This is a genomic window from Vibrio sp. J2-3(2022) (assembly GCF_021725735.1).
GTDB classification, from domain to species: Bacteria; Pseudomonadota; Gammaproteobacteria; order Enterobacterales; family Vibrionaceae; genus Vibrio; species Vibrio diabolicus.
Genome location: NZ_JAKKCK010000007.1, coordinates 49,503 through 107,173, shown reverse-complemented (window position 1 = coordinate 107,173; position 57,671 = coordinate 49,503). Strand labels below are relative to the sequence as shown.

The following is a 57,671-nucleotide window of genomic DNA, read 5'->3' as shown; positions in this document are numbered from 1 at the left end:
CTTGAGAATTTGTTCTCCTCGACCTTCTGAGCCGAGCACGATTAAGCAACAATGATCGTGCAAGGCAGGTGGAACCACTAACTCAAACGCTTTTTCGATAATTTGCTCGTTCACGGCGGAAATCAGCTCCATGATAAAGCGAGTGCGGATGCCGTTTCTCAATAAACTCTCGACCAATTGACGCTGGCGGTTTGAGGCCAATGCGAGCTCTTCCACACTGCTTGCTCTGGCAATACTGAGCGTTAATACGTGAGAGTGGGTAGAGAACGCGCTGAGAATTTGGGTCATATCCAGCATGCCGACGGCTTGGTTGCCATCACATACCATGAGACGCTTCATTCGATTTCGAGTCATGGTGATCATGGCATTGAACAAAAAGTCACCATCATCAACGTGATAGACAGGAAAGGTGGCGATATCACCGACAGGGGTATTGAGTGCGCAGCCATCTAACATCACGGAGTGCAGCATGTTGGTGCGCGTCACGATGGCGTATGGATGAGCCGAAGGCCATTTTTCTAATCGCGGATCGTCATCATTGAGTTTGACAAGTGCTGCATCGATCCCATTTGCTTTTAGGGTGTGCGTCACCTCGTTAATCGGCGTATTTGGCTCAAGGATCATCGGTGGGTGATAAATGCTGCGGTCCACTTTGGTGAGGATAAACTCTGCCAAGTTTTGTTGTTGGTGAGCGGCTTCGATGAGCTCTTGTCGCTTTGATAAATTGTTATCGAAATAGGCCGCAAACTGACCATTCTCGTTGTAAAGCGCCAGAAAGACGTCTTTCGGCAGCAGATAGGAGAGTGTGTCCTCAAGAGCGATGTATTGATGACGTACGTTGTCTTCAAGTAATGAGCGCACATCAAACATATCGTCGTTGGCATAATGCGCGAACACTTCCTGCTGATCTTGGGAGCGTTCTTCTACCGCGCCTTTGATCAGAATGTGCAAGTGAGGGTTTTTCTGTCCGCAAGATAAAATAACATCTCGAGCTCGATAGTAGGCAACGTCCAGAGACGAGCGCAGTCGTGTCTGTTGTGCTTCGGTTAAGCGGTCGAACGGTGGAGATTGCATGTTAAATTTGTCAGGCATGAGAACACCCAATGATGGAAGGAACACTCTCTAAGTCTGACAAATTTCCTACTGGAAGCCAGACGACTTTGGTCTAAATCACGATGATTTCGCTTTAAGATGGCCAATGTCGCAAAGTTAGTATTCCATCGAGGAAACGATAAGTTGCCTATTCTTCCCTTTTTATAATACGCATAGCGATCCATAATTCCCGGTTCGAACGTTGATGTTCCCGTTTTAGGATATTAGTAATGTTGAAACCTTCTCCGTATGGCTGGATTTCCCAGTACTTTCTCGGATTCTTCTTTGCGTATGGCGTATATCTGCCATTTTGGTCACTTTGGTTTAAGGAGCAAGGTGTCTCTTCGACCGACATCGGTTTGCTAGTTGGGTTAGGTCTTGCGACACGTTGTGTCGCCAATATCGTGATCACCCCACGAGTGCACAAAGTTGAACACCTTATGCCTGCTTTACGTTGGTTGAGTTTCGCTGCCCTCCTTTTTGTTGGATTTCACTTTTTTACAGGTGGCAGTTTTTGGTTAATGGCGTTAGCGACGGTGCTATTTAACCTCTGTTGTGGACCGATTGTTCCATTATCGGATGCGATGGCAAACTACTACGCTCGTCTGAAAATGCTCGACTACGGCCGTACGCGCTTATGGGGCTCGATCGCCTTTATCGCGGGTTCGACGGCCGTGGGTTATCTGGTGGCTGAATTTGGCTCTGATATGATCTTGTACACGGCGATGGCCGGGGTATTAGTTTCGTTGCTATTTTCAATGCGTATGACTAACCCGATGCCCGTTACGCTTGGTGGGCAAAGCGCGGAGCGTCCAAAACTGAGTGCTCTTTTGACAGACAAGCCGATACTTAAATTCTTAGTGTTGGTGTCATTAATTCAGGGCAGTCATGCGGCTTACTACGGTTTTAGCGCTATTCACTGGAAAGCCGCAGGTCATTCGGAAGATGTGATTGGCTATCTGTGGAGCTTGGGTGTTGCAGCCGAAGTGGCAGTGTTTGCGCTGAGCAAGCGTTTATTTGTCGGTTGGTCAATGCGTGCGTTATTTGTTGTTGCTGCCGTTGGTGTGATGATGCGTTGGGGCATTACGGCATCGACAACGTCGATTGTTGCTTTGGTGATTGTTCAATTATTGCATGGCGTGACCTTCGCAACGGCACACATTGCTGCGATTCAATATATCCAAAACTCGGAAGAGAATAAGATAGTGGCGCTGCAAGCATTGTATAACGCGATTCCGCTAGGCGCATTCATCGCACTGATGACCGTGTTGAGCGGTTGGGGTTATGAGCACTGGGGACCACTTGTGTTCTGGGGCATGGCCGCGATGGGTTTATTGGCATTGTTCATCAAGCTCGAACCACAAGAGCCACATCATGTGGTCGATGTATCAGACAAGTCACTGGAAACACAGAATTAGACTTCTGTGACAAAGGTTAAAAACTAAGCTTTGTCTCCGTTGTGAAAGCAGTGTTAAATGAAACCTCTCCCTAATGGAGAGGTTTTTTTATTCTCTTGCTTTAAAACGGCAAGAAAGGCAAGAAAGGATATCGGATGCAAGGATGGCTGGTGGTTCCCGTTTCTTTGGCGTATTTGGGAGCCTTATTTATCATCGCGTGGTACGGCGACATTCAGAAAAGGTGGTTAGCACGCTGGCGGCCGTGGATTTATAGCCTTTCCATTGCGGTGTACTGTACATCGTGGACCTTCTACGGCACGGTCGGGCAGGCCAGCACTAACCCTTGGTCTTTCTTGCCCATCTATATTGCCCCCATTTTAGTGTTTACCATCGGATGGCGCGTTTTAGCTCGGCTTATTTTGATTGCTAAACGGGAACACATCACGTCGATTGCTGATTTTATCGGAGCTCGTTACGGCAAATCTCAAGGTTTGGCCGTAGTCGTTACACTCATTGCGGTTGCGGGAATTTTGCCGTACATCGCTTTGCAGTTGCGTGGTATCACCATGGGGCTAGAAATCATTGCCCCAGAACTGGCTACCGATTTTGGTTATCAAAACGATAGCGTGTCGTGGTTTGTCGTGGTCGCACTGGCAATTTTTACCATGCTATTTGGTACCCGGCACATTGATAACACGGAACACCATCGTGGGATGATGATGGCGATTGCCTTCGAATCGATTATCAAACTGTTGGCGTTTTTAGTAGTCGGTGTATTCATTGTTTGGTTGGCGATGAACACCGAGAATTTGAGCTTAGTTGACGTTGCCACACAGACGTATCAGTCACCAAACATCCCTACCATATTGATTCATACCGTACTCACGATGCTGGCGATTGTTTGTCTTCCACGACAATTCCATACGATGGTAGTGGAAAATGAACGCGCGCAAGATTTGCATGTTGCTCGTTGGTTGTTTCCCATTTATCTGATCTTGATGGGGATTTTTGTTTTACCTATTGCGTGGGTAGGGCAAGGGTTGTTGAGTGGTGCTTCGCCTGATACTTATGTGATCAGTGTGCCGATGTCGGTAGGGGCGAGTGAAATCGCTTTGCTTGCATTTTTAGGCGGCACTTCGGCGGCCAGTGGCATGGTTATCGTGTCGACGATTGCCTTAGCGATCATGGTATCGAACGACTTGGTTATGCCACTACTGTTGCGTCGCATGCGATTGACGCAGCGTAACCATCATCACTTCTCTGAATTATTACTGCGGATCCGCCGTGGTCTGATTTTAGTCCTACTAATTGGCGCTTGGGGTTTTTATCAAGCGTTAGATACCATTCACTCACTCTCAGCGATCGGCTTTCTCTCATTTGCGGCGATCACGCAATTCGCGCCTGCGCTGGTGGGCGGTATGTACTGGCGTCAAGGGAATAAGAAAGGTGTGTATGTTGGCTTGGCGGTAGGCTTTACCATTTGGCTGATTACGTTAATGAGCCAAACGGACATGCTTGCCGGGAATGCCAGTAACAACTTTTTGATTTGGTTGATCACCCCACCAGAGGTATTGGCTGGCTTTGACATTGCGATTTCAGATTGGGGGATGATCCTCAGCGTGGTCGCCAATGCAGTGTGTTTTGTCGTGGTTTCTATGACTACACGACCAAGCCTAAGTGAGCGCTTACAATCGGCGTCATTCGTTGGTACGCCACTGCCTGAAAGCGAAAACATGAGCCTATACCAGAGTCGTGTTACGGTTGCTGAACTAGAAATGTTAGCGTCTAGGTTTGTTGGGCGAACGCGAGTAAAAGCGGCTTTTCAAGCGTATTGGAGCCAGCAACGAGAAGAGCTAATGCCGAATCAGCAAGCGCCATCTTCTCTGATTCGACATACCGAACGTGTATTAGCCGGGGTATTCGGTGCTTCTTCTGCTAAGTTAGTACTTACCTCTGCCCTGCAAGGAAGAAACATGCAGCTTGAAGAGGTGGCGACTATCGTCGATGAAGCCTCTGAACTGTACGATTTTAGCCGAGGCCTACTTCAGGGGGCGATTGAACATATCGGCCAAGGTATTGCGGTGGTCGACAAGCAATTACGCTTGGTGGCTTGGAACCAACGCTACTTAGAACTCTTTGAATTTCCGCCAGGCTTGATCCAAGTTGGGCGACCGATTGCGGATGTGATTCGGCACAATGCAGAGCAAGGTTTATGTGGACCAGGCGATCCTGATGACCACGTCCGTCGTCGCGTTTATCACCTTGAGCAAGGGACTCGGCACACCTCTTCTCGGGTTCGTCCTGATGGTCGCGTGATTGAGGTACAAGGTAACCCAATGCCAGGTGGTGGCTTTGTGATGAGCTTTACCGACATCACCGTATTCCGTGATGCAGAGCAAGCGCTGAAAGACGCCAACGAGACATTGGAAGAAAGGGTGCGTCTGCGGACTCGGGAATTAGAACAACTTAACAAGCAGCTGGTGGCAGCGACGCAACGCTCCGATTTGGAATCGAAGTCCAAATCACGGTTCTTGGCGGCAGTAAGCCATGACTTGATGCAGCCACTCAACGCTGCGCGCCTGTTCGCTTCTTCATTGTCGGAAGTAGCCAAAGACAGCGAAGCCAAAAAGCTGTCGGCTCACATTGAGAGTGCTTTAGAGGCGGCCGAAGACCTGATAGGAGATTTGCTGGATATCTCGCGCTTGGAGTCGGGCAAGCTGGAAGTCAATGTGCACGGTTTTGCGTTAAACGATGTGTTGTCGAATTTGAATGCGGAGTTCAGCGCATTAGCCAAGCAACAAGGTATAGCATTCACCATGATTCCATCCTCACTCATGGTTAAATCGGATCCCAAACTGCTGCGCCGTGTGGTACAAAACTTCCTGACCAATGCGTTTCGTTATAACCCGAATGGCAAAGTCGCACTCGGTGTTCGCCGTGTCAAAGGGCGAGTGCGTATTGATGTGTGGGACAACGGTGTAGGTATTGAAGAAGAGAAGCAGCAAGAGATTTTTGAAGAGTTTAATCGCGGAACTCAAGTTCGTTCCGACCAAGGTCTCGGGCTTGGTTTGGCGATTTCCAAGGGAATTGCTCAAGTGCTCGGGCATGAAATTTCGATGCGTTCTTGGGTCGGGAAAGGCAGTGTCTTTTCTATCACGATTGATAAAGCCGATCATGTGCAGCCGCACCCAGTTCAAGTCACGACAAGTAAGCAGTCTGAACTTGGTCATCTAAGAATTCTATGTGTGGATAATGAGCCCGATATTTTAGTCGGTATGGAAAACTTACTGTCTCGATGGGGCTGCGATACGCGAGTGGCGACCGATTTGGTCGAAAGTCTACAAGCTCTCGAGGATGGTTGGATTCCGGACGTGATTTTTTCCGATTACCGACTTGATGATGGTCGTACTGGCTTGGAAGTGCTACAGCAATGTCGCTTGAGACTAGGCAGCTGCTTTGAAGGTGTCATCATCAGCGCGGATCGCACCGATGATATGCTTGATGGCATCAAGGGAAATGGGTTCAGCTTTATTGCGAAGCCAGTTAAGCCGCTTAAATTGCGTTCGGTGCTCAACCGCGTCGCATAGATTTAGAGTGTTTTAGCGTTGCTATAAAAGAGACCTCCGAATGGAGGTCTCTGTGTTTGTAATCTTATTTTGGTTTGTAGGCTGAGTTTGCCGCTTATTCCGCAACACCACCTTGGGTGAGTTTTGCGGGATTAAGCAATCGTTCTAGCGTGGCTCTATCTAAATCGGTTTCTTCTTCTGCGACATCAATAATCGCACGCCCCTGCTTATAGGCTTTTTTCGCGACTTCTGCCGCTTTTAGGTAGCCAATGACCGGGTTGAGGGCCGTGACCAAAATTGGGTTTTTGGCGAGCGCTACATCCAAGTTATCTTGACGAACTTCGAATGTTGCAATGGCTTTATCAGCTAAAGCCGTTGCGCTGTTAGCGAGCAACTCGATGCTCTCCAATATATTATGAGCAATGACAGGTAGCATGACGTTTAGTTGGAAGTTGCCTGCTTGGCCCGCGACGGTAATAGTGGTGTCATTACCAATGACTTGCGCTGATGCCATAGCTGCGGCTTCTGGGATCACAGGGTTTACTTTGCCAGGCATGATGGAAGAACCCGGTTGCAAGCCTTGTAATTCAATCTCACCTAAACCAGCCAATGGGCCTGAATTCATCCAACGAAGATCGTTTGCGATCTTCATGATCGCAACTGCTGCTGTTTTGAGCTGTCCCGATAGGGCGACGATCGCATCTTGGCTGCTTAAATTGAAAAAGAAATTATCACTGGCTGTGAACTGAATACGAGTCGATTGTGTCAGGTTGCTAGCGAATAAGTCCGCAAAGCGTGGATCGGCATTGATCCCCGTTCCAACCGCCGTACCACCTTGGGCTAAGGCTTTTACCGCTGGCAGTGCTTGCTCAATCGCTTGTTTTGCGTGCTCGATTTGGAACTGCCAACCGCCAAGCTCTTGAGCAAAGGTAATAGGCATCGCGTCCATTAAGTGAGTGCGCCCGGTTTTTACAACATCTTTCAGTGCTTGCTGCTTAGACTCTAGTGCTTGGCTGAGGTGTGACAAGGCCGGAAAGAGCTGTTTTTCAATGGCTAATGCTGCGCTAACTTGAATTGCGGTTGGCACCACATCGTTACTGCTTTGTCCCATGTTGACGTGATCATTAGGGCTGACAGTGCCGCCTAGATGCTGGGAGGCCAGTGTTGCAATCACTTCATTCGCATTCATATTTGAGCTGGTGCCTGAACCGGTTTGAAATACGTCAATTGGAAATTGCTCAATATGATTGCCCTCGATAATCGCCTGAGCTGCGTCAGCAATCGCATTAGCGATATCACCTTCAAGCAGCCCCAATTGTGCGTTGGTGAGTGCCGCAGTCTGCTTGATGTGTGCCAACGCTTGGATGAAGCCAGATGGCATCTTATGTTGACTGAATGAGAAGTTATCGACGGCGCGCTGAGTTTGGGCTTGGTAGAGTGCATCTGCTGGGACTTTCACTTCGCCCATACTGTCAGTTTCTATGCGGAATTTGGTGTTCATGGTAGGGATCCTTTTGGTTAATCGAGTGAGATTTGAATCAGGCGTAATTGTTGTTGTAATGCGAGAAATTTCACGTCGCCTTGTTCAAACTGATAGTAATAGCGTTTGAGACAGAATAATGGCGTATGGATAGAATCGAGACAGACACGACGGAAGATACGACTGCGGGTGGAGTCTTGAATTGCGTCTAGTAGATGGAAATAAACCTGACGCAAAAACAGCTCACACAACAATAGATTCTCTTCATCGGCATCGTGTTCATAGCAGGAAGACAACACCATTCCCCAATGAATATAGTCATGAATTACGTCTGGCTCAAAGCCGTGTGGTACGGCGAGAAGGAATCTATCTTGTGCTTTAAAAAATGCGTTGAAGATGTCCCGTTTGTTGTCCATAACCACCTCTCATTTAATGTAATGATAATTATTATCAATTAAGTGGTGGTTGGCAACCATTTTCAGAGTAAGAGGTTTGCAAAGAAAGCATTACGAAACAAAAAGCCGACGTAAAAGCGTCGGCAGAGAGGGAATTATTTAGTCCTGAGGTGACAATGAGGTATCGACGTTTTGGATATCGGTGTCTTTATCTGTGGCCATTACTCTGTAAATAAGGTTTCGTACTTCACAAACGCGGTTTGTGTTTCGCCGTAATAAAGTGTGCCTCCAGATTGAATGACGACTCTTAACCAACTTTCTGCGGATGCTGGTCTTGGTAAGGTAATGTACCAACTTTTTCCAGCCTGATCGGCGGGCTTCATATCAATCGGCTGAGCATTTTTCTCTTCGTCATTAACGATCGAAACTTTGACCCCTTCGAGTGGATAGGCGGCATTGAGTGACAATTCTAAGCCATTTTTCGTGAGCTGTTCTGAGCGAAACTTCACTTTAAAGTCGCCATTTTCCATGTCACACAGTCCACTGGTGTAACGACAGTTAGACTTACTCGCGAGTTTGTAAGTTTCCCCTTCTTGTGCCGCGCGGGGTTTCTCGCTGAGTGCCATATCGGTGCCGAAGTAGGCGATCAAAGAAAGAATCGGCGCAATCAGCAGAGCGATAATGAAGTGCTTGTTTTTGAACATAAAATACTAATTCCATCAATTGTCTGTTCATTTTAACTGGCTAAAATCACTAATAACTTCGTTAATGATTTTGAAGGTAGAGCAACTAGCTTGCTGCAATCTTTGCCTTGTTCTAAACGATTGTTTCTGCGTTCCCCGAACATATAACCAATGCCATTCCTGTGCTTCCTTGCTACGGCTCAGGGAATCTAATTATTAGAATAAGTTAGGTGAATAAAAAAGCCCCAAGTGGGGCTTTTGTGGCTTGCGTTATATTTTAGTGGTCCACGGCATCGCCTGCACCAACAGGGACACGAACGTGTTCAACAAGATCTTTAACTTCTTGAGGTGTTTCCGCCGTAACTTTCGATACCGCGAATGCCACGATGAAGTTAAATAGTGCGCCGATAGCACCAAACGCGTTTGGCTCAATACCTAGGAACCAGTTGGTTCCCCAGCTTTCTAGATATTTCCAGTCAGCAACGAATAGGATGCCTTTGTGCTGGAATACGTAGAACAGTGTGATACTGATACCGGCAATCATACCGGCGATTGCGCCTTCTTTATTGATACCTTTGCTGAAGATACCCATCATCAACGCAGGGAATATGGATGACGCAGCAAGACCAAAGGCGAGCGCCACCGTACCAGCGGCAAAGCCAGGAGGATTCAATCCGAGATAGCCTGCGGCTGCGATTGCCACCGCCATCGAGATTCGGCTGGCAAGCAGCTCCTTCTTCTCGGATATGTTCGGATTTATAACCCCTTTGATTAAGTCATGGGAAATCGCCGACGAAATAGCAAGCAACAGACCCGCAGCTGTGGATAGTGCTGCAGCGAGACCACCAGCGGCTACGAGTGCAATGACCCAGTTTGGTAGCTTAGCGATTTCTGGGTTTGCTAGTACCATGATGTCACGGTCAACTCGCAATTCATTGGTGTCAGGGTTTGAGGTGTACTCGATCAGGCCATCGCCATTCTTATCATCAAAGCCTAATAGACCTGTTGTTTCCCAGTTTTTGAACCAATCAGGGCGCTCATCATACGCAAGGTGTTGGCCCGGAGCTGGGTTAACGGTATCCATTAGGTTTAGACGAGCCATTGCTGAAACTGCTGGCGCTGTTGTGTATAGAATAGCGATGAACACAAGTGCCCAGCCTGCAGAAGTACGCGCATCACGTACCTTAGGTACCGTAAAGAAACGGATGATAACGTGTGGTAGACCCGCAGTACCGATCATCAATGACATGGTGTAAACGAACATGTTTAGTGTGCTACCGCGAACCTGTGTGGTGTACTCACTAAAGCCGAGTTCGGTCACCACTTGGTCGAGCCTATCGAGCAGATAAACATCGGTGCCTTGAATGGTACTCCCGAGGCCAATCTGAGGTAGCGGGTTACCTGTAAGTTGCAGAGAGATAAAGATTGCAGGGATAGTGTAAGCAAGAATGAGTACGCAATATTGAGCAATCTGCGTGTAAGTGATGCCTTTCATGCCGCCAAGTACGGCGTACATGAATACGATACACATACCAATCAGTAGGCCTGTTGAGTAATCAACTTCTAGGAAGCGACCGAAGGCAACGCCAACGCCTTTCATCTGGCCGATAACATAAGTGACCGATGCGATGATAAGACAGATAACCGCCACGATACGTGCCGTGTTCGAGTAGAAGCGTTCACCAACAAACTCTGGCACCGTAAACTTACCAAACTTACGTAGATAAGGGGCGAGCAACAGTGCAAGCAGTACGTAACCACCCGTCCAACCCATTAGGAATACGGAGCCGCCGTAACCCATAAAGGCAATCAGACCCGCCATTGAGATGAACGATGCCGCCGACATCCAGTCAGCAGCGGTTGCCATACCGTTAGCGATTGGGTTGACCCCGCCACCTGCGACATAGAACTCTTTGGTTGACCCCGCACGCGCCCAGATCGCAATACCGATGTAGAGGACGAAGGTTGCACCAACAACCAGGTAGGTAATAGTTTTCAAATCCATCTGAGTTACTCCTTACTCATCTACGCCGAATTCACGGTCTATTTGGCGCATCTTCCATGCGTAATAGAAAATAATACCTAGGAAGGTGTAGATGGAGCCTTGCTGAGCAAACCAGAAACCAAGTTTGTATCCACCTAATTGAAATTGATTAAGTACGTCGACAAATAAAATGCCGCAGCCGAAAGACACTACGAACCAGATGACCATAAGGCCAATCATGAGCTTCACGTTTTTGTCCCAATAGGCTTTGGCTCTTTCTTCGCTTTCAAATGCCATTGCCGTCTCCTTACGATTGGTATTGTTGTTAAAAAAATGTTTCAACATGTACATTAGCAAGGTGTTGACAAGAACTCTTTTCAACTTTAGTCGGGGTATGAAAAATAAAAAACTCCCGTGATATGGTCGCTTAGAGAAGAGTTAGGGTTATTTGTCAATGTTAAAAAGCTGTTAAATTAGCCAAAGGTCTAAGGAGAAAAATGATAAAAAGCACGAATAAGAGACGTGATTAATTTTTTCTTCATTGATTTTAGCGATCCTTAACAGAAACATTCTGCGTTCTTCTTTTTATCAATCAGCGAAAAAATTGGCGTGAAAAATTCACAAGTAATTTATTTACATAAAGTTTTCGTACCAAATCACCGTTTTAGCGCACAATAAAGTAATATAACTGAGTCATTCTCGTACAACCTCGCGCTTTGGGACGGTTTAAGGAGGAGGCAGATTAAGGCATTAACTTATTAACGAAGTCGCCTTAGCTCATCACAAGCATATCGTTTTTCATTAAGGGAGGGTGAGAATGGACGCAGACACCATTAACAGTTTTTTTCTTATAGGTGCGTTGTTAATCGCACTTAGCGTTCTTTTAAGCCCAGTTTCCTCTAAGTTGGGAATCCCAATTCTTTTGGTATTTTTAGCCGTTGGAATGCTGGCGGGGGAAGACGGTTTAGGCGGTATTTTATTTGATAATTTTTCGATCGCTTACTTGGTCAGTAACCTCGCATTAGCCATCATTTTGCTCGATGGTGGTATGAGAACACGGGTTGCCAGCTTTAGGGTGGCGTTATGGCCTTCGGTGTCCTTGGCAACGTTTGGCGTTGCGATCACCACTATTTTGACCGGGCTGATGGCAACGTGGTTATTCGACTTAGACTTGCTGCAAGGTATATTAGTTGGTGCGATTGTCGGCTCCACTGATGCCGCCGCGGTTTTTTCTCTACTCAAAGGTCGTAGTCTTAACGAACGTGTTGGCTCAACGCTGGAAATTGAATCCGGCACCAATGATCCTATGGCGGTGTTTCTGACTGTTACTCTGATTGCTATTTTAGCGAACCCAGATGCAGATTTGAGTGTGGGCTTTTTGGCGCTCAGTTTTCTTAAGCAGTTTGGTATTGGCGCTTTACTCGGTTTTGCTGGTGGCTGGATTTTGTGGAAGGTCATCAATCGTAATCAACTGCCGGATGGCTTATATTCGATTTTAACCGTCAGTGGTGGCTTGCTGATTTTCGCTTTATCTAATGCATTAGGTGGCAGCGGTATTCTGTCAATTTATCTGGTTGGTTTACTGCTAGGTAATCGTCCAACACGCAGCCGCCATTCCATTCTTCATGTGCTAGATGGCATGACGTGGCTAGCTCAAATCGGTATGTTCCTCGTGCTTGGTTTATTGGTTACGCCTTCCAACTTGCTCTCTATTGCGTTGCCTGGTTTGGCGCTGGCCTTTGGGATGATTTTATTTGCCCGTCCAATCTCGGTTTGGATCGGTTTACTGCCATTCAAGAGTTTCACACCACGTGAAAAGTGGTTTGTTTCTTGGGTGGGCTTGCGCGGTGCTGTCCCAATTATTCTGGCGGTATTTCCAATGATGGCAGGATTGCCAGATGCGCAGTTGTACTTCAATTTGGCGTTTTTCGTGGTAATGGTCTCTTTGATTGTACAAGGTGGCACATTGACTAAAGCGATGTCTCTGGCGAAGGTAGAGCTACCTTCTAAACCTGAGCCAATTTCACGCACAGGTGTGGAGATTTACCCAACTAGTGAGTGGGAACTGTTTATCTATAAGCTTAAAGCGGATAAATGGTGTATTGGTGAACCATTGCGTAGTCTTTCGATGCCGGATGGAACGCGCATCGCCGCAGTATTTCGCAATAAAGCGTTATTGCATCCGTCAGGTAGTACGCGCCTCGAAGAAGACGATACCTTGTGTGTGTTGGCGCAAGAAAAGGATTTGGATGCCCTGAGCTTGCTATTTAGTGAAGCGCCTGAGAAAGCGTCATTGGCACGATTCTTTGGTGATTTCTTCCTAGATATTGAAGTGAACCTTGCCGATATTGCGATGATGTATGGCCTGAACTTGGGCGATGAATCACTCGATAAAAGCTTAAGAAACCTTGTAGAAGAACAATTGGGGAGTACACCAGTGTTAGGGGACCAATTCGAGTGGCAAGGCTTGCAATGGATCATTGCCGATGTCGTTGACCAACAAGTCACCAAAGTAGGTATCCGTTTGCCAAGCGAGCAAAGCCTGCTCGCTGACGAGGAGTGAGTCTAGTCGTTCATCTCCGTTAGCATGATGACGGCTTGTGTGCGGTTTTTTACGCCGAGCTTGCGGAAAATCGCCGTCATATGCGCTTTGATGGTGGCTTCTGAAACATTCAATTCGTAGGCGATTTGTTTGTTCAGTAAGCCATCTGACAACATCCCCAACACCTTATATTGCTGTGGCGTTAGCGCGGCAATCTTCTCCGCTAAGTCATTACATGCCGCGTTATTGGTGATCAGCCCTTCAGGAAAATACGGGTCGCCATTGAGCACTTGATTGAGCGCATTCACCAATTCGCGCATATCGCTCGATTTAGGAATAAAACCAAACGCACCATGGCTTTTCACTTGTGTCACGATCGCTGGCTCTTCACTAGCCGATACGACGACGATTGGTAAGTCTGGGTGTTCTGCTCGCAAGTGAATCAAGCCAGACATACCATTTGCTCCTGGCATTTTGAGATCCAATAGCACCAAATCTGGCTCTTCTTCTCGCTCTAACAAAGCCAGCAGTGCGTCGAGTGAGTCCGCTTCCAGCAAATTTGCCCCACTGATTGCCATGTGGATAGATTGAAACAAGGCATTACGGAAGAGTGGGTGATCATCTGCAATGATGATGGTGTAGGTCGAATCCATGACGTTAAACACTTTTGACTATTTCGTTAAATTTATTATTGTCCAGCTTTGAGAGAGTGGACAATATTTATTCGCTAAAAGTCTGAACCAAATCGACTTTTATTAGGAAAATTGCATATAAGCGCAATTTTCTCATTCAAATCTGAGTAATAAAAAACGCCAGTGGTCATCACTGGCGTTTGAATATCTGATGATCAGAATTGTTGGATGTGCTCTAAGAAAGGCTCGGCTTGCATAAAACCGGTTAAACGCGCGTTTGAAACGTGTTCGCCATTCGCATCCCAGAACTCGATGGTTGGCAAGCCAAGTACGTTCATGTGTTTGAGTAACTCAATATCTTGCACTTGGTTCTTGGTTACATCAGCTTGCAGAAGAACAAAGTCTTTTAGCTTGGCTTCGACGCTTGGATCATGGAAGGTGTACTTCTCAAACTCTTTACACGCCACACACCAATCGGCGTAGAAGTCGAGCATCACAGGTTTGCCCGCTGCTTTGGCTAGCGCTAGTTGTTCTTCCAACTCTGCAACATTGGCAATGCGTGTAAAGCTTACGGAAGTTTGTTGAGCTTGCGTTGCGTTATTACCAAACCAGTAATTTAATACTGGCTGTGCTGACGCGAGCAAACCCAATACGGCGATGATGCCAACGGCGCTTTGTTTCCAGCCACCAAACTCCAAGCTGTTTTTCACATGATACAGCCAACCAAAGGCAGCGATGCCCAGTGTTGACCACAGAATTGTTGACCACATTTCTGGCATGATGCGTTCCAACAAGAAGATAGGCGCAGCAAGCAGAATAAAGCCGAACAGCGTTTTCACACGGTCCATCCAACCACCTGCTTTTGGTAGCAACTTGTTGCCAAATACCGCTACAAGGATCAACGGAATACCCATGCCCATCGCCAGCGCGTAAAGGGCGACCCCACCGGTGAGTAAGTCGCCACTTTGTGCGACGTAAAGCAGCGCACCAGAGAGTGGGGCGGTAGTACACGGAGAACAAACCAAGCCAGATATTGCCCCCATTGCAAACACGCCAGCACTGCTACCACCTTGCTGCTTGTTACTTAAGTTATTCAGCCACGTTTGCACGCTGCTTGGTAACTGCAATGAGTACAGACCAAACATCGACATAGCTAATGCAATGAACAGTACACTCAAACCAATCAGCACATAAGGGTGTTGCATCGCCGCTTGGAACTGCATACCCGCAGACGCCACTACAAGGCCGAGCAGCGTGTAAGTCAGCGCCATGCCTTGTACGTAAACAAATGACAAACCAAGCGCACGACGTTGGCTCAGCTTGCCACTGCCAAGCACGATGCTGGTCAAAATTGGGTACATCGGCAGCACACAAGGTGTAAATGCTAGACCCACACCAAGTGCCAAAAACAACAACGGCGTCCACCACTTGTCGGCTAGATTCGCGGCTAAGCTATCTTGCTCACTGACTGGTACTGAAGTGGTGGTTGGTTTTGTTGCTGGCTGTGCTTGTTCTGTCGCTGGTGCCTTGGCAGTCGGTGCTACGGTATCGGAATTGGATGAAGAAAACGCGCTGATTGGAATCTCACGTGTTTCTGGTGGGTAGCAGAAGCCCGCTTTCGCACAGCCTTGATATTGCACAATGACACGTGCGCCCTCTTGCCAATTACTCAGTGGGATATTGACAAATAGTGGTGTGGTATAGATATGCACATCACCAAAGAATTCATCTTTATGTGGCGTGCCGTTTTCCATTTGCAGTTCGCCCAGTGAGATGTTCTCACCAGACACAGATAAACGCTCTTGATACAGGTAATAACCATCGCGTACCTGCCAATCGAGCATCAATTTGTCGTCTTGCTGGTAAAAACTAAACGGAAATGCCTGATCGACCGGAACAAAGCTGTCGCTGCTGCTACCAAAACTGTTGTTCTGGCTATTGGTAAACTGGTCTTTGCCGAACAAGGCTAAAGATGGAGTGGAAAAGGTAATAAGCCCTAAGAGTAAAACGGAAAGTAATGCGCGCATAAAAGAGTCAATTCATCTTAGATAATTGCCGTTAGTGTAACTCAATCAGACCCGGAGGCGAGTCAATAAGTTTCATGAAAATGAAGATTTATTGAGCATAATTCAAAACGACAGGCAATAAAAAAGGGAGCCGAAGCTCCCCGAGTAAGACTCTGTTTCCACTAGATCAGTAGACCACCGAATGCGAAGCCAAGTGCTACCGCAGAAGCGATGGTTACCACACCAGGTACAAAGAATGGGTGATTGAATACGTACTTACCGATACGAGTTGAACCCGTGTCGTCCATCTCAACCGCCGCAAGTAGCGTTGGGTAAGTTGGCAGTACGAATAGCGCACTTACTGCTGCGAAAGACGCAACGGCGGTTAGTGGTGCTACACCGATAGCAAGTGCTGCTGGCATTAGCGCAACCGTGGTTGCACCTTGAGAGTAAAGCAGCATTGAAGCGAAGAATAGAACCAGTGCTAGCATCCATGGGTAGTCTGCTAGTAGCGCACCAGCCACTTCTTTGATGCCGTCAACGTGCGCGTTAACGAAGGTAGAACCTAACCATGCCACACCAAGAACACACACACACGCTGTCATACCAGAGCGGAATGTTGCTGCTGCTGGGATTTTGCCAGCGTCGATTTTACAGCTCATTACGATAGCTGCCGCGGCTGCTAGCATTACCGTCATGATAGCTTCGTTACGACCTAGAGCAGGGTTCTCGATAAGGCCAACAGAGCCAGAAATTGCTGCTGCGTAACACACTACGAATGCGATTGCGCCTAGGAAGATGAAGGTAGCTTTCTTCGCTGTTGGTAGGATTTCGCGTTTTGCTTCTGTATTTAGCTTGATTAAGCCTTTTTCTAGACGCTCTTGGTATTCAGCATCGTCTTTTAGCTCACAGCCCATGAAGTTCGCCACGAACGCACCGATCATGCACGCGATGAACGTCGTTGGGATACAGATTGCTAGTAGTGTTAGGTAGTCAACGCCAAATGGGTGCAGCATTGCCGCAAACGCGACAACAGCCGCTGAGATTGGTGATGCAGTGATCGCGATTTGCGATGCGACAACCGCAATAGACAGAGGACGAGAAGGGCGCACACCTTGACCTTTCGCGACTTCTGCAATTACTGGCAAAGTAGAGAATGCCGTGTGGCCAGTACCGGCCATCAGCGTCATTAGGTAAGTTACGATAGGCGCATAAAAGGTGATGCGCTCAGGATGCTTGCGCAAAAAGTTTTCAGCAACTTGCACCATCCAGTCTAAACCACCTGCCACTTGCATTGCTGCGATAGCCGTGATGACAGACATGATGATCAAAATTACGTCAACTGGGATGTAAGCTTGGCTTGTTGGCACACCTAAGATCAAAGACAACGCAATGACCCCAGCACCACCAGCAAAACCAATGCCGATACCGCCGATTCTAGCCCCCAAATAGATGAAGAGCAGAACCACGAAGAGTTCGACCATGACCATATTGATACCTCTTTAGTTTTTTATTGATTCTGATTTTTTGAACACTCAGGAACAGGAGTAAATGCTCAGAGAATTAGAACCCAGTGGCCTAATGGCAATAAAAGCATATAAAAAATGTGGTTAACCGTATGAGAGCCTAAAAAAGGGGCCTGAGTGGCCCCCTTCGAATTAGTTATTACTCGTAGCGTTTCGCTTTGTAAGTTGGATGCATGAAGTTTTCGACTGACAAGATTTCATCAAGCTCTTCTGCGGTTAGCAGGCCGCGCTCTAGCACAACTTCGCGAACACTCTTACCGGTTTCCGCACAAATCTTACCTACGATGTCACCTTCGTGGTGGCCGATGTATGGGTTTAGATAAGTGACGATACCGATAGAGTTGTAAACGTAGTTTTCACAAGTCTCTTTATTGACTGTGATGCCGTCGATACATTTATCACGTAGGTTCACACACGCATTGTGTAGTAGAGAGATAGACTCAAACATGCTTTGTGCGATAACTGGTTCCATTACGTTTAGCTGTAGCTGACCGCCTTCTGCTGCGAAAGAAACCGTGTTGTCGTTACCTAGAACTTTGAAGCAAACTTGGTTTACTACTTCTGGGATAACTGGGTTTACTTTTGCTGGCATGATTGAAGAACCTGCTTGCATTTCAGGTAGGTTCAATTCATTTAGACCAGCGCGTGGGCCAGAAGAAAGTAGACGAAGGTCGTTACAGATCTTCGATAGTTTCACCGCTAGACGTTTTAGTGCACTGTGCGTCATTACGTATGCGCCACAGTCAGAAGTCGCTTCGATAAGGTCTTCTGCCGCAACAACGTCAAGACCTGTTACTTCCGCTAGATGTTTTACTGCAAGCGCTTGGTAGCCAGTCGGTGTATTTAGACCTGTACCGATTGCGGTTGCGCCTAGGTTGATTTCTAGGAGTAGTTTAGAGGTGTAATCTAGAGCACGAATCTCTTCGTTTAGTGTTACTGCCCAAGCGTGGAACTCTTGACCTACAGTCATCGGTACCGCGTCTTGTAGCTGAGTACGACCCATTTTCAGTACATCTTTAAACTCAATTGCTTTAAGTTCGAATGCGCCTTTTAGGTACTCAATTGCTTCCATTAGTTTGTGTACGCTGTTGTAAACCGCGATACGGAAACCCGTTGGGTACGCACAGTTGGTTGATTGGCTCTTGTTTACGTGGTCATTTGGGTTAACAAATTCGTATTGACCTTTCTCTTTACCCATTAGCTCAAGCGCAACGTTTGCGATCACTTCGTTCGTGTTCATGTTCACGGAAGTGCCCGCACCACCTTGGAATACGTCTGATGGGAACTGATCCATGCACTTGCCAGTTTCTAGGATCAAATCACACGCTTCGATGATGTAGTTTGCAACGTCTTTTGGAATCGCACCAAGTTCTTTGTTTGCCAACGCCGCTGCTTTTTTGGTCATTACCATACCGCGTACAAATTCTGGTACGTCAGAGATGGTCATATTAGAGATGTTGAAGTTCTCGATCGCACGTAGCGTATGAATACCGTAGTACGCATCTGCAGGGACATGACGTTGACCTAATAGATCTTCTTCAATACGAGTGGCTGGGTTTGCTGTTTTTGGAGCATCAGATAGGGTAGCCATAGCAGGATCCTTAGATGATAATTCTGATAATAAAGTTATTTATTAGCCATTTCTGCAATCTAGAATCCATTCATCAGAATTTTTGGCTGGAAAATCCGTCCTGACTTATGTGGCACATGATACTGCACCTAGCGCATAAAAATAGTAACTAGATCACCTTTTTCGTTTTTCATGAGTCAATAATTTGCAAAGTATGAACGGGTTATTAATAACCCTTTATGGGTACTCGATTTTCCTCGACAAACATGGGTTTTTAGAGTTCGAAATTAGCACTTTAAAAGCACGAAAAAATCGGTATGCAATTGAATGAAACACTCCACTACCACTTTTTCTGCGTAGGAAGAGACCAGTATGAACACGCTTTTTTACAACGATTCGTTTGAGCTTAGTCCGCTTTTACCATTACACTGAATTAAACAAAGGAGGGCGTGTGTTTCCTATCTTATTATTGGCGTTTATTTTTGTCCCGATCATTGAAATCGGCTTATTTATTCAGGTGGGCGGCTTTTTAGGTTTATGGCTGACTATCGCATTAGTATTAATCACGGCATTTGTCGGTGCATCGTTGGTGCGCAGCCAAGGCATCCAAACTCTGATGTCGGTGCAGGGGCGTCTGGAACAAGGTGAAATTCCAGCCCAGCAAATTTTTGAAGGCGTAATGCTAGCGGTGGCTGGCGTGCTGCTGTTAACACCGGGCTTTATGACCGATGCTCTTGGTATGCTGGTGTTGCTTCCTGCACCACGCGCCGCGATTGCCAAATACTTGATGAGTAAAATGGTGGTGAAAACCATGCATGGTGGTGGCTTCCAAGGTGGTTTCTCTAACCAAGGGCCATTTGAGCAAGACCCGTTCCGCCGTGACCCATTTAATTCCCAGTCAGACGATGGCAATACCTTTGAAGGGGAATACGAGCGTAAAGACGATGATGATCGCAACAAGCTCAACTGATTGAGTCAGAGAGTAAAGAAAACAAAAGGGCGCACTAAGCGCCCTTTTTTGTGTTTGGAATTCGTGGTGCTTACAACGCGCCTTCAAACCCCATTTGACGCCATGCTTCAAAAGCAATGATCGCAACGGCGTTCGAAAGGTTTAGGCTGCGCGCATCTGGCATCATTGGAATGCGGATACGCTGCTCCATTGGCAAGCTATCGATGATTTCAGCAGGCAAGCCACGAGTTTCTGGACCAAACATCAATACGTCACCTGCTTGGTATTGTGCATCAACGTGGTGACCTGTGGTTTTGGTGGTGCAGGCAAACAATCGGTAGTTACCTTGTTTCTCTTTCTCTAAATATTCTAAGAATGCTTGATAGTTCTTATGACGCGTTACGCGAGCTAAATCATGGTAATCCAAACCAGCGCGGCGGACTTTCTTCTCTTCAAGATCGAAACCTAGAGGTTCAATTAAGTGAAGGTTTGCACCGCAGTTGGCACAAAGTCGAATGATGTTGCCGGTGTTCGGCGCGATTTCTGGTTCGTATAAAGCGATATCAAACATGGTATTGAAATAGAGTTGGTCAAATAGAGGGGCAGTATATACCCAAGTCAGCAAGATATGCGAGATTCAGCAAGATTGACCTGGGTATGAAAGCAGGCATTAGCGCGGACGTTAATACCGTAAGTATCGATGCTCTTTATAATAGAGCGTGAGCGTAATTTTCTTCAACCGCTCGCCAGTTGACGACGTTCCACCATGCGTCAATGTATTCTGGGCGACGGTTTTGGTAGCTGATGTAATACGCGTGCTCCCACACGTCTAATGCGAGGATTGGCTCGCCGCGTACATCCACTACGTCCATCAGAGGGTTGTCTTGATTGCTGGTGGACGTAATGTGAATCTCACCATCTTTTACGATCAACCATGCAAAGCCAGAACCAAAGGTATTAATCGCGGCTTGGGTAAACGCTTCTTTAAATTGCGCAAAGCTACCAAATTTATCGTTAATTGCCTGAGCAAGTGCGCCTTGAGGCTCACCGCCACCGTTTGGAGACATGCAATTCCAATAAATGATGTGGTTGTAGTAGCCGCCGCCATTATTACGCACTGCAGGGCTGAGCTTAGAGATATTGTCAAAGATCTCGTCTAATGACTGAGTTTCGAGCTCGCTCCCTTCAACGGCACTTACGAACTTATCGAAATAAGTCTTGTGATGTTTGCTGTAATGCACTTCCATGGTTTTCGCGTCGATGTACGGCTCTAGTGAATCGTACGGGTAAGGCAGAGCGGGAAATGTATGTGACATAGTAAATCCTCCTTAATTGGAAAATTCACTTTAATGCTAACGATAATTATTATCAACTTTGATCTTTGTAAGGGTATTCGAAGGCGTTCCCACCCAATTTCTAAAGTGAAGATGAAGCCGTGAATCTCTCACTCTAGAAATAGGGTGTGGCTTACTGTTAGCTCATCGGCTTGAAGTTAACGATTGATAGGTAAGGTGATACTCATGCGCAATCCGCCTAACGGACTTCGACTGGCGACGATCGTTCCACTGTGCTGGCGGATGGCACTTTCGGTAATGGTTAGGCCGAGACCCGTGCCGCCGGAGTGGCGATCGCGGGCCGTTGAAACGCGATAGAACGGACGAAAAATCGCGGCTAATTCTTCTTCAGGAACGCCCTCGCCATTGTCATCAACCGTGATATGCAGCGTATCATCATCGGCCTTGATGTCGATTTGCACCTCATCTTTCCCGTAATAAATGGCGTTACGAACGATGTTTTCCACCGCACTCATCAGCAGTTTAGGATTGCCGGAGATACTTCGTTTTGGCAGTTCAGAATAGTGTAGGTGCTTACCCATTTGCTCAGCTTCAAACTGCGCATCTTTAATGATCTCTTCCCACAAACTTTCCAGTGGCTGCGTTTCGCGAGTCATATGGCTGTTCGCCTGCATGCGAGACAGTTCAAGCAATTCGCTGATCATCTGTTCCAAGCGCTGCGCTTCGGTATCGATACGAGTCAGTTCTGGGCTTTCGCCTTGTTTACGCGTTGCTAATGCGCTTGCCATGCGTAGACGAGTTAAAGGTGAGCGAAGCTCGTGAGAGATATCGGATAGCAGGCGTTGTTGTCCTGAAATCATTTGATTAACCGCCTCGACCATCTGGTTGAAGCTGCTGCCAGCCTGACGAAACTCTGCCGTGCCTTTTTCTAAATTTGGGTCTGTGACAAATTCGCCTTTCGCCACACGTTGAGCGGCGGCTTCAAGACGACGCGCTGGCTGACTTAGTGCCCAGGCAAGCCATAACAGCAATGGTGTACTAACCAGCATGACCGCGAGCAACAGCTGGAATGGGTGATCAAACAGACGCAAGAGTAGTGGTGGTGGCTCATTCCACTTGAAGCCCACATACATCAAGATATCGGAGCCAGCCAAAGTTATCGGGATTGGACCTGCAATCATGTATCGACCATACAGTTTCTGCTTTGGCTGGTTGTAATCTTCGATACTGGTGACAAAGTTTTGCATGGCACGTAATTGGAAATTACTGCGTTTTTCTGTCGTAAGAACATTACCGCTGTAGTCAGAAAAAAATACGCGCGGACGAGGGTCATGCTTACCGTGACGGTTACCCTCGATACGAAATAGTATTCGACCTAAATCAGTTTGCTGACGGTATTTTTGTTGGATTGCGTCACGCGTTTCTACCATACGTTTATAGTGCTCTTCTGGAATGTCGCGAGCTTTGCGAGGGTCCAAATGTGGCAGTGATAGCACGGCTATCAACACCAATAACATAGTGAACCAAAAAATGGCAAAGATGCGTCCATACAAGCTATTGATGTTTGGCAGTTTGATGCGTGATAGGCGCATTAATCCTCCTCAAGCAGCATATAGCCACGACCACGCAGGGTTTTGATTCGCGGCTTGCCATTGCTCTGATCTGGTAATTTTTTACGTAAGTTCGAAACATGCATATCGATCGCGCGATCAAAAGCGGCGAGTCGTTTACCAAGCACATCTAGGCTCAATGTCTCTTTAGTTAGCACTTGTCCTGGGTTTTGCACAAAGTGGGTCAACAGAGCAAACTCGGTTGCTGTGAGATCGAGCAACTGTTGATCGCAGTATGCTTCTTGTTTACCTGGGTAAAGACGGAGCTCTTGATACTCAATGCAATCGCTGTTTTTGGTGTTTTTCTGTGTGCTGCTGGTACGGCGTAAGATCGCACGAATACGTGCTAACAGTTCACGGTCGCTAAAAGGTTTCGGTAAATAATCATCCGCGCCTAGCTCTAAACCGATCACGCGGTCAATTTCTTCCCCTTTAGCGGTCAGCATCAAGACAGGAGTTTCCCAGTTTTCACGCAAGCGTTTAAGGGTTTCCATGCCATTTAGCTTCGGCATCATGACATCCAACAAAATCAAATCAATCTTATCATTGACCGCAGCTAAGCCTGCTTCGCCATCATTTGCTTCGCTGACGTCAAATCCTTCGAAACTGAGTACTTCTTTTAATAAGCTGGTTAGCTCGATATCGTCATCAATTAAAAGAATGTTTGCCATGGGGGCACCTATAGTAAGTTACCGATAGCTTAATATTACATTGGAATGATGTGCTGCGAAGAGGGTAAAAATCACTCTTTACGATTCTTTACGCTCCCTATACGTCGCTTTACCTAGTGGGTCGTATTCTATACTCAAGCGCTGTGAGAACAGCTCAGAAGAATCACTCACCTGTGTAAGGAATCAAATTATGAAATCTGCAAAAAAACTTGTGTTAGCTGCTGTTGTTCTACCTCTTACTCTCGGCGCAGCAAGCGCATTCGCTTACGGTGGTAAAAACCATCATCAAGGCCCGCGTGATGAATGTGGCATGGGAATGGACCGCGGCATTATGCGTGATTTGAATTTGACGGATGCTCAAAAAGATCAGCTTAAGTCTTTCCGTGAAGCAAACCGCGCACAGATGAAAGGCAAATATTCTGAAAATCGCGAAGCTCGTATGGCTGAGCGACAAGCACACCACGCAAAAATGCAGTCACTCTTACTAGCGGATAGTTTTGATGAAGCGCAAGCGACCGCATTAGCAAAAGAAATGGTTGAGCGCCAAACTGAGCACCGTGTGCAAATGCTAGCAAGAAAGCACCAAATGCTGAGCGTATTAACGCCAGAACAAAAAGCAGAGTTTGTGAAGTTGCAAAATGAACGCATGCAAGAGTGTGGCGACAGAATGCATAAGCGCATGGAAAAATACCGCAATAATTAAGTCATGAATTGATGTTATATAAAGAGGCAGCCATTGGTTGCCTCTTTTTTGATCTGGTTATTTCATGGGCATTCAATATACTCAACGTATGGTTTGAGTTAACTCTTTGATTATGAAACAGCAATATGCACGTTTAGTGACGACCGCAGCTTGGACTGCAACTATTGTGGCGACTCTTCTCTTGATTGTAAAAGTCATCACGTGGTGGGTAACCGGCTCAGTTAGCCTATTGGCATCACTTATCGACTCAATGTTGGATATCGCCGCGTCGGTGGTAAATCTCGTTGTTGTCCGTTATGCCTTACAACCAGCAGACCGCGAACATACGTTTGGGCATGGTAAAGCTGAGTCTTTAGCGGCCTTAGCTCAGGCTATGTTTATTTCGGGGTCGGCGGTATTTTTGATCCTGAACGGGATTGACCGATTTTTCCGTCCACACGCACTGCATGCGCCGGAGCTCGGTGTTTATGTATCGCTGTTTGCGATTGTGGTCACACTTGGCTTGGTGATGTTCCAAAAACATGTGGTACGCGTGACAGGGAGCCAAGCAATCGCGGCGGATTCTCTGCATTATCAGACTGATTTGTATATGAACGCTGCGATCATGGTGGCTCTGGGACTCAGCTACTTTGGCGTGACGCAAGCGGATGCGGTGTTTGCGATTGGCATTGGTGTCTTCATTCTTTACAGCGCCTTCAAAATGGTCAGCGAAGCGATTCAGACGTTATTAGACCGAAAGCTGCCGGATTCCGAATTGGAGCAAATCCGCAATGAATGTTTGAATGTGAAAGGGGTTCTTGGGGTTCATCAACTGCGTACCCGTATGTCAGGGCCGACACGCTTTATTCAGTTGCACTTGGAGCTAGACGATAACTTACGTTTAATCGAAGCGCACTATATTGCCGATAAAGTTGAAGAAAACCTTTTAGCTTTGTTTCCTGATGCGGATGTTTTGATCCATCAAGATCCATTGTCTGTCGTTTTTGGGCCAGAGAAAGAGCAAAAAGCGCAAGATTGGTAGGGCTCGAAAAATCCATAAGTGCCTGACGACAAACAGGCACTTATTGACTATCTTTCCATCAATACTTATTAAGATTCGTGATCCTGATGTGAATCAACAAAGTTTCATAGAGAAACTGTAATACTCTTACATAAGTAGAAAAATTACATAAAAAAGTGCGTTTTCATTGGTAATCCTGTAGAGGAAATGTAACATAACGCACAGTTCTGGATTATGCAGGTTGCTTGGTAACAAGGGGCCTAAAAGAAAATTAAATAATTGATTGCCAAAGATCGAGGGTGAGCATGATTAAGAAGATCGGTGTTTTAACAAGTGGCGGTGACGCACCTGGTATGAACGCGGCGATACGCGGCGTAGTACGTACAGCACTATCCGAGGGATTGGAAGTATTCGGTGTGTACGACGGCTACCTAGGCCTATACGAAGGCCGCATCGAGAAGCTAGATCGTTCTAGCGTTTCAGATGTGATCAACAAAGGTGGTACGTTCCTAGGTTCTGCACGTTTCCCTGAATTCAAAGAAGTGGAAGTGCGTGAAAAAGCGATTGAGAACCTGAAAAAACATGGTATCGATGCGCTAGTCGTGATCGGTGGTGACGGTTCGTACATGGGTGCGAAGAAACTGACTGAAATGGGTTACCCATGTATCGGTCTACCAGGCACAATCGACAACGATATCGCTGGTACTGACTACACAGTGGGCTACCTAAGTGCACTAAACACAGTTATCGATGCAATCGACCGTCTACGTGATACTTCTTCATCTCACCAACGTATTTCAATTGTAGAAATCATGGGTCGTCACTGTGGTGACCTAACTCTGATGTCTGCAATCGCGGGTGGTTGTGAGTACATCATCACTCCAGAAACTGGCCTAGACAAAGACAAGCTGATCAGCAACATCCAAGACGGCATCGCAAAAGGTAAGAAACACGCAATCATCGCGTTGACTGAGCTAATGATGGATGCCAATGAACTGGCTCGTGACATCGAAGCGGCTACAGGTCGTGAAACTCGTGCAACAGTACTTGGTCACATCCAACGTGGTGGTCGTCCAACTGCATTTGACCGCGTTCTAGCATCTCGCATGGGTAACTACGCTGTTCACCTATTGATCGAAGGTCATGGTGGTCGCTGTGTAGGTATCGTGAAAGAGCAACTTGTTCACCACGACATCATCGACGCGATCGAAAACATGAAGCGTCCAGTACGCAACGATCTATACAAAGTTGCTGAAGAACTGTTCTAAGCAAGTTTGAAATAGATAAAGAAAAACCGCGGCGTTCCGCGGTTTTTTTGTATTTGAGTATCAGCAAAAGGAAACTGACGCATCGGACAGAATCGACAGAATCTTACGAAGCGCTGCTCTGTTCAATGAGCGTCAATTTACGTTCGCGCAGTGCAAACATATAGCCAAGTAGGCCACCTAACGTATTCCCTACTGCGATACCTATAAACAAGCCTTCAATACTGTAAATTTGGCTTCCGATCCATGCTGATGGCAGGGTAAACACAAACAAACGCATAAAGCTCCATTGGAATGCTCGTAATGGTTTGTGCATCGCATTCAACCCACTGATTAACATCATCACAATGCCTTGAAAACCATAACTGAACGGCACCACAAGCAGGTAATGCCACAGCAGATTTTTAACCGCTTCTTCCTGCGAGAACAATGCCGCTAGAGGAATACTCAATGGCACCATCATCAAGAAGATAAACCCTTGGAACACCACCGCAAAACGCATGCTGATAAATAAGCCGGAAAAGGCGCGTTGAGGGTTTTTCGCCCCTAAGTTTTGTGCCATGAATGGCGTGAGTGCTGAGGTCAGAGACATCAAGACTAGGATCAAAATAGACTCAATACGCTGCGCCGCACCGTAAGCCGCAACCGCTGCCGTACCGTGGTTGGATAACAGCATCATCAGAATGGCACCGGACAATGGATTCATCGCGTTCGACAGTGCGGCAGGAGTGCCGATTTTTAACGTTTGCTGCCAATCTTGTTTCAGCAAGGACCATTGGGGTTGAGCGAGCAACTTTTCGCGTTTAACTAGCACATAGAATGAGCCACATAGTGCACCTAACCAGCTAAAAGCACTGGCTATTGCCGCACCTTGGATGCCAAGCTCGGGGGATGGGCCAAGTCCGAAGATCAGTAGTGGATCGAGCATGCCGTTAATCAAGCCCGCCAACATCATGATTTTGGCGGGTGTTTTTGTATCCCCAGATGCTCGTATCGCGCTATTGCCCGCCATTGGGATCACCAACAATGGAATGGTGAGATACCACACCTGCATGTACTCTTCGATGAGTGGAATTAGGTCGTCGGCTGCGCCAAGAAAGCGGAACAGTGGTGCAATGGTGGCAAAGCCAATCGAAGAGGCGATAGCCACGAGTAACACCGCTAATAACAAACCGTGAGTGGTAAACCGAGCGGCTTGTGGGGCGTGACCTTGTCCAAGTAAGCGACCAATATTGGTCGATAGACCCATCCCTATTCCCATCGTGATGCAGTTAACCGCAAAGGTTACAGGGAAGGTATAGCTGATCGCCGCTAGCGCTTGAGTACCAAGCAACGAGATAAAAAACGTGTCCACCAAGTTAAACATCAAAATCGCGATCATGCCCATGGTCATGGGGACGGTCATTTTCCGCAGCGTTTCAGGAATAGGTGCGGTCAACAAACCATGCTTATCGGTCGCTTGGGGTTCCAGCTTGTTATTTTCCTGCATGTATGACAACTATGTGGTGAGCAAACTGCAAGGATACAAGAAAGCGAGATGCTGGGCGAGTGAGCATTTCGAACGCAAACCGTTGCTTAGTTGTTCGTTATTTTAACTAAGTCACAAAATTTTTGTGCCACCCCCTTGGGATCGCTGCTTCGACCCCTTATATAGGGATCACGTGTCTGGGGCTACAGTCCCTAAGGACAATTATCAAATAAACATGGAAATTTTCAGGAGAGACGACCGATGAACATTCGTCCATTACATGACCGAGTTATCGTTGAACGTAAAGAAGTTGAATCTAAGTCTGCTGGTGGCATCGTTCTGACTGGTTCTGCTGCAGAAAAATCAACTCGCGGTGTTGTTCTAGCTGTGGGTAAAGGCCGCATCCTAGAAAACGGCACAGTACTGCCGCTGGACGTTAAAGTTGGTGATACTGTTATCTTCGCTGAAGGTTACGGTACAAAAACTGAAAAAATTGACGGTAAAGAAGTGCTTGTCATGTCTGAAAACGACATCATGGCGATCGTTGAATAATAGCAATCATTGAGTAATTTTTTGCTCAGATTCAATTACGAAATTACACACAAAGAATTTTAGAAAGGAAATCAAAGATGGCTGCTAAAGACGTTAAATTTGGTAATGACGCACGAGTTAAAATGCTAGAAGGTGTAAACGTTCTGGCTGACGCAGTAAAAGTAACACTGGGTCCTAAAGGACGTAATGTCGTTCTAGACAAATCTTTTGGTGCACCGACTATCACGAAAGATGGTGTATCAGTAGCGCGTGAAATTGAACTGGAAGATAAATTCCAGAACATGGGCGCACAAATGGTTAAAGAAGTTGCGTCTAAAGCAAACGACGCGGCAGGTGACGGTACAACAACAGCAACAGTACTAGCACAATCTATCGTAAACGAAGGTCTAAAAGCAGTCGCAGCGGGTATGAACCCAATGGACCTTAAGCGTGGTATCGACAAAGCAGTAGCTGCAGCAGTAGAGCAACTAAAAGAGCTTTCTGTTGAATGTAACGACACGAAAGCGATCGCACAGGTTGGTACTATCTCTGCAAACTCAGACGCAAGCGTAGGTAACATCATTGCTGAAGCAATGGAGCGTGTGGGCCGTGATGGCGTTATCACTGTTGAAGAAGGTCAGGCGCTACAAGATGAGCTAGACGTAGTAGAAGGTATGCAGTTCGACCGCGGTTACCTATCTCCTTACTTCATCAACAACCAAGAGTCAGGCAGTGTTGATCTAGAAAACCCATTCATCCTGCTAGTTGATAAGAAGATCTCAAACATTCGTGAACTTCTTCCAACGCTAGAAGCTGTAGCGAAAGCGTCTCGTCCACTGCTTATCATCGCAGAAGATGTAGAAGGCGAAGCGCTAGCAACATTGGTTGTCAACAACATGCGTGGCATCGTGAAAGTTGCAGCAGTGAAAGCACCTGGCTTCGGTGACCGTCGTAAAGCAATGCTACAAGACATCGCTATCCTAACTGGCGGTACTGTGATTTCTGAAGAAATCGGTCTAGAGCTTGAAAAAGTAGCACTAGAAGATCTAGGTCAAGCGAAGCGTGTTTCTATCACGAAAGAAAACACGACTATCATCGATGGTATCGGTGAAGAAGAGATGATCTCTGGCCGCGTAGCTCAAATTCGTCAACAAATCGAAGACGCAACTTCAGACTACGACAAAGAGAAACTACAAGAGCGCGTAGCGAAACTGGCTGGCGGTGTTGCAGTAATCAAAGTTGGTGCAGCAACTGAAGTTGAAATGAAAGAGAAGAAAGACCGTGTAGAAGATGCGCTAGCCGCAACTCGTGCAGCGGTTGAAGAAGGTGTTGTTGCTGGTGGTGGTGTTGCACTTATCCGCGCGGCATCTAAGATTGCTCACCTAACGGGTGACAACGAAGAGCAAAACGTTGGTATCCGCGTTGCACTACGTGCAATGGAAGCGCCAATCCGTCAAATCACGAAGAACGCAGGTGAGGAAGACTCAGTGGTTGCGAACAACGTGAAAGCGGGTGAAGGCTCTTACGGTTACAACGCGGCAACAGGCGAATACGGCGACATGCTAGAGATGGGTATTCTAGACCCAACGAAAGTAACTCGTTCTGCGCTACAGTTCGCAGCATCGGTTGCGGGTCTGATGATCACGACTGAAGCAATGGTTACTGACCTACCGCAAAAAGACGCACCAGCGATGCCTGACATGGGTGGCATGGGCGGTATGGGCGGTATGGGCGGCATGATGTAGTGCGACGAGAGTCGCGTAGGTAGCTAGCCGAGCGGGCTACGTCCATAGTAACCACATAATTTTATGTCGTGGTTACTATCCCACCCGCCGAAATAGCAAATAAATAAAACCCGATATTCGGGCTGAACCCAAGCCCGAATATCGGTCCTCGTAAGAGGTCCGATTTTAGGCATGGGCGAAAGTCTGTGTCCCTCGCTTTAGGCGAATGATATACGTTGAAGCAGCGCTACTAGTGTCTGTGAAGTAACGGGAATATTCGTGTCTTATTTAAGCTTGAGCCACCTGCACGGTGCGAAGCTGTTTTCATTATTGTCTTAGCCAATCTCTTACTCGGACGGGTAGGTGATTGGATAGTAAGACCTGTTGTTCAGCCAATAGTAGCCTAGGGATAGTGCATCTGCGGTAACGCTGTGTTCGGAGCTTCCTGACAATGTACCCCCACGCAAGTGGTTAATTTTCGCTGTGAAGTGAAGGTTAAGACAACCGCCAATAGCAGGCGGTTTAGGGGCTAGGCTGAGTTATATGGTTAACGTAAGTGAACTACTGATAAACACCGTCAGCCGCGACGAGCGTAACGCTATTGTCGTGTCGATTAATTGTCCCCTTGGGAGGATTAGCCGTCACCAACGCTCTGACCAAAAGGTATATGGCCGGTTATCTCTTTTACATCTGGGGATACGCTGACTCATGCGCCATCGGTGAATAGGTAGAACCTAAGTAACTCGTGTAATGAAAACGGAACTCGGAAACCCCGTATCTTTGCCCCAATAGGGCAGGCAACTCGTAAGAGGCGCTGTTGAGGATGCGGGCACAGGAGAGCAGAAAAAGCGAAAGTCAGCTTGTAATGAGCTGGATAGAAAGCCAACGTGCTTTCACCGGAAACGGGGCCCACGTCTGCTTGGTCTTTAATTGCGTGAAAATCAGTAAAGCCGTCAAGTTTTACGGTAGTCGAAACTGTCAGAGTCCAATTGTGGGCATTACCTTTCCTATTTGAGGATCTAGGGTACTGTCAGCAACAAGTTCAAGCCTCATAGGGTAAATCTCTGCCCTATGGGGCACAGATGCGCCTTGTGTTGCTTGTTTAACTTATCGTTAATGGAGGAAAGCAAGGTGCATACTTCAATGCAAATTGACGTATCTGCATCCTCCCACCAGACACAGCAGTGGCACAGCATCGACTGGTCACTAATGTATCGTACGGTGAGAGGGCTACAGGTACGGATCGCAAAGGCAACGAAAAAGTCTGACTGGCGACAGGTCAAAAGACTGCAACGCATGTTAACTCGTTCGTTTGCTGCCAAGGTGATAGCCATTCGGCGCGTCACTGAAAACAGAGGGAAAAACACACCGGGTGTTGATGGAGAAATCTGGAACACTCCTGCCTTGAAATGGGGAGCTATAGACCAACTAATGCGTAAAGGCTATAAGCCAAGTCCGTTGAGGCGAGTCTATATTCCTAAAGCTAATGGCAAGCGTAGGCCGCTGGGAATACCAACCATGCGTGATAGAGCAATGCAGGCACTATACCTGTTAGCTCTTGAACCCATATCGGAAACCACGGCGGATCGAAACAGCTATGGCTTTCGCCCGAATCGCTCTTGTGCTGATGCTATCGAACAATGTTTCGTGAACCTCAGTCGCAAGGCCAGTGCCCGTTGGGTACTGGAGGGTGATATCAAAGGGTGTTTTGACTTTATCAGCCATGACTGGCTTATCGCCAATATTCCTATGGATAAGGCGATACTTAAGAAGTGGCTGAAAGCCGGATTCATGGAATCTGGGAAGTTTAACTCGACGGAGGCGGGTACACCGCAAGGTGGGATTATCTCACCTGTACTCGCCAATATGGCCTTAGACGGACTGGAAACGGTGCTCGAATCCCACTTCGGGAAGAAGAACACAAAAGCCAGTTACAAAACTAAGGTCAACTATGTGCGTTATGCAGATGACTTCATCGTCACTGGGATCTCGAAAGAGCTACTAGAAGATAAGGTCTTACCAATAGTTGAAGCCTTTATGGCAGAACGTGGGTTGCAATTGTCAGCAGAAAAAACGCTGATCACGCATATAGACGACGGGTTCGATTTTCTCGGGCAGAATTTGCGTAAATACGACGGCAAGATGTTGATTAAGCCGTCAAAGAAAAACGTGAAGAATTTTCTGCGCGGTATACGAGATTATCTCAACAGCCATAAAACGGTGCCAGCTTCAGCGGTGATAGCGAAGTTGAACCCGATGCTCAGAGGATGGTGCAACTACCACCGCTGGGTATGTGCGAGTGAGACATTCAAGTATATCGATTACCGTATCTGGAAAATGTTATGGCAGTGGTGTCGCCGCATCCATTTGAATCGCCGTAAACGCTGGATTAAAGAAAAATACTTTAAAACAGTGGGTGATAGAAACTGGGTATTCAGTGCACCGAAACCGAAAGGGGAAGATGGTCACTATCGCTTGTTGAGTGCAGCGAAAGTGAAAGTCGATAAACATGTGAAAATTCGGGCAACAGTGAACTGTTACCTACCGGAGGACGAACAATACTTTGAGCGTCTGAAGATGCAAAGATTGAAGAAATCTTTGTCGGGTAACTGGAAGCTATGGAAGATTGTCGAGAGACAAGACTACAAATGTGCGGTGTGTCACCAACAGTTTCACTCAGAAGATGAATGGGATTTTCACCATATCGTCAGAAGAGTGGATGGCGGCACGGACATAAGCTCGAATTTGATGATGTTGCATATCAACTGTCATCGGCAATTACACTCGAAATTACTTGAGTGCAATTAGTTTTATAAGGTAAAGTTATGTTCGTCACCCAGAGAGATTCAGGAGGTTTCCCTTGGAAGCATTTTTGAATGTCTCCAATTCATATATGTGCTAGCACATGTAGTCTTGGCCGAGAGGGGACAAGCAAGAAGGTAGCAGGAAGGAGTGGGCTGCGCCCGGCGTGGATAACCTTGTGGGTTTGAAGCTGCCCCGACTCTGACTGCCAGTGCTAGATGGCAGTTTTGACTGGGATGGTTGTGAGGTAGGCCAGGTGAAAATTGAATCCGATCAACCCCTTCACTTACTTTATAATTCATAGACATTAGTTGCTGGTTTGCTTTCTTAAGCAAGCTTATAAAGGCTTGAGCCGTATGCGGGGAAACTCGCACGTACGGTTCTTAGGGGGCGGTGGCGCAGTAATGCGCCTCTGCTACCCGACAGCCAGCTTATCTCTTTGCTCTAAGGGAATCCTTATAGCGGAAAGATAACCGACCAAACCTTTAAAAGTCGAGGCATTTGCCTCGACTTTTTTATGCGCGTTATCCGAGAAATATAGCATTCTGATGTGGCTTCGATTGTGAGAGGCGAGTTCAAGAAATGTCAGTGGAAAAACATGAAAATAGAAGCGATAAAATTTTTTCTTTTGAGTCAGATGGTTAAATCTGACCTACCGCTAACACTTTTTGAACGTGGATAGCGCAAAATCTGAACATTACACTATGTTGTAAATTGTTGCTTCCCATCATGGAGATGAAAATGAAAAAGCTTATGACGTCATTGGCGGTTGCAGCCGCTATCGCATCACCTGTTGCTCTTGCTGACAGTACACCTGTGATGTTCTCTACTATCGACAACACAAACGCACCTTCTAACTCGTCAGTTGGTGGTGTTCGTTTAGCTGTGTTGCATGGACAGGTGAATGAGGTTAAAGGTGTCGACTTTTCACTGCTTGGTATGTCAGAAACGGATCGTACGACAGGTGTGAACTTCGGTTTGTTTTTTGGTGCAGCAAAGGTAAACCAAGAAATGAAAGGTGCGTCTTTAGGCTTAGTTAACTGGAACCAAGGTCAGACGACGGGTGTTAACTTGGGTGCTGTCAACATTACGAACAATGTAAAAGGCTTGAACTGGAGCGCGGTGAACTATTCTGAAGGCTACACCATGGCGGATGTGGGCTTAGCGAGTATCTCTAAAAAGTCTAACTTCCAGTTTGGCTTCTTCAACATGACCGATCAAATTGATGGCGTACAAATTGGTCTTTTGAACTGTGCGGATAACGGTTTCTTCAAGTGTTTCCCACTCATCAACTTCGCTAAATAATCCCTGAGCAAGTCAGAATCTTTAGATACCGAAAGCCCTCGATATTCGTCGAGGGCTTTTTAATTACTGATGGGGTGAAGCGAGTTATCGGCGCGTTAACTATTTAATTAAGCGGGATGAGGTTTTGCGTTGTTGAATTCTTTGGTGAACCCCTCGGCGCAATGCTTTGATGTGGTTTTCTGCTTTATCCACGCCCAGCAACACCGTTAAAGCCAGTAGGGTAATGACCACCGACTGCGTTAAATAACCCAAACCGATCATCAACCCTAATCCTGCCAGTACCCAAATAACCGCTGCGGATGTTACGCCGTGGATTTTTCCATCGAGTGTCATCATCACCCCTGCACCCAAGAAGCCGACGCCAGTAATAATCTGACCAAGCACGCGTGCTTGATCGAGTGTATTTGGCGATAACGATACTGCCATCGACATAAACAGGTAAGTGCCTGAAATAATAAGAATTGCCGTGCGAATGCCAACAGGTTTACCACGAGTTTGGCGTTCGATACCGATCATTAGCCCATTAATGGCACAGCATAGTAGGGCAGGCCAGCTGAATGGGCCAAGATCGAAAATTTGTTCGAGTGCTGTATGCATCTTGACCTCCAAAAGAGCGGAGTATGCATAGACTTACCGTGCAAAGCGAACAAAAAGGAACGGTCGTGACGACAAATTTAATTGAGCGTCAGGACCTATTCTAAATGCAAATCTAGTGGAGTTTTACTTGGCCTGCCACCAATTTCTCGTGTCAGTTTTGGTACCAGATAACCCGATACACGTGTGATGAGTCCGCGCATAATGGCTTTTGCTTCTTCGTCCGAAATAAAGTAGTGCGCCGCGCCTTGCACCTTATCAAGAACGTGGAGGTAATAAGGCAAGATACCCGCGTCAAATAAGGCTTCACTTAACGCCACTTGAGCTTCTACCGAATCATTCACGCCTTTCAGCAGAACGCCTTGGTTTAGAAGCGTAACGCCTGCTCTTTTGAGCTTGAACATCTGTTCAGCAAATTCGTCATTGATTTCGTTGGCATGGTTGATGTGAGTCACGAGGATGATTTGTAACCTTGATGCTTGCAGCAGTTGGCATAGTTCATCAGTGACTCGAGCGGGAATCACCACAGGTAAACGGCTATGAATACGCAGACGTTTGATATGAGGTATTTGAGCAATATGCTCTAAAAGCCAATGAATTTCATCGTCTTTTGCCATTAATGGATCACCACCTGAGAAGATGACTTCGTTCAACTCTGGTTGCTGCGCCATGTACTCTAAGCACTTTGTCCATGCCTGCTTGCCGCTTTTATTTTCTTGATATGGGAAATGACGACGAAAACAGTAACGGCAATTTACCGCGCAGCCACCTTTGACAATCATTAGGGCGCGGTTGCGATACTTGTGTAGCAGACCAGGGACTTCATTATCCTGCTCTTCTAACGGATCGTTGGAATAGCCCGGATGTACTTCAAATTCGTCACTTAATGGTAAAACCTGACGTAAAAGAGGGTCTTTAGGGTTGCCTTTCTCCATCCTATCGACAAAACTTTGCGGTACACGCTGTGCAAACAGCTTGCGCGCGGCAAACCCGTCTTGCCACGGTGAAGGATCTATTTCCAGTATTTCGAGCAATTTTGCAGGATCAGAGATCCCATTCGCCAACTGTTTGAGCCAGTTTTGCTCAACAGATTCGACTTTTCGGGTTATTATGTGCGGCATTGAATTTAGCTCTAAGAATGTAAGAGGAAAAAATGGCTACAGTTAGCACCAATGAATTTAAAGGCGGTCTTAAGTTAATGCTTGATAACGAGCCTTGTGTAATTCTGGAAAACGAATACGTTAAACCAGGTAAAGGCCAAGCGTTCAACCGCGTTAAAATTCGTAAACTTCTTTCTGGTAAAGTGCTAGAGAAAACATTCAAGTCTGGTGACACTTGTGAAGTGGCAGACGTAATGGATATCGACCTAGATTATCTATATTCAGACGGCGAATTCTACCACTTTATGAACAGTGAAACGTTTGAACAGATCGCAGCAGACGCAAAAGCGGTAGGTGACAACGCTAAGTGGTTGGTAGAAAACAACACTTGTATGATCACACTTTGGAACGGTAACCCAATTACTGTTACTCCACCAAACTTCGTTGAGCTAGAAGTGGTAGACACAGATCCAGGCCTGAAAGGTGATACTCAAGGTACTGGCGGTAAACCAGCTACGCTATCAACTGGCGCTGTTGTTCGTGTTCCTCTGTTCATCTCAATTGGTGAAGTGATTCGCGTTGATACTCGTACGGCTGAATACGTAGGCCGTGTGAAGTAAGCACTTTAGATTGATTGTTTGAAAGGTCGCTTCGGCGGCCTTTTTTATTGCCTGTAATTCTCTCTTGAATGTCCCTGCATAGAAAATCGATATCCTCCGCAAATTTTCGATGATTTTGTATTATTCGTAAAAATCTTATTTATTTCATGAATCTGTCGATTATTCCTTAATGTAACATTTTGATACATTAGTTCTTGTTGTTGAGTTGCATAGCAATCTGATTTTTATCGATTTAACTCAGTAACAATCCAAAAAGGAGAACAAAATGGAAAGCAGAGGTTTAGGAAGGGGTTTAAAGGTGGAAGAAAGACGTCAGTTACTACACAAAGGATTGAAAGCTGCGGTGTTTGGCGTACCGCTGTTGGCAATAGGTTTAACGATTAATAGCTCTGTGCTGATGACCGATGCAGGTTACAGCTACGTGCATCAGAACAATATCACTGGTGAGTTGGATGTATTTACTGAACCTGGCATTCATTTTCGTATGCCATTTCTGTCCAAAATCACCAAGTATGACCAAGTGATCACCGTGTCATTCGGTAATAGCAAGGGCGAAGATTTTTATCAACGTCTTGATGCGATTCAGGTTCGGTTTGCCGACACCTACATTGGCCAGATCCCCGTAACATTCCGCTTTAAGCTCAGTAATGACCCTGAAGCGGTGAAGAAGATGCACAAAGAGTTCCGTAACAACAGTAACTTGATTGATGCGCTGCTTGTAAAGAACGCACGTAACGTGACGGTGATTACTGCTACCCAATACACGGGTGAAGAGTTTTTCCAAGGTGGTTTGAACCAGTTCAAATCGAAACTTGGCGATCAGTTGCGAGAGGGGATTTATCTAACAGAGCGACGTCAGGTTGAAGTGGAAGAGTTGGATCTTGCGCCTGTTGGGGCGAATCAGGCCAATGCGAACCAACTACAGCGTACCAATCAACTGGTTTGGAAAACGGTGCCAGTTGTAGATAAAACCGGGCAACCAATTCGTCAAGACAACCCGTTACAACAGTACGGCATTCAAGTGACACAGGTGACCATTGGTGACCCACAGCCAGAAAAGCAGTTAGATCAGCTATTGGCGGATAAAAAGCGTTTAGTGGCGGATCGTATTCGCGCGATTCAGGAACAAGAAACGTCGAAAGCACAGGCGGAGACCGAGCAGTTACGCAAAGAGATTCAACGAACACGTGAAGTGCAAGACGCTCAGCGTGGTAAAGAACTCGCTATTATTGCTCAGCAAAAAGAAGTGGAAGTTGCACGTCAGATTGCAGAGCGTGAAATCGTTGAAGTGGAAAAAACCAAACGACTTGCTGAAGTCGAGAAGGAGAAAGAGCTAGCTATCGCAGAGGCTAACTTAGCCATTCAAAAGGCGAACGCACTTTCTGCTGAGTTTGAAGCGAAAGCGATATTGGCGAAAGGTCGCGCAGAATCTGAAGTCCTAAAAGCGAAGTACTCGGCGTTAGGGGCAAACCGTGAAGTTTACTTAGCAGAGTTGAATCGAGACGTAGCGAACTCGTTGTACAACAACTTGCAAAACTTCCAAGTTCAGATGCCACAAAACTACATTGGTGGTAGCGAAGAAACGGGCTTGAAAACAAACCTAGATGTGATTACTGGTTTTGGTGCTCTGGGTCTTATGGACCAAACGAAGAAGGTCATACAGCAATAAGATCATGGGTGGTCAAAAGCTTAAAAAGCAAAAAGATCATGGGTAACCCAAAGCAATAAAAAAAGCTGGCATAGAGCCAGCTTTTTCTTTTTAGTCAGTATCTTAAATCATGAAGATAAAGATAACGGCTAGTGCAGTAATGAGGCCTGCAAATGCATAGCATGCAATTTTACCTATCACACCAGTGTGGAATTTAAGGTCGTGCATGCCGTGGTGTACACGGTGCATCGCATGCCACATTGGTAGAGCTAGGGTGCCAATGATGAATAGCGCACCGATGATACTGGTTGCGAATTCGGAGACACGCTCGTAGCTCATCGCTTCTGCATCAATCACGCCTAGTGGGACCAAGATGCCCAGCACCAATACCGTGATTGGCGTGATCATCGCGAACCAAGTACCGCCAGCACCAAATAGACCCCACCAGATTGGCTCATCAGAACGTTTTGGTGATGTGTTTACACTATAATTCGGTTTCATGCTCAGCTCCTTACACCACGATGAGAACGATCAGTGAGATGAACGCAACCGCGGCCCACTGAGTCAATACGATGATTTTCTTGTCCACTAGTTTGCCTTTCAAACGAATTGGCATTACTTGTGGCATCATGCTGAAGAAAGTTTGAGCGTGGAATAGGCTACCTAGTAGTGCAACGATGTTGATTGCGACTACGATTGGGTTCGCCATGAACGCTAACCAACCTTGCCATGCTTCAGGACCTTTCACCAAGCAACCTAAACCGAAAGTTAGGAACAGAGTGAATAGGATTAACGGAAGCACCGTTGCTTCTCGTAGCATGTAGAAGCGGTAGAAAGGATGGTTCTTCCACCAAGTGCGTTTTACTTCACGAACGTAAGGTTTACGATTGCTCATCCTTATGCCTCCACTTTCTTTGGTGAACCATCAGGTTTCAACATAGCAATCACGAAGTCCATAGAAGACTCCACTTTGCCTTGGTTTACTGCCGCTGCTGGGTCAACGTTCTTCGGACAAACTTCAGAACAGTAACCAACAAACGTACAACCCCAAGCACCGTTTTCACCGTTGATAAGCTTCATGCGCTCATCTTTACCGTTGTCACGGCTGTCTAGGTTGTAGCGGTGCGCTAGCGTTAGTGCCGCAGGACCGATGAACTCAGGGTTTAGACCAAACTGAGGACACGCCGCGTAGCACAGACCGCAGTTGATACAACCAGCGAACTGCTTGTATTTCGCCATTTGCTCTGGCGTTTGCAAGTTCGTACCGTCTTCTGGTTTACGGTCGTTACCAATGATGTACGGTTTGATTGCTTCAAGACGTTCGATGAACGGTGTCATATCAACAATCAAGTCTTTCTCGATTGGGAAGTTCGCTAGAGGCTCGATAGTCACACCGTCTGGGTAATCACGTAGGAAGCTCTTACAAGCAAGCTTCGGTACGTTGTTCACCATGATGCCGCAAGAACCACAGATCGCCATACGGCAAGACCAACGGTAAGACAGATCTTTGTCTAGGTGATCTTTAATGTAGCCCAGTGCGTCAAGCACAGACATGGTTTCATCGAATGGCACTTCGAATGTTTGCTTGTATGGTTCTGCATCTTTTTCTGGGTCATAACGCAGAATGTCTACTTTTTGAATGCGATTTGCTGACATTATGCTTGCTCCTCTGCGTTCTTCTCTTCAGCTGCGGCTTTTTCTGCTGCTTCACCGTATAGACGAGCTTTTGGTTGTGACTTAGTGATAGTCACATTGCTGTAATCGATACTTGGCGCTGAATCTGGTTTGTAGAAAGCAAGTGAGTGTTTTAGGAAGTTCACGTCATCACGTTCTGTACAACCGTCGTCCAGACGTTGGTGCGCACCGCGAGATTCTTTACGTAGAATCGCAGAGTGAACCATCGCTTCTGCGACTTCTAGGCCGTAACCCACTTCAATTGCGTACAGAAGATCAGTGTTAAACACTTTGCCTTTGTCTTTAATGCTGATGCGTTTGTAGCGTTCTTTTAGTTCGGTGATCTTGTTAATGGTTTCTTGCATCAAATCTTCTTGACGGTAGATACCACAACCCGCTTCCATGGTATGACCCATTTCCGTGCGGATGTTTGCCCAGTTCTCATCACCTTCTTGGTTCATCAGTTTGGCGATGCGCTCTTCAACTGCTTTCACTTGAGCATCGATTGCAGACTCGTTCCAACCTTTGAATTCTTCAGCGCGTTTCACTGCGTTTTCACCCGCTACGCGACCAAATACCACAAACTCAGCCAATGAGTTAGAACCTAGACGGTTTGCACCGTGAAGACCAACAGACGCACATTCACCAACCGCGAATAGACCTTTAATGCGAGTTTCACAGCCGCCGTTTGTCTCGATACCACCCATGGTGTAGTGAACCGTTGGACGAATTGGAATTGGCTCTTTTGCAGGGTCTACGTTCACGTAAGCTTTTGCTAGCTCACAGATGAATGGTAGACGCTCTTGTAGGTACTCCTCACCAAGGTGGCGAAGATCAAGGTGTACCACATCACCAAGAGGGTGCTTGATGGTGTTGCCTTTCTGTTGTTCGTGCCAGAAAGCTTGAGAAACTTTGTCACGAGGACCCAGTTCCATGTATTTGTTCTTCGGTTGGCCAACTGGAGTTTCAGGGCCCATGCCGTAATCTTGTAGGTAACGGTAGCCGTTCTTGTTAACGATGATACCGCCTTCACCACGACAACCTTCCGTCATCAGGATACCTGTGCCTGGAAGACCGGTTGGGTGGTATTGAACGAATTCCATATCACGTAGAGGAACGCCGTGACGGTAAGCCATTGCCATACCATCGCCCGTTACGATACCGCCATTGGTGTTACAGTGGTAAACGCGGCCCGCGCCACCTGTTGCTAGAACAACAGATTTTGCTTTGATAGTGACAAGCTCGCCTTCAGACATGTGAATAGCAATCAGACCTTGAACTTCGCCTTCATCAACAAGCAGATCCACCACAAAGTACTCATCAAAACGTTTGATGTTGCTGTACTTCATTGATGTCTGGAATAGCGTATGAAGCATGTGGAAGCCAGTTTTGTCTGCAGCGAACCAAGTACGTTCAACCTTCATACCACCAAAGCGGCGTACGTTGACTTCACCGTTCTCTTTACGACTCCATGGGCAACCCCATTGCTCCATTTGGATCATTTCGCGAGTCGCGTTCTCTACAAAGTATTCAACAACGTCCTGTTCACATAGCCAGTCACCACCGCCAACAGTGTCGTTGAAGTGGTTGTCTAAGCTATCTTCATCCTTGATAACTGCTGCTGAGCCACCCTCTGCAGCGACCGTGTGGGAGCGCATTGGATAAACTTTAGAAATCAGAGCGACTTCTAAGTCTGGGTTTGCTTCAGCCGCTGCAATAGCAGTACGAAGACCAGCGCCGCCTGCGCCGATGACTGCGATATCTGTGGTGATAATTTGCACAGTTATCCTCCAGTGTGTGATTGCGGAAATCCGCTTGTTATTGTCATTACGAGGCGCTCTTTAAAAAGAACTCCCCAAAAGTAGTAGGGTTAGTGTAGATGAGCCACATGGCAGAAAAATTGATGTAATTGGGTTTTTGCTTCGGTAATGCACTTAAGGGCATAGAATTTATAGGTTATGTGACTGCTATCACGGCATCGAGGTTTTGGCCCTCAAGCATTAACATTAGGGATGTTAAACCTGTGTTGCGTGACATTAACCGCATGGATAATAGGATTTTAACTGAGTGTTTTTTGTGCTGCGGCACGAGTAATACTTGCCTCAAATAGGCGAGCACGTTAGTAAAAAGAAGAAGGGATATTCCTCTCTTCTTGAAGAGTAAAAAGCATGTAGAATGAGACTTTCCTCGCTGAATTAAAGTTTGAGAGACTTGTTATGCAAACCAACTGGCAACCTACTGCTTCCATTGACCAACTTCGTCAACGTGCGACGTTAATCGCGTCGATTCGCCAATTCTTCGCTGATCGACAGGTGATGGAAGTCGACACGCCAGCCATGAGTCACGCAACCGTGACCGACATTCATTTGCATACTTTCCAAACCGAGTTTGTTGGCCCGGGTTACGCCGATGGTAGCAAGCTGTTCTTTATGACCAGCCCTGAATTCCACATGAAGCGCCTGCTGGCGGCTGGCAGCGGTTGTATTTATCAAATCAACAAAGCATTTCGTAACGAAGAAAATGGTCGTTACCACAATCCAGAATTCACGATGTTGGAGTGGTATCGCGTTGGCTTTGACCATCATAAATTGATGGATGAAATGGATGATCTGTTGCAACTGGTATTGAAGTGTGGCGCAGCGCAGCGCATGACGTATCAACAAGCCTTCATTGATGTGTTGGGTGTGTGCCCACTAGAAGGCTCGATGACGGAGCTGAAAGCGGCGGCAAGCAAGCTGGGTTTGAGTGACATTGCAGAGCCTGAAGAAGATCGCGATACGTTACTGCAATTGCTATTTAGCGTGGGAGTCGAACACAAAATTGGTCAGGATGTGCCTGCTTTTGTGTACGACTTCCCGGCATCACAGGCGGCGCTTGCGAAAATCAATCCTCAAGACCATCGTGTTGCGGATCGCTTTGAGGTGTATTTTAAGGGAGTTGAGCTGGCAAATGGGTTCCATGAGCTCGATAACCCGAAAGAGCAACTGGCGCGTTTTGAGCAAGATAACGCGAAGCGTCTCGACATGGGTTTAAAACCGCAGCCAATCGACTATCATTTGATCTCCGCATTGGAGGCAGGGTTGCCAGATTGTGCGGGTGTTGCGTTAGGCATCGATCGTTTGATCATGCTAGCGCTCGGCTGTGACCACATTGATCAAGTGACGGCTTTTCCATTCCCAATCGCATAAGGATATTCAATGAACTTGGCTGCTGCACGTTTGGTCATTCTCAGCTACGCAATACTGATCGCTTACTTATCGTTGAGCTCGGGCGAGTTGCAAGACTGGGGCAACATTGCGTATCTTGATAAAATGCAGCACGCCATGGCGTACAGCGGATTTGCGTTTTTAGGTTGCTTTTGCGTGTGGCGTTGGCGTCAGCGTTGGGCGGTGGCGATTAGTATCTTATTATTTAGTGCTGTCATCGAATGGCTACAAGGGTATGTCGGAAGACAAACCTCTTGGTTAGACCTTGTCGCCAACTCAACGGGTATTCTAACTGGTCTGTTATGTTACCGTATTTGGAGCCTCTATCGACCTAGGTTGGTGAAGTCGCTATACTCGATTCGTTAATGAAGAGGGAACACGATAACAATGAAAACGCGCGACAAAATCGTCTACGCGGCACTGGAGTTGTTCAACCAACATGGTGAACGCAACATCACCACCAATCACATTGCCGATCACATCGAAATTAGCCCAGGTAATCTGTATTACCACTTCCGTAATAAGCAAGAAATCGTTCGTGAGATCTTTGCGCTTTATTCAGCAGAACTTTTAGAAAGATTTACCCCTATTCAAGGCTCACAAGAAAGCCTGACTATGCTGAAGAGCTATCTAGATTCCATCTTTACGCTAATGTGGAAATACCGCTTTTTCTACGCGAATCTACCTGAGATCTTGTCACGAGATGAGCAGTTACATGAGCAGTACATCGATGTGCAAGAAAAGCTGCAAGCGAACCTCATTGCGATCATGCAAGAGTTTGTATCGCTGAAGCTGCTTAATGTTGATCAACAGCAGTTGAAGTCACTGGTGTGTACGTTGCATTTGATTGCGTGTAGCTGGTTGGCGTATCAATCTGCAATGGCTTCGAAAACCAGCATCACTGAGCAAATGGTGAAGCAAGGGATGTTGCAGATGCTTAATGTCGTTAAGCCATTAGCAACTGAGCAGGGGTTAGAGCAGCTACTGTTATTGGAAGATGCGGTCAGCAATCTACACAGTTAAACGTCAAACTGCTTAATATTTCGAGAGTCACTCTCATTTTCGAGTCGTGGCTCGAGTTGACTTGTCAAATATGCCACGCACAATAGTCCTCATACCGTTCAGCCCTCTCTGGGATATGACTCTCGATAAAGGAACTATCGCTCCATGAATTACGACATTTTTAATGGCGATGCTGATGGCATCATTGCGCTTCTACAATTACGCTTGGCTGATCCTATCGAGGCTCAGTTAATTACTGGTGTAAAGCGCGACATCAAGCTAGTGGAAAAAGTAGACGTGCAAGCGGGTGATGAGCTAACGGTGTTAGACATTTCGATGGAAAAGAACATGGTAGGCCTAGAGCAAGCATTGGCTCAAGGCGCGCACGTGTTTTACGCCGATCACCATAAGGCGGGTGATATTCCTCAGCATGGCAACTTGGATGCGCACATCGATCTCGATGCCAACATGTGTACGGCGTTGATTGTCGATCAATTGCTAAATGGACGTTTTCACACATGGGCGATTACGGCGGCTTATGGCGATAATATGATCGCGAAAGCAGATGAATTGGCTGACAAGGCAGGCTTGTCACACGATCAGAAAGCGCAGCTTAAAGAGCTGGGCACTTTGATTAATTACAACGGTTACGGTTCGAAAGTGGATGACTTACATTTCCATCCAGCGGATTTGTACCAAGCTTTGCTGAAGTACGCGTCACCATTTGACGCTATTGAAGATAAAACCTCGCCTTACTACCAACTGCAGTCTGCTTACCGACAAGATATGGATGCCGCTCTGGCAGTGCCTGCCACGCATGAGAGCGGTAAGCTGAAGCTGTTCGAACTACCAAACACGGCCGCATCACGTCGAATCAGTGGTGTTTATGGCAATTGGCTGGCAAATCAAAACCCAGATTCTGCTCATGCAGTACTCACCGAAAATGCAGATGGCACTTACACGGTCTCTCTACGCGCCCCGTTGAACAACAAACAAGGCGCCGTTGCCGTGTGTGGGCAGTTTCCAACTGGTGGCGGCCGAGAAGCGGCGGCAGGCATCAACGCCTTAAGCAAAGATGATGTAAGTGCTTTTATTGATGCGGTAGAAACGTACTACGTATAGCATTTGCCAAAATATGAATACAAAAAAGGAGCCGAGTGGCTCCTTTTTTATTATAAGTCGATGAGTCAGATAATCAGCGCTTCAACCAAGATTTCGGGTTTTGTGCTTCACTGTTGCGGCGAATTTCGAAGTAGAGTGATGCGCGATCTTGCCCGCCAGTATCACCCGCAAGAGCGATCACTTCGCCTGCGGTCACTCGATCGCCTTCTTTTTTCGTCAACGCTTGGTTGTAGCCGTAGAGCGTCATGTCGCCTTTGCCGTGGTCAAGCAATACCACTAAGCCATACCCGCGTAAATACTCAGCAAATACGACAGTACCCGGATAAACGGCTTTCACTTGTTGACCGTAATTGGCCGCAAGCACCATTCCCTTCCAGTTTACTTGCCCGGTTTGGCGAGTACCGAAGTTGTGTAATACACGACCTTTGAGTGGCCATGGCAGTTTACCGCGCTGTTTGCCCAGTCCGTCCATTGGCACGGCATTACGCTTAGCCGCTTTGGCGATCTCGGCTTTTAGGCGTGTTTCGTTGCGCTGCAGTTCAGCAAGGTAGCGTTTATCGTTCTTGATACTGCTCTGAATTTTATTCAAGGTTTGCTTACGTTTGGATTGTGTACTTGCCAGCGCCGTACGTTTCTCAGATTGCTGTTTGAGTAACGTCTCGATTTGCTCTTTTTCTAGCTCAAGCTGGTTTTTGTTGTGTGCCAATTCTTGAGTGGTTTTGGTGATTGCATCAATCACTTCAGCACGCGCTTTGGCTAAGTGCTGGAAGTATTGACTCATGCGGTCTTCTTCCACACCTTGATTCAACAAGTGACCATTGGCTTTCGCTCGTTCGGTCACGTAATACGTTTGCAGCAACTGTTTGAGCTCTTCCTCTTGCTCTTGGCGCTGCGCTTCTTGCAAGGCAATTTTCTCTTCTAGCTTGTCTATGTTTTTGTCTGCTTGTGCCAGCTCAGATTTGGTTTGTCTTATTTCGCGCTCAAGTTTAGAAATGCCAAGTTCTTGCTCCTTGAGCGATTTTTGTAGCTCATTGAGTTGCTTTTCTTGGGAAGAGAGAGATTTGCGTTGACGGCTTATCTCACTTGATACGCCTTTGAGCTCTTGTTGACTAGCGGCAGAAGAGGCGAGGGGATATGTGGCAGATAAAGCACAAGTTAATAAAATAGCCGAGCGTAGAACAGGGTGATTTTGTTTTCGCACTTGAGAGTTACCTACCACGTTGTTGTCAAAAGGTTTGTTGACGATTAAATACCATCTCCATGGATAAAGCTTTGTGATTTACCATTAAAGCCTTGATCCATATCGAGAGAAGGTTTGTCCGTTTTTGGACGACCGACGATTTTCGCAGGAACCCCCGCCACGGTTGTGTGTGGTGGTACTGCTTGCAATACCACAGAGCAAGAGCCGATTTTCGCGCCTTCGCCCACTTCGATATTGCCAAGAATTTTTGCACCTGCACCAATCATCACACCTTCACGGATTTTCGGGTGACGATCGCCGCACTCTTTACCCGTACCGCCTAAGGTAACGTCTTGTAGAATTGAGACGTCATTATCGATAACTGCAGTTTCACCGATGACAATACCCGTTGCGTGGTCGAGCATTATGCCGCTACCAATGCGTGCTGCCGGGTGAATGTCTACCTGACACGCAACCGAAATTTGGTTTTGCAGGTAGGTGGCCAGTGCATGGCGCCCTTGCTTCCATAGCCAGTTTGCCACGCGGTAGCCTTGCAGAGCGTGGTAGCCCTTTAAGTACAGCAGCGGCATAGAGTACATCGAAACTGCAGGGTCGCGATTAACCGTGGCACAAATGTCACAAGCGGCACAATCGGTAATGGTTGGGTCGGCAGAGAACGCTTCTTCTACCACTTCACGTACTGCCATTGCTGGCATCGATGCCGTGTTTAACTTGTTTGCCAAAATGTAGCTGAGCGCGGCACAGAAACTTTCATGCTTGATGATGGTGGCATGGTAAAAGCTGGCCAGCATTGGCTCTTGCTCTGACATTTCGCGGGCTTCTGAGACAATTCTGTTCCAGACTTTTTGTTTTTCGCAGTGTTTCATTCTCAATATCCTGAGTGGTTCTTCCGTGACCCGACAACTTCTATTCTTCTCAGATGAGGTGCGAAGGGGCGTAGAGTGCTACTTTCCTTCGGCTTTTTTGTCACGAGCAAGTAAATCTTGCGCTGCCAGGCGTGCATCCTTCCCTTGATACAATACTTGATAAATTTGATCAACAATTGGCATCTCAACACCCATGCGTTGAGAGAGCATCCATACTTCTTTCGTGTTGCGGTAGCCTTCTACGACTTGGCCAATTTCTTCTTGTGCCGTGTCGACGTCTTTACCTTGACCTAGCGCTAAACCAAAGCGGCGGTTACGTGATTGGTTGTCGGTACACGTTAGGACAAGGTCGCCCAAACCAGCCATACCCATGAAGGTTTCTGGTTTTGCACCAAGCGCAGCACCAAGACGACTCATTTCGGCCAAACCACGAGTAATCAATGCAGTACGCGCGTTGGCTCCAAAACCGATGCCGTCAGACATACCCGCACCAATTGCGATAACGTTTTTCACCGCGCCGCCCAATTGCATGCCGATAAAGTCACTATTGGCGTACACGCGGAAGGTTTTGCTGCAGTGGATTTTTTCTTGTAGGTCAGCGACAAATTCAGCATCTGGAGAAGCAACTGAAATTGCAGTAGGCATGCCCATCGCAAGTTCTTTGGCGAACGTTGGGCCAGACAATACAGCCAGCGAGTAGTTTTCACCGATAATGTCATAAGCGACGTCTTTCAGCAGACGACCCGTTTCTGGCTCAAGACCTTTGGTTGCCCAGCAGATACGAGAGTCTTCACGTAAGAAAGGCTTACAGCTGTTCAGTACGATGCCAAAAACATGGCTTGGAACCACAACCAATAAATCTCGGCTTGCTTGTACGGCTTTTTCTAAATCCGATTCAATGATCAAGCTTTCAGGGAAATCAACACCAGGTAAGAAAGCGTGGTTCGCGCGATCCGCTTCTAAACGTGCCATGTGCTCAGGCTCGTGTCCCCAAAGGACTACGTTCGCGCCGTTACGAGCGAGTGAGATCGCCAGAGAGGTACCGTATGAACCTGCGCCAATCACCGTCATTGCGATGTCTTTACCGTAAGCATTGTTTGTATTTGCTTGTGTCATGCTACCGCCTAATTGTCTTTCTACTAGTAGAATCTAGTTCCTAATCGTCAAATTTTACGCCTTCTGGCGATTAGGAACTAGGAACTTTTGTCAGAAATAAAAAATGCACATTGCATCGGATGGTAGACGCTCTGTGCATTTTATTAGAGTCGGTGACGTCAGCACTCAGGCTATTCGTCACTTATAAAACGTGAATTACGCTTCAGCTTCGCCTTGTTGAGCTTGCTGTTGTAGGTAGTTCATGAATAGCGCGTCGAAGTTAACTGGCGCCAGGTTCAGTTGAGGGAACGTACCTTTAACCACTAGGCTTGAGATAGTTTCACGAGCGTATGGGAATAGGATGTTCGGGCAGAATGCGCCTAGGCAATGTGCTAGTTGGCCTGCTTCCATTTGCTCAGCAGTGAAGATACCACCTTGTTGAACTTCACATAGGAACGCTGTTTCTTCTTCGTTCTTCACAGTTACAGTTAGACGTAGAACCACTTCGTAAACGCCTTCACCAAGCTCACGGCTTTGAGTGTCTAGGTCTAGTTTAACGTCTGGGTTCCATTCTTTTTGGAAGATTACTGGAGAGTTTGGCGCTTCGAAAGAAACGTCTTTTAGGAAGATGCGTTGAATTGCGAAGTTTTGTTGTGCTTCTTGAGGTGCTGCTTCAGCCATTTTTTAATCCTTAAATAAATATTTGTAGAGCCTAGAAACGTCTAAACTCAGAAAACTGGTATGTCCCGAGACTAACTGAGCCAATCTACCTTGACTAGATGAAGCGTGTATTACGTGCAAAGCGTCACAACTTAATGCTTCAACTGCTTTCAATTTGCTCAGTTTATTATCCACGAAGCTTGGCAAAAACACGCTTGGTGCGAACCTTGTCTTTTGCCTCTGCCACGTTATCGAAGCTGCCGGGTATTACTTTTTACCACGTACTAAAGGCAGGTTCGCTTCGTTCCATGCAATCAAGCCGTTCTTCAGTAGGCTTACTTTTTCAAAGCCTGCTTTTACTAATAGGTTCGCGCTTTCTTGAGCGTTTTGCCCCGTCTTGCATACCACAATGATTGGGTCTGATTTGTGGTTTTCAAGGCTACCAAAGTTACCCGCTTTGATATCTGACGGTAAAATGTGAAGTGAGTCGGTGATATGACCTTTTTTGAACTCGTCCTTTGTGCGGATATCCACTACAACGCCGTTTTCACGGTTCATAAGATGAGTCAGTTGGTTTACGTTGATTTCTTTGTATGCGGCCGTCGCTGACTTCACGATGTTCATGATAAAGGCGACAAGAAGACCTACCCAAACCAAAGATAGAATCATGTTCTGTTGGAAAAATTCAATGTACTCTTGCATGTCTTGAGCTCTTACGCTGTTGGCGGAAAAATAAAGCAGGAGTATAGCGGGGTTAAGCCTCTTAGGCGAGAGGGTTAAAATTTTCTAACGAATAATTGAGATCTCTATAAACCCTTTATGTTATTGCCATCCGTGCATTGGACTATGGTAGCTTGATTGTTTTTGCCTATTGGATTTATCGACTTAAGTGACTTTTGTTTTACCGAAAAAAGCGAACAATAGGTACTAACCAATCTTGTTCGATAATGCGTTAAATAAGCGCTGTTTCAGGTGCAAAAACAAGAATCAGAAGCGTAAGAAAACCGAACATAGACAGGGGTGTACAAAGCGTATTAGGAATGACTATGCTTGTGGAACACGTTTGTCGGCACTGACTCGTTGTTCGCTTAACTTGTAAGATAGCAACAATAAATCGCAAACATTATTTGATCTTAACCTACAGTTTTGGTTAAAAAGTGTAGTAAAATTACGCTAGTTTTGTTTCAAGGTTAGATAGGGCAGCGAGGCCCTACGCCAAAAGTTACTTAAATTTGATGAGGTCATCACTATGTCAGCTAAGAAGCCACTGGCTCTAGTTATCCTTGACGGTTACGGTTACCGTGAAGACACAGCAAGTAACGCAATTGCGAATGCGAAAACACCAGTAATGGATGCTCTGATTGCGAATAACCCACACACTCTAATCTCTGCTTCAGGCATGGATGTTGGCCTTCCTGATGGTCAAATGGGTAACTCAGAAGTTGGTCACACTAACATTGGCGCAGGTCGCGTTGTATACCAAGATCTAACTCGTATCACTAAATCGATCGCTGACGGTGAGTTCGCTGAAACGCCAGCGCTTGTTGAAGCAGTTGATGCTGCTGTTAAAGCAGAGAAAGCGGTACACATCATGGGTCTGATGTCTCCAGGTGGCGTACACTCTCATGAAGACCATATCTACGCAGCGGTTGAAATGGCAGCGGCTCGTGGCGCTGAGAAAATCTACCTACACTGTTTCCTAGACGGTCGTGACACGCCACCACGTAGTGCGGAAAACTCGCTACAACGTTTCCAAGATCTATTCGCGAAACTAGGTAAAGGTCGTGTTGCTTCTCTAGTAGGTCGCTACTACGCTATGGACCGTGACAACAACTGGGATCGCGTTCAAGTGGCTTACGATCTTCTGACTCAAGCGAAAGCTGAGTTCACAGCAGAAACCGCCGTTGCTGGTCTAGAAGCCGCTTACGCTCGTGAAGAGAACGATGAGTTCGTGAAAGCGACAGCAATTAAAGCGGAAGGCGAAGAAGACGCAATCATGCAAGACGGTGATGCGGTTATCTTCATGAACTACCGTGCTGACCGTGCTCGTCAAATCACTCGTGCATTCGTGCCTGACTTTGATGGTTTTGAGCGTGCGGTATTCCCGGCAGTTAACTTCGTTATGTTGACTCAATACGCGGCAGATATCCCTCTAGCAATCGCATTCCCACCAGCGTCTCTAGAAAACACGTACGGTGAGTGGCTGTCTAAGCAAGGTCAAACTCAGCTACGTATCTCTGAAACAGAGAAATACGCGCACGTGACTTTCTTCTTCAACGGCGGTGTTGAAAACGAATTTGAAGGCGAAGAGCGCCAGCTTGTTGCTTCTCCAAAAGTAGCCACTTACGACCTTCAGCCAGAAATGAGCTCCCCTGAGCTTACAGAGAAACTGGTTGCGGCGATCAAGTCTGGTAAGTTCGACACTATCATCTGTAACTACCCGAACGCAGATATGGTTGGTCACACTGGCGTTTACGAAGCAGCTGAGAAAGCAATCGAAGCGCTAGATGAAAGTGTTGGCAAAGTAGTTGAAGCAATCAAAGAAGTTGGCGGTCAGCTACTGATCACTGCGGACCACGGTAACGCAGAAATGATGGTTGACCCAGAAACGGGTGGTACTCACACTGCGCACACTAACCTACCGGTTCCTCTTATTTACGTAGGTGATAAAGCGGTTGAGTTCAAAGAAGGCGGCAAACTGTCTGACCTTGCACCAACCATGCTTTCTCTAGCAGGTCTAGAAATCCCAGCAGAAATGACGGGTGAAGTGCTAGTTAAATAATTAACTAACTGCTCAGAATGACAAAAGCCCGAGTTTAAACTCGGGCTTTTTTGTATCTGGCAACAAGGGCTGGTCTGTAAGGTTATTGAACCAAAATGCCAGCACCAATCACAGCTAGGGCTGCGCCCAACCATGCAAATCGGTTTGGTCGGCGTTTAGTGTAAATCCAGAGTAGCGGTAGCAACATAATTGGCGTGGTTGAAGATAGCAGTGCAACCATACCTACATTTCCTTCTTGCAGTGCGTATAAGATCAGCGTCATGCCGACGGCCATCGCCAAGAAACCGTTAAGCGCAGTAATACCAAATATTCGCCAAGTAATGTGTTGTGTCGAGCGAGCGATTTTGACCCCCAGAACTAACAACATGCTGTGGGCGAAAAATGCACTGATCATTCGAATAGCAGAAGCCGCAACGGGGTCAATGCTGGTTTGCATTACTGGCTTGGCGATGATGCCGCCCAATGCTTGGCACATTGCTGCGGTTAAGCCAAGTCCAATGCCCACCCAGATGTTACCTTTAATGTCTTCCAAGACGTTATTCACTTGGCCTCTTCGACCAAAGAATATCGCCATCACCACGCCGCTAAATACCAATGATGCGCCCAGTAGTTCTATTGTGGTCATGACTTCACTAAATAAGAAGTAGCCCAAAATGGCCGAGAATACCGCATGGCAGGAAAACAGTAGTCCGGCTTGTCTTGGTCCCATACGATTCAAGCACGCAAACAGAGCGGTATCACCGATGAAAATTCCAATCAGACCCGACGCCATCATTGGCGTTACATGTTCCCAAGAAACCGTTAACCAGCCGCCAGTTATCCAGGCCATTGTTGATAAGATCACGGCCGTACAGCCCATGCGCCAGCGGCTGTAAGAAAAAGCGCCTAGGTGTTGTGCAGGAATGACAGAAATAAGGCTAGAAACTGCCCACAGAAAAGCGGCACATAAAGCAAGCCATTCGTAACCCATGATGTGTCGACGTCCTTGTAGAGTAGAGGAGTCTTAATATGCACGAAATTTAATGGATGTAAAAGCTGCTCTGTGAGGGCAATAGCTGGCGAACAGCTCCATGACAACAAGCTCTGTCACGGAGCTTATCGATTAAAACAGCACCAGAACTGCGCCATACACGATAAATAGACCAATCAAACCAAGAATCAGCCCCACTTTCGCCATGTCTTTGCTCTCGATTAGGCCTGTTGAATAAGCCAAAGAGTTTGGTGGCGTGGAAACCGGTAAGATCATGCCAAGTGATGCGGAGAATGCGACGACAACCAGTAAACCTTGTAGGCCACCAACCGCAATAAGGCTTGGCATGGATGTACCAATAGCGGCAGCAATAGGCATTAATAAGTTTGCCGTTGCGGTATTAGACATAAAGTTCGCCATTAACCAACATACTACCGATAGGGCAAAGACAACGGCAAATGGTGATAGTAAGCTGTAATCAATGGCGTGTGCCAATGCTTCGGCTAAACCCGTTTTGTCTAAGGCAATACCAATTGCGATACCACCAGCAACCAGCCATAGCACGTCCCAGTTAATCAGCTTGAGTTCTTCTTTTCCCATAATGCCCGTTAAGGTGAACACCGCAAGCGGGATAATCGCAACAACATACGTGTTCATGCCGTGCACTTTTGTCGTCATCCAAAGCACAATGGTTAGTGCAAAAGTGATGTAGACGACGATCGCGCGCCAGCTCTTTTTGAACGTACCATCCAGCTTTAGTTTCATTTCTGGTTCGCTGGACGGAAACAGCTTCTGCAACAAAAACCAAGCAACAGTGAGTTGTATCAGCACAAATGGTAGGCCCATTGTCATCCAGGATAAGAAGTCTATGGCGTTTTCTCCGGTGAGGTATTGGAGCGCTATTGCGTTAGGTGGCGTACCTATCGGAGTTGCAATGCCGCCAGTATTCGCGGCAATTGGAATGCACAGCACCAGCGCTTTAATCCCTAGATCCCCTTTAGGTGCAGAAGCGACGATTGGACCGAGCAGCGCCAACATCATGACCGTCGTGGCAGTGTTGGACATGAACATTGAAAAAACGGCGGTAATGAGCATCAAACCCAGCATGATGAACTTAGGTTGTGTGCCGAATGGTTTTAGTAGCACTCGGGCGAGATTGTTGTCGAGTTCGTATTTGGAAGCCGCGATGGCGAGGGCAAACCCACCCATAAAAAGAATAATGATCGGTGAAGAGAAGGCAGAGAAAATATCGGTGTAAGCAATTAACTCTCCCAAATCATGCCCCGCTGGTGGATTGCGAAATAGATGCAAACCTTTATCCGATATCATGATCAGTTCAAGAGCGATAATAAGAATGGACGTAGCAAAAACGGGGACCGGCTCAAGAACCCAAAGTAGGGCAGCAAGAAGAAAAATAGCCAACAGGCGATGCTGAATTAAAGTGAGATCATCAATAGGAATAGCATCAATCGGCATCATCAAAACACCGAGCGGAATTAAAAAGCACACCAGCAATTTCGCCAGCGTGTTTACACTCATCTTTGGCATTGGCTGCCCCTCTAAATATTCATCCTAAGCGCAGGATAATTGATTGTGGAATGAAGGTCTTAGAGGCAGGTATGAGTTTGAGAAATAGAGGCTAAATTTTGAACGGAATTTTGCTTTTTATCAATAAAAAGAGCCCTTGAGAAAGGGCTCTTTTAACGGGGTTTTGCTTATTTTTTCAAGGCGTAAGGTGTGCCCATTGCGGTTGGCTTACCGTTTTCCATGCTTGCGTCAAACTCAATCGCGTCTTTGGCAAACAGGTTAATAACAGTAGAACCCAGTTTGAAGCGGCCCATCTCTTCGCCTTTTTTCAAGATCACGGCCTTGTCACCCTCAGCTGGGTAATCCCATTTGTAGACAGTATTGCCACGAGGCGGAGTGATCGTGCCAGCCCACACTTGCTCAATGCTGCCAACAATTGTCGCACCAACAAGCACTTGTGCCATTGGACCAAACTCAGTGTCAAAGATACACACCACACGCTCGTTACGTGCGAATAGATTTGGAACGTTTTCTGCCGTAAGTGGGTTTACCGAGAACAGGTCACCAGGCACGTAAATCATTTGGCGCAGTGTGCCGTCACACGGCATGTGTACACGATGGTAATCGCGCGGAGACAGATACAGCGTGGCAAAAGATCCATCTTTAAATTCGTTTGCTAAATTCGCGTCACCGCCCAGCAGTTCTTGCGCTGAGAAGTGATGACCTTTTGCTTGGATAAGTTGACCATCTTCAATAGGGCCAAATTGGCTAACACAAGCGTCGGCTGGGTGAGTGATGACGTTTTCGCCTTCAGAAATTGGGCGTGCGCCCTCTTTTAGCTCACGAACGAAAAACTCGTTGAACGTTTTAAAATGCTTAGGATCTGAGTGCTTCGCCTCATCCATGTTCACATTGTATTGTTTGATAAACCAACGAATAACTGCTGTTGTTAGACCGCCAGCTTTTGCTGAAGCCAGTTTACCCATTAGGCGAGTGAGGCCGTGTTGTGGGATCCAGTACTGCAGTCCAACTTTAAACTTGTCCATCTTTAATTCCGATACTTCTGTTAGATTCGCGCTTTAGGGCGCGTGATGTTACTGAAATTTAATTTGCTTGTCAGTATTAGGTGAAGACTTTTTACACAGTTACAGTCTTAACTTAATTACAGATCGGCTTTCTTATTGCGTGAATACTGACGGTTTGCTTTGTTTTCAACCATGCTTTCCAAAATGCGATGGTAGTTTTCAAAGCGAGTTTCGTTGATTTCCCCTTTCTCAACAGCTTCACGTAGAAGGCAGCCAGGGTCGTCATTGTGCTTACAATCTCTGAACTTACAACCGCCTAAGTATGGTCGGAATTCAACGAATGCTTTCGTTACTTCTTCTGCTTCCAAATGCCAAAGCCCAAATTCACGCACTCCAGGCGAGTCGATCAAGTCGCCACCCGTCGGAATATGATACAAGCGCGCTGCTGTCGTGGTGTGTTGGCCTAAACCTGAGTTCTCGGAAACTTCGCCTTCTTCAACTTCGCTCTCTAGTTCCGGCATTAACGCGTTGACTAAGCTGGATTTCCCTACGCCTGATTGACCAACAAAGATATTAATTCGGTCACGCAGCAGGGTTTCTAGTTTAGCAATGCCTTCTCCAGACTTCTTGCTGACCAGAAGCACTTTATAGCCAATGCGTTCATATTCTTTGAGCCATTCTTCATACATTACACGATCATCGGCTTCTAGAAGATCGACTTTGTTTAAGACCAGCAATGGTGCGATATTCAGTGTTTCTGATGCTACGAGGTAACGGTCAATAATATTCAGTGATAGCTCGGGCAGTACCGAGGAGACAATGACCATTTGATCAATATTGGCAGCTACGGGCTTTAGGCCATCGTAGTAATCTGGACGAGTGAGTACTGAAGAACGAGGTTCTACCGCTTCAACAACGCCAGAAATGCCAGCCATAGACTCCAAGCCTTCGCGCCATAAAACTCGATCGCCAGATACTAAAGATTCGATACCACGGCGAAGGTTACAGCGTTGAATCTCGCCTGTTTCAAGGTCTTCAATATCCGCGTGCTGGCCAAAACGAGTGATCACTAGACCTTGTTTGCTTGCGCCTAGCATGTTTTCATCCCACTGGATGGACTCTTCTTGCTTTTTTAAACGCTTTTGTTGGTTGCTGCGTACGCGTCGCACTTGACCTTTGGTTAACTTTTTCTTCTTTGCCACAATTCTGTACTTTATGTGAATTTACTCAAATGGTTGAGCCGTGATCTTGGCTCTGAGTGAGTATCGTGTTTCCCGTATTTTGAGGTATAGTACCTCTTTTATCGATAAACAAATAGGCGGCGTAACCATGTCCTTTAGCGATCAAAACCTAATTTGGGTTGATTTAGAGATGACAGGGCTTGATCCTGAAACGCACAAAATCATTGAAATTGCTTCTATTGTCACGGATAGCGAGCTAAATATTTTGGCTGAAGGTCCAGTATTAGCGATTCATCAGCCGGAAGAAGAGCTAGCGAAAATGGACGATTGGTGCACCAATACGCATACGGCAAGCGGCTTGGTGGAACGCGTTCGCAACAGTAAAATCTCAGAACCAGATGCGGTCGCACAAACCATTGAATTCTTAGAAAAATGGGTGCCGAAAGGGGCGTCGCCAATATGTGGTAACAGCATTGGGCAGGATCGTCGCTTCTTGTACAAACACATGCCGGAATTAGAAGAGTTCTTTCATTACCGATATGTTGACGTCAGTACTCTCAAAGAATTGGCGCGTCGTTGGCAACCTGAAGTATTAAATGGGTTCACAAAACAGGGAACACATTTGGCCTTGGACGACATTCGCGAGTCGATTGCAGAACTTAAGTACTATCGTGGTACTATTTTCAAGATTTAACTGTTAAGGTTGCGATCCAAATTGTTGTAATTTATATCGCTTTTGATTGCTTTTTCATCGTTCAGTAAAAAAATAAAGTTTTTTTGAAGGAAGGACTTGCATCACAAAAAAATGCTCTTATAATTCGCAGCCCTAAACAGCGGAAACGTTGTTGAAGCGACACTAGCTCAGTTGGTAGAGCGCAACCTTGCCAAGGTTGAGGTCACGAGTTCGAACCTCGTGTGTCGCTCCAGTTTTATAGTTCTCACGGTACTTAACGGTGACACAATACGGACGCGGGGTGGAGCAGCTTGGTAGCTCGTCGGGCTCATAACCCGAAGGTCGTCGGTTCAAATCCGGCCCCCGCAACCAAATTCTATCAATAGCGACTGCTGTTGATATGCGACACTAGCTCAGTTGGTAGAGCGCAACCTTGCCAAGGTTGAGGTCACGAGTTCGAACCTCGTGTGTCGCTCCAGTTTTATAGTTCTCACGGTACTTAACGGTGACACAATACGGACGCGGGGTG

General features: G+C 46.7%; 49 protein-coding genes and 3 tRNA genes (1 of these 52 only partly in view). 22 read left to right on the top strand and 30 right to left on the bottom strand.

Annotation, left to right across the window (positions count from 1 at the left end):
- Positions 1 to 1,092 carry the 5' portion of a DUF294 nucleotidyltransferase-like domain-containing protein gene (locus L3V27_RS20765; protein WP_237312650.1) on the bottom strand. It extends 735 nt beyond the left edge of the window, so 1,092 of the gene's 1,827 nt are visible here — the first part of the coding sequence; its start codon is at positions 1,090 to 1,092; its stop codon lies beyond the left edge, outside the window.
- Between the two features lie 230 nt (positions 1,093 to 1,322).
- Here L3V27_RS20765 and L3V27_RS20760 point away from each other — a divergent pair, with 230 nt between their 5' ends.
- Together L3V27_RS20760 and L3V27_RS20755 are read left to right on the top strand one after the other, a co-directional pair.
- Positions 1,323 to 2,510: a 3-phenylpropionate MFS transporter gene (locus L3V27_RS20760; RefSeq protein WP_005397849.1), complete on the top strand. Its 1,188-nt coding sequence runs from the start codon at positions 1,323 to 1,325 to the stop codon at positions 2,508 to 2,510.
- Between the two features lie 134 nt (positions 2,511 to 2,644).
- On the top strand, positions 2,645 to 6,076 hold the full coding sequence (locus tag L3V27_RS20755) for a PAS-domain containing protein (protein ID WP_237312648.1): 3,432 nt from the start codon (positions 2,645 to 2,647) through the stop codon (positions 6,074 to 6,076).
- A 94-nt stretch (positions 6,077 to 6,170) separates the two neighbouring features.
- On the opposite strand, the gene L3V27_RS20750 is transcribed toward L3V27_RS20755, so the two are convergent.
- From L3V27_RS20750 to L3V27_RS20730, 5 genes are all read right to left on the bottom strand, one after another.
- Positions 6,171 to 7,556 (bottom strand): class II fumarate hydratase, encoded by a 1,386-nt coding sequence (locus L3V27_RS20750; protein WP_237312646.1) that lies wholly within the window; start codon positions 7,554 to 7,556, stop codon positions 6,171 to 6,173.
- 17 nt (positions 7,557 to 7,573) lie between these two features.
- Complete coding sequence (locus L3V27_RS20745; RefSeq protein ID WP_237312645.1) at positions 7,574 to 7,951, bottom strand: hypothetical protein; 378 nt, start codon at positions 7,949 to 7,951, stop codon at positions 7,574 to 7,576.
- Between the two features lie 200 nt (positions 7,952 to 8,151).
- A complete protein-coding gene (locus L3V27_RS20740; protein WP_237312643.1) occupies positions 8,152 to 8,634 on the bottom strand; it encodes a hypothetical protein in 483 nt (160 codons plus the stop codon).
- Positions 8,635 to 8,890: 256 nt separating this feature from the next.
- The gene (locus L3V27_RS20735; protein WP_005397550.1) at positions 8,891 to 10,618 is read right to left on the bottom strand and encodes a sodium:solute symporter family protein; all 1,728 of its coding nucleotides are present in this window, start codon (positions 10,616 to 10,618) and stop codon (positions 8,891 to 8,893) included.
- A 12-nt stretch (positions 10,619 to 10,630) separates the two neighbouring features.
- Positions 10,631 to 10,894, bottom strand: coding sequence for a DUF4212 domain-containing protein (locus L3V27_RS20730; RefSeq protein ID WP_005397548.1), 264 nt, complete (start codon positions 10,892 to 10,894; stop codon positions 10,631 to 10,633).
- Positions 10,895 to 11,414: 520 nt separating this feature from the next.
- On the opposite strand from L3V27_RS20730, the gene L3V27_RS20725 reads away from it, so the two are divergent.
- Entirely contained in the window at positions 11,415 to 13,160 is a 1,746-nt protein-coding gene (locus L3V27_RS20725) for a potassium/proton antiporter (protein ID WP_047010251.1), read from the top strand.
- A gap of 2 nt (positions 13,161 to 13,162) precedes the next feature.
- On the opposite strand, the gene L3V27_RS20720 is transcribed toward L3V27_RS20725, so the two are convergent.
- From L3V27_RS20720 to aspA, 4 genes are all read right to left on the bottom strand, one after another.
- Entirely contained in the window at positions 13,163 to 13,792 is a 630-nt protein-coding gene (locus L3V27_RS20720; protein WP_005397542.1) for a response regulator transcription factor, read from the bottom strand.
- A 194-nt stretch (positions 13,793 to 13,986) separates the two neighbouring features.
- Positions 13,987 to 15,798, bottom strand: coding sequence for a protein-disulfide reductase DsbD (locus L3V27_RS20715; RefSeq protein WP_237312640.1), 1,812 nt, complete (start codon positions 15,796 to 15,798; stop codon positions 13,987 to 13,989).
- 161 nt (positions 15,799 to 15,959) lie between these two features.
- A complete protein-coding gene (locus L3V27_RS20710) occupies positions 15,960 to 17,267 on the bottom strand; it encodes an anaerobic C4-dicarboxylate transporter (RefSeq protein WP_005382378.1) in 1,308 nt (435 codons plus the stop codon).
- 175 nt (positions 17,268 to 17,442) lie between these two features.
- Positions 17,443 to 18,894: an aspartate ammonia-lyase gene (gene aspA, locus L3V27_RS20705; protein WP_005397540.1), complete on the bottom strand. Its 1,452-nt coding sequence runs from the start codon at positions 18,892 to 18,894 to the stop codon at positions 17,443 to 17,445.
- Positions 18,895 to 19,324: 430 nt separating this feature from the next.
- On the opposite strand from aspA, the gene L3V27_RS20700 reads away from it, so the two are divergent.
- The gene (locus L3V27_RS20700; protein WP_237312639.1) at positions 19,325 to 19,843 is read left to right on the top strand and encodes an FxsA family protein; all 519 of its coding nucleotides are present in this window, start codon (positions 19,325 to 19,327) and stop codon (positions 19,841 to 19,843) included.
- Positions 19,844 to 19,913: 70 nt separating this feature from the next.
- Here the strand turns inward: L3V27_RS20700 and trmL are convergent, their stop codons facing one another.
- From trmL to L3V27_RS20680, 4 genes are all read right to left on the bottom strand, one after another.
- The gene (gene trmL / locus L3V27_RS20695; RefSeq protein ID WP_005382381.1) at positions 19,914 to 20,393 is read right to left on the bottom strand and encodes a tRNA (uridine(34)/cytosine(34)/5-carboxymethylaminomethyluridine(34)-2'-O)-methyltransferase TrmL; all 480 of its coding nucleotides are present in this window, start codon (positions 20,391 to 20,393) and stop codon (positions 19,914 to 19,916) included.
- Positions 20,394 to 20,529: 136 nt separating this feature from the next.
- Positions 20,530 to 21,138, bottom strand: a complete 609-nt coding sequence (locus tag L3V27_RS20690) for a superoxide dismutase (protein ID WP_237312637.1) — start codon at positions 21,136 to 21,138, stop codon at positions 20,530 to 20,532.
- Positions 21,139 to 21,314: 176 nt separating this feature from the next.
- The gene (gene cpxA / locus L3V27_RS20685) at positions 21,315 to 22,709 is read right to left on the bottom strand and encodes an envelope stress sensor histidine kinase CpxA (protein ID WP_053807755.1); all 1,395 of its coding nucleotides are present in this window, start codon (positions 22,707 to 22,709) and stop codon (positions 21,315 to 21,317) included.
- Positions 22,709 to 23,398, bottom strand: a complete 690-nt coding sequence (locus L3V27_RS20680) for a response regulator (protein WP_005397534.1) — start codon at positions 23,396 to 23,398, stop codon at positions 22,709 to 22,711. Before L3V27_RS20680 ends, cpxA begins: the two co-directional genes overlap by 1 nt.
- A gap of 190 nt (positions 23,399 to 23,588) precedes the next feature.
- On the opposite strand from L3V27_RS20680, the gene L3V27_RS20675 reads away from it, so the two are divergent.
- The 3 genes from L3V27_RS20675 to pfkA all read left to right on the top strand — a co-directional run bounded on the left by L3V27_RS20675 (position 23,589) and on the right by pfkA (position 26,369).
- The gene (locus L3V27_RS20675) at positions 23,589 to 24,101 is read left to right on the top strand and encodes a CpxP family protein (protein WP_237312635.1); all 513 of its coding nucleotides are present in this window, start codon (positions 23,589 to 23,591) and stop codon (positions 24,099 to 24,101) included.
- Positions 24,102 to 24,213: 112 nt separating this feature from the next.
- Positions 24,214 to 25,122 carry a CDF family cation-efflux transporter FieF gene (gene fieF, locus L3V27_RS20670; RefSeq protein WP_005397530.1) on the top strand — a complete coding sequence of 303 codons (909 nt, stop codon included), beginning with the start codon at positions 24,214 to 24,216 and terminating at the stop codon, positions 25,120 to 25,122.
- Between the two features lie 284 nt (positions 25,123 to 25,406).
- Positions 25,407 to 26,369 (top strand): 6-phosphofructokinase, encoded by a 963-nt coding sequence (gene pfkA / locus L3V27_RS20665; RefSeq protein WP_005397529.1) that lies wholly within the window; start codon positions 25,407 to 25,409, stop codon positions 26,367 to 26,369.
- 103 nt (positions 26,370 to 26,472) lie between these two features.
- Here pfkA and L3V27_RS20660 read toward each other — a convergent pair whose 3' ends face one another.
- Positions 26,473 to 27,855, bottom strand: coding sequence for an MATE family efflux transporter (locus L3V27_RS20660; RefSeq protein WP_237312634.1), 1,383 nt, complete (start codon positions 27,853 to 27,855; stop codon positions 26,473 to 26,475).
- Positions 27,856 to 28,095: 240 nt separating this feature from the next.
- Between L3V27_RS20660 and L3V27_RS20655 the strand changes: the two genes are divergently transcribed.
- The 4 genes from L3V27_RS20655 to L3V27_RS20640 all read left to right on the top strand — a co-directional run bounded on the left by L3V27_RS20655 (position 28,096) and on the right by L3V27_RS20640 (position 34,196).
- Complete coding sequence (locus tag L3V27_RS20655) at positions 28,096 to 28,386, top strand: co-chaperone GroES (protein ID WP_005381516.1); 291 nt, start codon at positions 28,096 to 28,098, stop codon at positions 28,384 to 28,386.
- 77 nt (positions 28,387 to 28,463) lie between these two features.
- A complete protein-coding gene (groL, locus tag L3V27_RS20650) occupies positions 28,464 to 30,110 on the top strand; it encodes a chaperonin GroEL (RefSeq protein ID WP_005381509.1) in 1,647 nt (548 codons plus the stop codon).
- A 1,122-nt stretch (positions 30,111 to 31,232) separates the two neighbouring features.
- On the top strand, positions 31,233 to 32,897 hold the full coding sequence (gene ltrA, locus L3V27_RS20645) for a group II intron reverse transcriptase/maturase (RefSeq protein ID WP_237312633.1): 1,665 nt from the start codon (positions 31,233 to 31,235) through the stop codon (positions 32,895 to 32,897).
- Positions 32,898 to 33,632: 735 nt separating this feature from the next.
- Positions 33,633 to 34,196: a hypothetical protein gene (locus L3V27_RS20640; protein ID WP_005395435.1), complete on the top strand. Its 564-nt coding sequence runs from the start codon at positions 33,633 to 33,635 to the stop codon at positions 34,194 to 34,196.
- Between the two features lie 99 nt (positions 34,197 to 34,295).
- Here the strand turns inward: L3V27_RS20640 and L3V27_RS20635 are convergent, their stop codons facing one another.
- A complete protein-coding gene (locus L3V27_RS20635) occupies positions 34,296 to 34,793 on the bottom strand; it encodes an MgtC/SapB family protein (protein ID WP_005395427.1) in 498 nt (165 codons plus the stop codon).
- A 95-nt stretch (positions 34,794 to 34,888) separates the two neighbouring features.
- Positions 34,889 to 35,911 (bottom strand): EF-P beta-lysylation protein EpmB, encoded by a 1,023-nt coding sequence (gene epmB / locus L3V27_RS20630; RefSeq protein WP_124009042.1) that lies wholly within the window; start codon positions 35,909 to 35,911, stop codon positions 34,889 to 34,891.
- Between the two features lie 32 nt (positions 35,912 to 35,943).
- Between epmB and efp the strand changes: the two genes are divergently transcribed.
- Together efp and L3V27_RS20620 are read left to right on the top strand one after the other, a co-directional pair.
- A complete protein-coding gene (gene efp / locus L3V27_RS20625) occupies positions 35,944 to 36,510 on the top strand; it encodes an elongation factor P (RefSeq protein WP_005395425.1) in 567 nt (188 codons plus the stop codon).
- A 265-nt stretch (positions 36,511 to 36,775) separates the two neighbouring features.
- Entirely contained in the window at positions 36,776 to 38,179 is a 1,404-nt protein-coding gene (locus tag L3V27_RS20620; RefSeq protein WP_005395423.1) for an SPFH domain-containing protein, read from the top strand.
- 102 nt (positions 38,180 to 38,281) lie between these two features.
- Here the strand turns inward: L3V27_RS20620 and frdD are convergent, their stop codons facing one another.
- The 4 genes from frdD to frdA are packed head-to-tail and all read right to left on the bottom strand — an operon-like array spanning position 38,282 to position 41,613.
- Entirely contained in the window at positions 38,282 to 38,659 is a 378-nt protein-coding gene (gene frdD / locus L3V27_RS20615) for a fumarate reductase subunit FrdD (protein WP_005395421.1), read from the bottom strand.
- Between the two features lie 10 nt (positions 38,660 to 38,669).
- A complete protein-coding gene (gene frdC, locus L3V27_RS20610) occupies positions 38,670 to 39,053 on the bottom strand; it encodes a fumarate reductase subunit FrdC (protein ID WP_098414573.1) in 384 nt (127 codons plus the stop codon).
- Between the two features lie 2 nt (positions 39,054 to 39,055).
- A complete protein-coding gene (locus L3V27_RS20605; RefSeq protein ID WP_005381489.1) occupies positions 39,056 to 39,814 on the bottom strand; it encodes a succinate dehydrogenase/fumarate reductase iron-sulfur subunit in 759 nt (252 codons plus the stop codon).
- Positions 39,814 to 41,613 carry a fumarate reductase (quinol) flavoprotein subunit gene (frdA, locus tag L3V27_RS20600; RefSeq protein ID WP_047010259.1) on the bottom strand — a complete coding sequence of 600 codons (1,800 nt, stop codon included), beginning with the start codon at positions 41,611 to 41,613 and terminating at the stop codon, positions 39,814 to 39,816. Before frdA ends, L3V27_RS20605 begins: the two co-directional genes overlap by 1 nt.
- A gap of 435 nt (positions 41,614 to 42,048) precedes the next feature.
- Between frdA and epmA the strand changes: the two genes are divergently transcribed.
- From epmA to L3V27_RS20580, 4 genes are all read left to right on the top strand, one after another.
- Complete coding sequence (epmA, locus tag L3V27_RS20595; protein ID WP_006743125.1) at positions 42,049 to 43,020, top strand: elongation factor P--(R)-beta-lysine ligase; 972 nt, start codon at positions 42,049 to 42,051, stop codon at positions 43,018 to 43,020.
- A 9-nt stretch (positions 43,021 to 43,029) separates the two neighbouring features.
- Positions 43,030 to 43,404, top strand: a complete 375-nt coding sequence (locus L3V27_RS20590) for a VanZ family protein (RefSeq protein WP_012841329.1) — start codon at positions 43,030 to 43,032, stop codon at positions 43,402 to 43,404.
- A 21-nt stretch (positions 43,405 to 43,425) separates the two neighbouring features.
- Positions 43,426 to 44,061: a TetR/AcrR family transcriptional regulator gene (locus L3V27_RS20585; RefSeq protein WP_005395413.1), complete on the top strand. Its 636-nt coding sequence runs from the start codon at positions 43,426 to 43,428 to the stop codon at positions 44,059 to 44,061.
- Positions 44,062 to 44,205: 144 nt separating this feature from the next.
- Positions 44,206 to 45,162, top strand: coding sequence for a DHH family phosphoesterase (locus L3V27_RS20580; protein ID WP_237312632.1), 957 nt, complete (start codon positions 44,206 to 44,208; stop codon positions 45,160 to 45,162).
- A 73-nt stretch (positions 45,163 to 45,235) separates the two neighbouring features.
- Here the strand turns inward: L3V27_RS20580 and L3V27_RS20575 are convergent, their stop codons facing one another.
- The 5 genes from L3V27_RS20575 to L3V27_RS20555 form a co-directional block, all read right to left on the bottom strand.
- Positions 45,236 to 46,381: a murein hydrolase activator EnvC gene (locus L3V27_RS20575; RefSeq protein ID WP_168187841.1), complete on the bottom strand. Its 1,146-nt coding sequence runs from the start codon at positions 46,379 to 46,381 to the stop codon at positions 45,236 to 45,238.
- A 26-nt stretch (positions 46,382 to 46,407) separates the two neighbouring features.
- Positions 46,408 to 47,229, bottom strand: a complete 822-nt coding sequence (cysE, locus tag L3V27_RS20570; RefSeq protein WP_005395410.1) for a serine O-acetyltransferase — start codon at positions 47,227 to 47,229, stop codon at positions 46,408 to 46,410.
- Between the two features lie 78 nt (positions 47,230 to 47,307).
- Entirely contained in the window at positions 47,308 to 48,345 is a 1,038-nt protein-coding gene (gene gpsA, locus L3V27_RS20565; RefSeq protein WP_006743122.1) for an NAD(P)H-dependent glycerol-3-phosphate dehydrogenase, read from the bottom strand.
- Positions 48,346 to 48,540: 195 nt separating this feature from the next.
- Positions 48,541 to 49,005 (bottom strand): protein-export chaperone SecB, encoded by a 465-nt coding sequence (gene secB / locus L3V27_RS20560; RefSeq protein ID WP_005395400.1) that lies wholly within the window; start codon positions 49,003 to 49,005, stop codon positions 48,541 to 48,543.
- A gap of 246 nt (positions 49,006 to 49,251) precedes the next feature.
- Complete coding sequence (locus tag L3V27_RS20555) at positions 49,252 to 49,686, bottom strand: rhodanese-like domain-containing protein (protein ID WP_005395399.1); 435 nt, start codon at positions 49,684 to 49,686, stop codon at positions 49,252 to 49,254.
- Positions 49,687 to 50,233: 547 nt separating this feature from the next.
- Here L3V27_RS20555 and gpmM point away from each other — a divergent pair.
- Positions 50,234 to 51,766, top strand: a complete 1,533-nt coding sequence (gene gpmM / locus L3V27_RS20550) for a 2,3-bisphosphoglycerate-independent phosphoglycerate mutase (protein WP_005395398.1) — start codon at positions 50,234 to 50,236, stop codon at positions 51,764 to 51,766.
- Between the two features lie 82 nt (positions 51,767 to 51,848).
- Here the strand turns inward: gpmM and L3V27_RS20545 are convergent, their stop codons facing one another.
- From L3V27_RS20545 to rsgA, 4 genes are all read right to left on the bottom strand, one after another.
- Positions 51,849 to 52,736, bottom strand: a complete 888-nt coding sequence (locus L3V27_RS20545) for a DMT family transporter (RefSeq protein WP_085344377.1) — start codon at positions 52,734 to 52,736, stop codon at positions 51,849 to 51,851.
- 132 nt (positions 52,737 to 52,868) lie between these two features.
- Positions 52,869 to 54,284, bottom strand: coding sequence for an SLC13 family permease (locus L3V27_RS20540; RefSeq protein ID WP_012841332.1), 1,416 nt, complete (start codon positions 54,282 to 54,284; stop codon positions 52,869 to 52,871).
- Positions 54,285 to 54,451: 167 nt separating this feature from the next.
- Positions 54,452 to 55,309 carry an archaetidylserine decarboxylase gene (gene asd, locus L3V27_RS20535; protein WP_237312630.1) on the bottom strand — a complete coding sequence of 286 codons (858 nt, stop codon included), beginning with the start codon at positions 55,307 to 55,309 and terminating at the stop codon, positions 54,452 to 54,454.
- Between the two features lie 116 nt (positions 55,310 to 55,425).
- Positions 55,426 to 56,490: a small ribosomal subunit biogenesis GTPase RsgA gene (gene rsgA, locus L3V27_RS20530; protein WP_237312629.1), complete on the bottom strand. Its 1,065-nt coding sequence runs from the start codon at positions 56,488 to 56,490 to the stop codon at positions 55,426 to 55,428.
- Positions 56,491 to 56,617: 127 nt separating this feature from the next.
- Here rsgA and orn point away from each other — a divergent pair, with 127 nt between their 5' ends.
- The 4 genes from orn to L3V27_RS20510 all read left to right on the top strand — a co-directional run bounded on the left by orn (position 56,618) and on the right by L3V27_RS20510 (position 57,620).
- On the top strand, positions 56,618 to 57,163 hold the full coding sequence (gene orn, locus L3V27_RS20525; RefSeq protein ID WP_237312628.1) for an oligoribonuclease: 546 nt from the start codon (positions 56,618 to 56,620) through the stop codon (positions 57,161 to 57,163).
- 156 nt (positions 57,164 to 57,319) lie between these two features.
- Positions 57,320 to 57,395, top strand: a tRNA-Gly gene (locus L3V27_RS20520).
- A 42-nt stretch (positions 57,396 to 57,437) separates the two neighbouring features.
- A tRNA-Met gene (locus tag L3V27_RS20515) sits at positions 57,438 to 57,514 on the top strand.
- Between the two features lie 30 nt (positions 57,515 to 57,544).
- Positions 57,545 to 57,620 (top strand) — tRNA-Gly (locus L3V27_RS20510).
- Positions 57,621 to 57,671 lie beyond the last annotated feature (51 nt).

Coding starts and splice junctions, on each gene's coding strand:
- L3V27_RS20545 (WP_085344377.1), bottom strand. CDS start 52,736: ATGGGTTACGAATGGCTTGCTTTATGTGCCGCTTTTCTGTGGGCAGTT.
- L3V27_RS20680 (WP_005397534.1), bottom strand. CDS start 23,398: ATGGCAAACATTCTTTTAATTGATGACGATATCGAGCTAACCAGCTTA.
- L3V27_RS20655 (WP_005381516.1), top strand. CDS start 28,096: ATGAACATTCGTCCATTACATGACCGAGTTATCGTTGAACGTAAAGAA.
- L3V27_RS20735 (WP_005397550.1), bottom strand. CDS start 10,618: ATGGATTTGAAAACTATTACCTACCTGGTTGTTGGTGCAACCTTCGTC.
- L3V27_RS20635 (WP_005395427.1), bottom strand. CDS start 34,793: ATGCATACAGCACTCGAACAAATTTTCGATCTTGGCCCATTCAGCTGG.
- asd (WP_237312630.1), bottom strand. CDS start 55,309: ATGGACAAGTTTAAAGTTGGACTGCAGTACTGGATCCCACAACACGGC.
- gpmM (WP_005395398.1), top strand. CDS start 50,234: ATGTCAGCTAAGAAGCCACTGGCTCTAGTTATCCTTGACGGTTACGGT.
- cpxA (WP_053807755.1), bottom strand. CDS start 22,709: ATGCGCCTATCACGCATCAAACTGCCAAACATCAATAGCTTGTATGGA.
- L3V27_RS20755 (WP_237312648.1), top strand. CDS start 2,645: ATGCAAGGATGGCTGGTGGTTCCCGTTTCTTTGGCGTATTTGGGAGCC.
- epmA (WP_006743125.1), top strand. CDS start 42,049: ATGCAAACCAACTGGCAACCTACTGCTTCCATTGACCAACTTCGTCAA.
- L3V27_RS20585 (WP_005395413.1), top strand. CDS start 43,426: ATGAAAACGCGCGACAAAATCGTCTACGCGGCACTGGAGTTGTTCAAC.
- efp (WP_005395425.1), top strand. CDS start 35,944: ATGGCTACAGTTAGCACCAATGAATTTAAAGGCGGTCTTAAGTTAATG.
- L3V27_RS20730 (WP_005397548.1), bottom strand. CDS start 10,894: ATGGCATTTGAAAGCGAAGAAAGAGCCAAAGCCTATTGGGACAAAAAC.
- frdD (WP_005395421.1), bottom strand. CDS start 38,659: ATGAAACCGAATTATAGTGTAAACACATCACCAAAACGTTCTGATGAG.
- L3V27_RS20715 (WP_237312640.1), bottom strand. CDS start 15,798: ATGCGCGCATTACTTTCCGTTTTACTCTTAGGGCTTATTACCTTTTCC.
- L3V27_RS20740 (WP_237312643.1), bottom strand. CDS start 8,634: ATGTTCAAAAACAAGCACTTCATTATCGCTCTGCTGATTGCGCCGATT.
- groL (WP_005381509.1), top strand. CDS start 28,464: ATGGCTGCTAAAGACGTTAAATTTGGTAATGACGCACGAGTTAAAATG.
- L3V27_RS20725 (WP_047010251.1), top strand. CDS start 11,415: ATGGACGCAGACACCATTAACAGTTTTTTTCTTATAGGTGCGTTGTTA.
- gpsA (WP_006743122.1), bottom strand. CDS start 48,345: ATGACACAAGCAAATACAAACAATGCTTACGGTAAAGACATCGCAATG.
- L3V27_RS20605 (WP_005381489.1), bottom strand. CDS start 39,814: ATGTCAGCAAATCGCATTCAAAAAGTAGACATTCTGCGTTATGACCCA.
- orn (WP_237312628.1), top strand. CDS start 56,618: ATGTCCTTTAGCGATCAAAACCTAATTTGGGTTGATTTAGAGATGACA.
- L3V27_RS20540 (WP_012841332.1), bottom strand. CDS start 54,284: ATGCCAAAGATGAGTGTAAACACGCTGGCGAAATTGCTGGTGTGCTTT.
- secB (WP_005395400.1), bottom strand. CDS start 49,005: ATGGCTGAAGCAGCACCTCAAGAAGCACAACAAAACTTCGCAATTCAA.
- L3V27_RS20620 (WP_005395423.1), top strand. CDS start 36,776: ATGGAAAGCAGAGGTTTAGGAAGGGGTTTAAAGGTGGAAGAAAGACGT.
- L3V27_RS20555 (WP_005395399.1), bottom strand. CDS start 49,686: ATGCAAGAGTACATTGAATTTTTCCAACAGAACATGATTCTATCTTTG.
- aspA (WP_005397540.1), bottom strand. CDS start 18,894: ATGGCTACCCTATCTGATGCTCCAAAAACAGCAAACCCAGCCACTCGT.
- L3V27_RS20580 (WP_237312632.1), top strand. CDS start 44,206: ATGAATTACGACATTTTTAATGGCGATGCTGATGGCATCATTGCGCTT.
- L3V27_RS20760 (WP_005397849.1), top strand. CDS start 1,323: ATGTTGAAACCTTCTCCGTATGGCTGGATTTCCCAGTACTTTCTCGGA.
- L3V27_RS20640 (WP_005395435.1), top strand. CDS start 33,633: ATGAAAAAGCTTATGACGTCATTGGCGGTTGCAGCCGCTATCGCATCA.
- L3V27_RS20660 (WP_237312634.1), bottom strand. CDS start 27,855: ATGCAGGAAAATAACAAGCTGGAACCCCAAGCGACCGATAAGCATGGT.
- L3V27_RS20690 (WP_237312637.1), bottom strand. CDS start 21,138: ATGTCACATACATTTCCCGCTCTGCCTTACCCGTACGATTCACTAGAG.
- L3V27_RS20590 (WP_012841329.1), top strand. CDS start 43,030: ATGAACTTGGCTGCTGCACGTTTGGTCATTCTCAGCTACGCAATACTG.
- L3V27_RS20745 (WP_237312645.1), bottom strand. CDS start 7,951: ATGGACAACAAACGGGACATCTTCAACGCATTTTTTAAAGCACAAGAT.
- L3V27_RS20720 (WP_005397542.1), bottom strand. CDS start 13,792: ATGGATTCGACCTACACCATCATCATTGCAGATGATCACCCACTCTTC.
- trmL (WP_005382381.1), bottom strand. CDS start 20,393: ATGTTTGATATCGCTTTATACGAACCAGAAATCGCGCCGAACACCGGC.
- epmB (WP_124009042.1), bottom strand. CDS start 35,911: ATGCCGCACATAATAACCCGAAAAGTCGAATCTGTTGAGCAAAACTGG.
- L3V27_RS20675 (WP_237312635.1), top strand. CDS start 23,589: ATGAAATCTGCAAAAAAACTTGTGTTAGCTGCTGTTGTTCTACCTCTT.
- L3V27_RS20750 (WP_237312646.1), bottom strand. CDS start 7,556: ATGAACACCAAATTCCGCATAGAAACTGACAGTATGGGCGAAGTGAAA.
- frdC (WP_098414573.1), bottom strand. CDS start 39,053: ATGAGCAATCGTAAACCTTACGTTCGTGAAGTAAAACGCACTTGGTGG.
- pfkA (WP_005397529.1), top strand. CDS start 25,407: ATGATTAAGAAGATCGGTGTTTTAACAAGTGGCGGTGACGCACCTGGT.
- L3V27_RS20710 (WP_005382378.1), bottom strand. CDS start 17,267: ATGGTCATGGTCGAACTCTTCGTGGTTCTGCTCTTCATCTATTTGGGG.
- fieF (WP_005397530.1), top strand. CDS start 24,214: ATGAAACAGCAATATGCACGTTTAGTGACGACCGCAGCTTGGACTGCA.
- cysE (WP_005395410.1), bottom strand. CDS start 47,229: ATGAAACACTGCGAAAAACAAAAAGTCTGGAACAGAATTGTCTCAGAA.
- ltrA (WP_237312633.1), top strand. CDS start 31,233: ATGCAAATTGACGTATCTGCATCCTCCCACCAGACACAGCAGTGGCAC.